Source organism: Pseudomonas silensiensis (assembly GCF_050434865.1).
Lineage (GTDB): Bacteria > Pseudomonadota > Gammaproteobacteria > Pseudomonadales > Pseudomonadaceae > Aquipseudomonas > Aquipseudomonas fluorescens_W.
In genome coordinates, this window is sequence record NZ_JBNDJH010000008.1 from 1 (window position 1) to 57,671 (window position 57,671).

The 57,671-nt window shown below is 60.3% G+C and carries 43 protein-coding genes and 1 tRNA gene (1 of these 44 running past the window's edge); 20 read left to right on the forward strand and 24 right to left on the reverse strand.

Going from position 1 to position 57,671, the window contains the following annotated elements; genetic code table 11:
- On the forward strand, nucleotides 1-765 hold a 765-nt coding region (locus QF010_RS13505), incomplete at its 5' end, for an IS110 family RNA-guided transposase (protein WP_429533283.1).
- A 447-nt stretch (nucleotides 766-1,212) separates the two neighbouring features.
- On the opposite strand, the gene QF010_RS13510 is transcribed toward QF010_RS13505, so the two are convergent.
- Nucleotides 1,213-1,689: a PA2171 family ribosome-binding persister protein gene (locus QF010_RS13510; RefSeq protein WP_046055244.1), complete on the reverse strand. Its 477-nt coding sequence runs from the start codon at nucleotides 1,687-1,689 to the stop codon at nucleotides 1,213-1,215.
- Between the two features lie 203 nt (nucleotides 1,690-1,892).
- Nucleotides 1,893-3,236: a cation:proton antiporter gene (locus QF010_RS13515; RefSeq protein ID WP_033054927.1), complete on the reverse strand. Its 1,344-nt coding sequence runs from the start codon at nucleotides 3,234-3,236 to the stop codon at nucleotides 1,893-1,895.
- 366 nt (nucleotides 3,237-3,602) lie between these two features.
- On the opposite strand from QF010_RS13515, the gene QF010_RS13520 reads away from it, so the two are divergent.
- Nucleotides 3,603-3,806: an RNA-dependent RNA polymerase family protein gene (locus QF010_RS13520; RefSeq protein ID WP_156363899.1), complete on the forward strand. Its 204-nt coding sequence runs from the start codon at nucleotides 3,603-3,605 to the stop codon at nucleotides 3,804-3,806.
- Here QF010_RS13520 and QF010_RS13525 read toward each other — a convergent pair.
- The 3 genes from QF010_RS13525 to QF010_RS13535 all read right to left on the reverse strand — a co-directional run bounded on the left by QF010_RS13525 (nucleotide 3,772) and on the right by QF010_RS13535 (nucleotide 11,586).
- Nucleotides 3,772-4,590 carry a hypothetical protein gene (locus QF010_RS13525; protein ID WP_429533284.1) on the reverse strand — a complete coding sequence of 273 codons (819 nt, stop codon included), beginning with the start codon at nucleotides 4,588-4,590 and terminating at the stop codon, nucleotides 3,772-3,774. The two genes, QF010_RS13520 and QF010_RS13525, sit on opposite strands and share 35 nt — an antisense overlap.
- Before the next feature lie 313 nt (nucleotides 4,591-4,903).
- Nucleotides 4,904-9,199, reverse strand: a complete 4,296-nt coding sequence (locus QF010_RS13530) for an RCC1 domain-containing protein (protein WP_429533285.1) — start codon at nucleotides 9,197-9,199, stop codon at nucleotides 4,904-4,906.
- A gap of 56 nt (nucleotides 9,200-9,255) precedes the next feature.
- Nucleotides 9,256-11,586: a hypothetical protein gene (locus QF010_RS13535; RefSeq protein WP_429533286.1), complete on the reverse strand. Its 2,331-nt coding sequence runs from the start codon at nucleotides 11,584-11,586 to the stop codon at nucleotides 9,256-9,258.
- Nucleotides 11,587-11,888: 302 nt separating this feature from the next.
- Between QF010_RS13535 and QF010_RS13540 the strand changes: the two genes are divergently transcribed.
- A protein-coding gene (locus tag QF010_RS13540; RefSeq protein WP_429533287.1) for an IS3 family transposase occupies nucleotides 11,889-13,258 on the forward strand; the annotation gives its coding sequence in 2 pieces (ribosomal slippage) (nucleotides 11,889-12,380 and nucleotides 12,383-13,258; 1,368 coding nt in all).
- A gap of 56 nt (nucleotides 13,259-13,314) precedes the next feature.
- Here the strand turns inward: QF010_RS13540 and QF010_RS13545 are convergent.
- Nucleotides 13,315-14,469, reverse strand: a complete 1,155-nt coding sequence (locus tag QF010_RS13545; RefSeq protein WP_429533288.1) for a MalY/PatB family protein — start codon at nucleotides 14,467-14,469, stop codon at nucleotides 13,315-13,317.
- A 234-nt stretch (nucleotides 14,470-14,703) separates the two neighbouring features.
- Here QF010_RS13545 and fdnG point away from each other — a divergent pair, with 234 nt between their 5' ends.
- From fdnG to QF010_RS13580, 7 genes are all read left to right on the forward strand, one after another.
- On the forward strand, nucleotides 14,704-17,769 hold the full coding sequence (gene fdnG / locus QF010_RS13550) for a formate dehydrogenase-N subunit alpha (protein ID WP_429509941.1): 3,066 nt from the start codon (nucleotides 14,704-14,706) through the stop codon (nucleotides 17,767-17,769).
- Nucleotides 17,770-18,705, forward strand: a complete 936-nt coding sequence (gene fdxH / locus QF010_RS13555) for a formate dehydrogenase subunit beta (protein ID WP_429509942.1) — start codon at nucleotides 17,770-17,772, stop codon at nucleotides 18,703-18,705. It abuts the gene before it with no gap.
- Complete coding sequence (locus QF010_RS13560) at nucleotides 18,702-19,355, forward strand: formate dehydrogenase subunit gamma (RefSeq protein ID WP_429533289.1); 654 nt, start codon at nucleotides 18,702-18,704, stop codon at nucleotides 19,353-19,355. The genes fdxH and QF010_RS13560 overlap by 4 nt, the downstream gene beginning before the upstream one ends.
- Before the next feature lie 4 nt (nucleotides 19,356-19,359).
- Complete coding sequence (gene fdhE / locus QF010_RS13565; RefSeq protein WP_429533290.1) at nucleotides 19,360-20,286, forward strand: formate dehydrogenase accessory protein FdhE; 927 nt, start codon at nucleotides 19,360-19,362, stop codon at nucleotides 20,284-20,286.
- A gap of 90 nt (nucleotides 20,287-20,376) precedes the next feature.
- A complete protein-coding gene (gene selA, locus QF010_RS13570; protein WP_429533291.1) occupies nucleotides 20,377-21,795 on the forward strand; it encodes an L-seryl-tRNA(Sec) selenium transferase in 1,419 nt (472 codons plus the stop codon).
- A gap of 1 nt (nucleotide 21,796) precedes the next feature.
- On the forward strand, nucleotides 21,797-23,704 hold the full coding sequence (gene selB / locus QF010_RS13575) for a selenocysteine-specific translation elongation factor (protein ID WP_429533383.1): 1,908 nt from the start codon (nucleotides 21,797-21,799) through the stop codon (nucleotides 23,702-23,704).
- 6 nt (nucleotides 23,705-23,710) lie between these two features.
- Nucleotides 23,711-23,806: transfer RNA gene (locus QF010_RS13580), tRNA-Sec, on the forward strand.
- A gap of 6 nt (nucleotides 23,807-23,812) precedes the next feature.
- On the opposite strand, the gene QF010_RS13585 is transcribed toward QF010_RS13580, so the two are convergent.
- The 5 genes from QF010_RS13585 to phbB form a co-directional block, all read right to left on the reverse strand.
- Complete coding sequence (locus QF010_RS13585) at nucleotides 23,813-25,153, reverse strand: OprD family porin (protein ID WP_429533292.1); 1,341 nt, start codon at nucleotides 25,151-25,153, stop codon at nucleotides 23,813-23,815.
- Between the two features lie 63 nt (nucleotides 25,154-25,216).
- Complete coding sequence (locus tag QF010_RS13590; protein ID WP_033054906.1) at nucleotides 25,217-25,870, reverse strand: hydrolase; 654 nt, start codon at nucleotides 25,868-25,870, stop codon at nucleotides 25,217-25,219.
- Nucleotides 25,871-26,009: 139 nt separating this feature from the next.
- A complete protein-coding gene (phaC, locus tag QF010_RS13595) occupies nucleotides 26,010-27,713 on the reverse strand; it encodes a class I poly(R)-hydroxyalkanoic acid synthase (protein WP_033054904.1) in 1,704 nt (567 codons plus the stop codon).
- 96 nt (nucleotides 27,714-27,809) lie between these two features.
- Nucleotides 27,810-28,988, reverse strand: coding sequence for an acetyl-CoA C-acetyltransferase (locus QF010_RS13600; RefSeq protein WP_033054902.1), 1,179 nt, complete (start codon nucleotides 28,986-28,988; stop codon nucleotides 27,810-27,812).
- Nucleotides 28,989-29,045: 57 nt separating this feature from the next.
- Nucleotides 29,046-29,792 (reverse strand): acetoacetyl-CoA reductase, encoded by a 747-nt coding sequence (gene phbB / locus QF010_RS13605; RefSeq protein WP_033054901.1) that lies wholly within the window; start codon nucleotides 29,790-29,792, stop codon nucleotides 29,046-29,048.
- Nucleotides 29,793-30,110: 318 nt separating this feature from the next.
- Between phbB and QF010_RS13610 the strand changes: the two genes are divergently transcribed.
- Entirely contained in the window at nucleotides 30,111-31,148 is a 1,038-nt protein-coding gene (locus QF010_RS13610; protein ID WP_429533293.1) for an AraC family transcriptional regulator, read from the forward strand.
- Between the two features lie 17 nt (nucleotides 31,149-31,165).
- On the opposite strand, the gene QF010_RS13615 is transcribed toward QF010_RS13610, so the two are convergent.
- On the reverse strand, nucleotides 31,166-33,667 hold the full coding sequence (locus tag QF010_RS13615; RefSeq protein ID WP_429533294.1) for a DUF3141 domain-containing protein: 2,502 nt from the start codon (nucleotides 33,665-33,667) through the stop codon (nucleotides 31,166-31,168).
- Nucleotides 33,668-33,922: 255 nt separating this feature from the next.
- Between QF010_RS13615 and phaP the strand changes: the two genes are divergently transcribed.
- Nucleotides 33,923-34,492 (forward strand): TIGR01841 family phasin, encoded by a 570-nt coding sequence (gene phaP, locus QF010_RS13620; RefSeq protein WP_033054894.1) that lies wholly within the window; start codon nucleotides 33,923-33,925, stop codon nucleotides 34,490-34,492.
- Nucleotides 34,493-34,585: 93 nt separating this feature from the next.
- On the opposite strand, the gene QF010_RS13625 is transcribed toward phaP, so the two are convergent.
- From QF010_RS13625 to QF010_RS13670, 10 genes are all read right to left on the reverse strand, one after another.
- Complete coding sequence (locus QF010_RS13625; RefSeq protein ID WP_429533295.1) at nucleotides 34,586-36,607, reverse strand: nitric oxide reductase activation protein NorD; 2,022 nt, start codon at nucleotides 36,605-36,607, stop codon at nucleotides 34,586-34,588.
- Nucleotides 36,608-37,423 carry a CbbQ/NirQ/NorQ/GpvN family protein gene (locus tag QF010_RS13630; protein ID WP_429533296.1) on the reverse strand — a complete coding sequence of 272 codons (816 nt, stop codon included), beginning with the start codon at nucleotides 37,421-37,423 and terminating at the stop codon, nucleotides 36,608-36,610. It lies immediately after the preceding gene.
- Nucleotides 37,423-38,793 (reverse strand): cbb3-type cytochrome c oxidase subunit I, encoded by a 1,371-nt coding sequence (locus QF010_RS13635; RefSeq protein ID WP_033055205.1) that lies wholly within the window; start codon nucleotides 38,791-38,793, stop codon nucleotides 37,423-37,425. The genes QF010_RS13630 and QF010_RS13635 overlap by 1 nt, the downstream gene beginning before the upstream one ends.
- 15 nt (nucleotides 38,794-38,808) lie before the next feature.
- The gene (locus tag QF010_RS13640; protein WP_033054891.1) at nucleotides 38,809-39,669 is read right to left on the reverse strand and encodes a c-type cytochrome; all 861 of its coding nucleotides are present in this window, start codon (nucleotides 39,667-39,669) and stop codon (nucleotides 38,809-38,811) included.
- 332 nt (nucleotides 39,670-40,001) lie between these two features.
- Complete coding sequence (phaR, locus tag QF010_RS13645) at nucleotides 40,002-40,541, reverse strand: polyhydroxyalkanoate synthesis repressor PhaR (protein WP_033054890.1); 540 nt, start codon at nucleotides 40,539-40,541, stop codon at nucleotides 40,002-40,004.
- A gap of 190 nt (nucleotides 40,542-40,731) precedes the next feature.
- A complete protein-coding gene (locus QF010_RS13650) occupies nucleotides 40,732-42,000 on the reverse strand; it encodes an OprD family porin (RefSeq protein WP_429533297.1) in 1,269 nt (422 codons plus the stop codon).
- A gap of 129 nt (nucleotides 42,001-42,129) precedes the next feature.
- Complete coding sequence (locus QF010_RS13655) at nucleotides 42,130-43,902, reverse strand: acyl-CoA dehydrogenase C-terminal domain-containing protein (protein ID WP_429533298.1); 1,773 nt, start codon at nucleotides 43,900-43,902, stop codon at nucleotides 42,130-42,132.
- Nucleotides 43,903-43,966: 64 nt separating this feature from the next.
- Nucleotides 43,967-45,637: a cation acetate symporter gene (locus QF010_RS13660; protein ID WP_429533299.1), complete on the reverse strand. Its 1,671-nt coding sequence runs from the start codon at nucleotides 45,635-45,637 to the stop codon at nucleotides 43,967-43,969.
- On the reverse strand, nucleotides 45,637-45,963 hold the full coding sequence (locus QF010_RS13665) for a DUF485 domain-containing protein (RefSeq protein WP_050482769.1): 327 nt from the start codon (nucleotides 45,961-45,963) through the stop codon (nucleotides 45,637-45,639). Before QF010_RS13665 ends, QF010_RS13660 begins: the two co-directional genes overlap by 1 nt.
- A 113-nt stretch (nucleotides 45,964-46,076) precedes the next feature.
- Complete coding sequence (locus QF010_RS13670) at nucleotides 46,077-47,699, reverse strand: acyl-CoA synthetase (RefSeq protein ID WP_429533300.1); 1,623 nt, start codon at nucleotides 47,697-47,699, stop codon at nucleotides 46,077-46,079.
- A gap of 231 nt (nucleotides 47,700-47,930) precedes the next feature.
- On the opposite strand from QF010_RS13670, the gene QF010_RS13675 reads away from it, so the two are divergent.
- From QF010_RS13675 to QF010_RS13685, 3 genes are all read left to right on the forward strand, one after another.
- Nucleotides 47,931-50,207: a PAS domain-containing sensor histidine kinase gene (locus QF010_RS13675; protein WP_429509962.1), complete on the forward strand. Its 2,277-nt coding sequence runs from the start codon at nucleotides 47,931-47,933 to the stop codon at nucleotides 50,205-50,207.
- A 4-nt stretch (nucleotides 50,208-50,211) separates the two neighbouring features.
- Nucleotides 50,212-50,847, forward strand: a complete 636-nt coding sequence (locus tag QF010_RS13680) for a response regulator transcription factor (RefSeq protein ID WP_008146422.1) — start codon at nucleotides 50,212-50,214, stop codon at nucleotides 50,845-50,847.
- A 316-nt stretch (nucleotides 50,848-51,163) separates the two neighbouring features.
- A complete protein-coding gene (locus QF010_RS13685) occupies nucleotides 51,164-52,264 on the forward strand; it encodes an AI-2E family transporter (RefSeq protein ID WP_429533301.1) in 1,101 nt (366 codons plus the stop codon).
- 70 nt (nucleotides 52,265-52,334) lie between these two features.
- Here QF010_RS13685 and QF010_RS13690 read toward each other — a convergent pair whose 3' ends face one another.
- Nucleotides 52,335-52,460, reverse strand: a complete 126-nt coding sequence (locus QF010_RS13690) for a hypothetical protein (RefSeq protein ID WP_429533302.1) — start codon at nucleotides 52,458-52,460, stop codon at nucleotides 52,335-52,337.
- A 26-nt stretch (nucleotides 52,461-52,486) separates the two neighbouring features.
- Here QF010_RS13690 and QF010_RS13695 point away from each other — a divergent pair, with 26 nt between their 5' ends.
- Complete coding sequence (locus QF010_RS13695; protein WP_429533303.1) at nucleotides 52,487-52,951, forward strand: MaoC family dehydratase; 465 nt, start codon at nucleotides 52,487-52,489, stop codon at nucleotides 52,949-52,951.
- Nucleotides 52,952-52,998: 47 nt separating this feature from the next.
- On the forward strand, nucleotides 52,999-54,183 hold the full coding sequence (locus tag QF010_RS13700) for a patatin-like phospholipase family protein (protein WP_429533384.1): 1,185 nt from the start codon (nucleotides 52,999-53,001) through the stop codon (nucleotides 54,181-54,183).
- A gap of 10 nt (nucleotides 54,184-54,193) precedes the next feature.
- Here the strand turns inward: QF010_RS13700 and QF010_RS13705 are convergent, their stop codons facing one another.
- Nucleotides 54,194-54,841, reverse strand: coding sequence for an MliC family protein (locus QF010_RS13705; protein WP_429533304.1), 648 nt, complete (start codon nucleotides 54,839-54,841; stop codon nucleotides 54,194-54,196).
- Between the two features lie 462 nt (nucleotides 54,842-55,303).
- Between QF010_RS13705 and QF010_RS13710 the strand changes: the two genes are divergently transcribed.
- The 3 genes in view from QF010_RS13710 to otnK are tightly spaced (at most 27 nt apart) and all read left to right on the forward strand, a layout consistent with a single transcriptional unit that may run on beyond the window.
- Nucleotides 55,304-55,471 (forward strand): hypothetical protein, encoded by a 168-nt coding sequence (locus QF010_RS13710; protein ID WP_429533305.1) that lies wholly within the window; start codon nucleotides 55,304-55,306, stop codon nucleotides 55,469-55,471.
- Entirely contained in the window at nucleotides 55,464-56,369 is a 906-nt protein-coding gene (gene ltnD / locus QF010_RS13715) for an L-threonate dehydrogenase (protein WP_095132767.1), read from the forward strand. Before QF010_RS13710 ends, ltnD begins: the two co-directional genes overlap by 8 nt.
- A 27-nt stretch (nucleotides 56,370-56,396) precedes the next feature.
- On the forward strand, nucleotides 56,397-57,671 hold the 5' portion of the coding sequence (gene otnK, locus QF010_RS13720; RefSeq protein WP_429533306.1) for a 3-oxo-tetronate kinase. 18 nt of this gene lie beyond the right edge of the window; the window shows 1,275 of its 1,293 coding nt (coding positions 1-1,275); its start codon is at nucleotides 56,397-56,399; its stop codon lies beyond the right edge, outside the window.

The window sequence follows — 57,671 nt, forward strand, 5'->3', positions numbered from 1 at the left end:
ATCTTGCGCGCAGGCCGCGATATCAAGATTTCGGCCGTGCCGCTCAAGAGTGCGGCGGCGCTGGCGATGCAGGCTTTGCATCGGGCTCGGCAGGGTTATGTGCGGCGACGCACGGCGGTCGGCAATCAGATGCGCGGGTTACTGCTGGAACATGGCGTGGCCCTGGCGCAGGGCGAAACAGCTGTCAGCCAGCTCGTGCCTCGGATACTGGAAGATGCCTCCCAACCGTTGCCCGATTTGCTGCGCGAACTGATCGCCGAACTGTTGGGCGAATGGAGCCAACTGGGCGAGCGCGTCAACGTGCTGACCGGTCGGCTGGAAACGGCCGCGAAGGAGGACGAGACGGCAAGGCGGCTGATGACGGTGCGCGGCGTTGGTCCGATCATCGCCACGGCGCTGTTGGCCAAGCAGACCCAGCCTGAGCGCTTTGCCAACGCCCGCTTGTTCGCCGCCTACTTCGGGTTGGTGCCCAGCCAGCACAGCACTGGCGAGAAGGTTCGACTGGGCAAGATGAGCAAACATGGCGATGCTTACTTGCGCAGTCTAACGATCCAGGGTGCCCACGCCGTCTTGAAACAGCTACGACCCGATTCACAGCAGCCGGACGACCAACGTCTCCAGCGCTGGATCTCTCGTCTGGGTCGCAAGGAAGCGGCGGTGCGATTGGCCAACCGCAACCTGCGCATCCTCTGGGTGCTACTGCAAAACGACCAGACTTATCGTCGCCAGCCGGGCGCTGCGCCGGAGGCTGCGATGAGTCACTGATCACTGAGTTCTGCCACCGGGGCGTTAAGCGCTCCAACCCATGCTAAGAACATTGACCCCAGGTCAGACCGTCGCGGATTGATGCCTGAGCTGCTACTGGCCCTCGAGGCCTTACTGTAATCGGCATACCGCGAGCTTACCCAATGTTGGCCAGAAGCCGCTCAAGACTTCCTCGAACAGGCCTCATACATAGATGCAACCGGGTAGCAGTGTTCAAAAGCAGGTTGAATGTGGGGGCGAGTCCATACATAGCAGCTGGCGAAGCCTGCGTTCGGCTGCGAAGCAGTCGTGAAATCAGACGATGCGGTGTTTCAGGAAGACCGCAAACTCAGGTTTTACGACTGCTGCGCAGCCGAACGCAGGCTTCGCCAGCTGCTACGGATCGCGTTTTGGCTTAACTGACCGGCATTAGGCATATACCGGGACTTTGCTGTCCTGCCATCTGCATCAAGCCGCCAGATTGGCCGCACTCATTTCTTTCTTGTACTGCGCTTTCAAACTTTCCATCTGCGCACCCAGCTCTTCCAGGGTGGCTTTACCCAGCAGCTTTTTGGCCTGGGGAAACATTTCCGTTTCCTCTTCTTCGATGTGGTGTTCCAGCAGTTCCTTGACCACTTTCACGCGACCGGCAAATTCCGGGGTGGACGGGTCGGTGACTTTCAGGTCTGGCAGCACCAGCGAATCAACGGTGCGATGTTCTTCCTTGGCTTCGTAATACATGACGTCCTGTTCCTTACCCCCGGCTTTCTTGTACGCCGGGTACAGGACTTCTTCCTCGAGACGGGTATGGATGGCGATCTCCATTTCCAGCTTGGCCAGCAACTCGCCGCGCTTTTTAACGCCACGCTCGGTGGATTCGCTTAATTGGGTCAGGATGCCTTTTACGCGTTCATGGTCGGCTTTCAACAAGTCTATGGCGTTCATGGTCGAGTCTCTCCAACGAGTCAGGGGGTGAGCGCGAACGGTCTCAAGGCCGAAAGTCGCTCATAGTCCTTGAGCATTTGTCGTGCCGGTTTTCCGGTGAGATACCTTTCTTATAAAACAAGGAGTTGAAGCAACTGATAGCAAACTGAAGTCATGCAGCCTGCATGAGTCCGGAAATTGACTCATGCAGTTCGCGGTAAACATCAGCTATTTTTATTCTTGTGTTGTTCATATCGAGCGAGGAGGGGTTGAGTGCTGATGCCGTGGAGCAGGATGCTCAATGCGACGACAGACAGTGTGAGGTTGATGCACAGCGTTGCCACCGACGGGTTCAGGTCGTGGTTCAACGAATAAAACAAGTAATAGAGGCTGCCGATGCCGCGTATGCCGAACCAGCCAATCAACATTCGCTGGCGCCCGTTGAGCAAACTGCCCCAAGGCATGGCGACGACACTCAGTGGTCGTATCAGGCAAAACAACACGCCAGCGATCGGCAACGCACGCCAGTCCCAATGCGCCATCAGCACCACGCCGAGCAACGTCACCAGAAAGACTTCCATGGCCCGTTCCACCAGACTACCGAAGGCGAGCATGTCGCCCATCATGATGCCCGCCGCGACCTGAGTGTCCTCAAGGCTTGCGGTATCACCATGAACCGCATGTTGCGGCTCGACGTTCTGATGACCCACAACCGGCTGAACCAGATGCTCGGCGGGAAGTTCGTCGTCGCCCATGGATTTGACTTCTTCGTGGCGCAAACCCAGGCCGGCGGCGAACACCGACAGAAAGCCGTAACCGTGAATCGACTCGGCCCCGACATACGCCAGGGCAATCAAGGCGAGGGCGAGGTAGTCATTTGGCGAGAGGGTGCTGTCGTCATTCTTGATGCGCATTAACAAGGTCAGGCGACCAATGCCGCGTCCCATCCAGTAGCCGGTGAGCAAACCGGCCGGGACAGCCCATAACAGACTGCGCAGCACCCAGTCGCTCAGCCAGCCGGGGTCGCCGTCGTGTTGCACCAGCAGCAGACCGAGGATGACAAACGGGAAGGCGATGCCGTCATTGAGCCCGGCCTCACCCGACAGCCCGAAGCGTACGCTGTCGTCATCCCGGGCGTCGTTGACCTGCACCAGGGCGGCGAGCACCGGGTCGGTGGGCGCCAGAATCGAGCCGATCAACACGGACGCGCCCCAGGACAATTCGAAGCCGTAATGCAGCAACAGACTGACACCGGCAATGGTCAACACCATGACCGGGCCGGCCAGGCCGTAGGCAATGCGCCAGTTCTTGTCCCTGAGCGGCAAGCGCAACTTCAAACCGCAGACAAACAACGAAAACAGCACCGCGACTTCCGTCAGATGCTCCATCCAGGTGGACGCATCATCGGTGTCCAGTTTCAACAGCCCGAACCCCGCGGGCCCGATGGCTACACCCAGCACCAGGCACACCGCCGACGTAGTCACCGGCATCCAGCGCAGGTACGACGACGTCAGTGCCAGCGTCAGCAGCACCGCACCCAACACCGCCACCCACAAAATGAAACTCATGCTCGGTACTCGTCGGGTGCGTGCCGCGATGTCGTGCCTTTGGTGATTGATCGACGGTCGCGGGCAGGTATTCAGGCGTCAGTACGTTGAACCATAGCAGGATCATTGAGAGCAGGAGGGTGACTAGCGCCACTCCTGAATATCGATTCGTCTGCAGAGTACTACGTCTCTATTTCGCCTCAGCGCCTGATGGCGGACTTGGCCTTGCAGGTGCACGATCAACGCCTTCTCGACTTGGCCGCCCAATGCCTCACGCGTACCGCTGAGCGCGGCGGTTTATTTTGGGACCATCCCCGGGGGATGCGTTTGGCGTGGTCACTCAGCTCTCTGTTGGGTGGCTTCTACTTGTGCTGTCTGGATGTGGCCTTGACGCGGCCAGATGTGTTCCAACTGCGTTATATGGATAACGTGCTGGTGCTGACGCCGACACACCATCAATCGGATCAGGCCGTGCGCGTGGTCAATGACCTGTTTGATGAACTCGATTTACTCAAGCATCCCGACAACACCTACATCGGGCGCATCGAACGCGGCTTTACCTTCCTGGGCCGGCGTTACCCGCCTCCCTAGACTCGCGTTCATCGAGATGAAGGTCCGCGCGTCCGACGACTGACCCGAGCCATACAACGCTTCGGCGGTAATGCTGTGAGCCGCCACCGACGGTCCCCGCCCAGGTCACGCTCAGCTTGTCCGTGGCCAGCATGCCGGTGTAGTGCGGCACGACGACGGTCAGGCGATCCTTGGCGGCGATCGGGTCCAGCTTGCCGTCAGGGGCTTCTTTCACGCGAGGAGGGCGCAGCGTCAGGCGAATGCGGTCGTAGGCGCGCCGGTTGGTGTAGTCGAAGCCGAATACCACGCCTTGCGCAGCCTGTTCGGCATCCACCCCCTGATCCCGGACGGCCGTCGGTATTTGCAGCCGCATGCCTGCAGGTGCCGGTTCGCCGGGCGCACGAAGGTGGTACAGCACCTCCAGGACTCGGGATTTTTCGGCGCCGTTCCCGCCGGGCCGGGTGACGATGTAATGGAGCGTGTTGACACCGTCCTGCAGCTGTCCGTGTGGCACGTTCAGGCGAATACGAAGATTTTCCTCGCCAGGATTGATGGTCTTGCCATGAACGGGCGTCGCTGCGTCGTTGACATACAAATCCACACGATCATCCACCGCCAGGGTCCAGGACTGAACCTCGGTCCATGGATCGATCAAGCACTCAAGCCCCGTGAGCACCCCATCGTAAAGTGATTTTGGAATACCCCCGTCCGCGGTACCGGCGGGCAGGACAGGACTGATCCAGCCTTGAATAATCACTGGATAGAGCACGAACAATTCGTTCAGCGCGGCAGACTGGATGTCCATCATTCACTCCCTGTGTGGTTAACCCTGGCCTTCGAGGGGGCAGGCTCATCACACACCAGAGGTGTGAATAGGGGCTACTGTCAGATCTGACAGTAGCGACGAACGGTTGCAGTGTCGCGCACGTCGGTCACTCGACAACCGACCTAAAGCTCACAGCCCTTGGCAACGCCTATGCAGAGATCGGAGTCATTGGGAGTATTTATTCCAATACTTGAGATGGCTTTTGTGGTGCGGGTCGGATGACAGCTGTTCACCTTTTGAAATCAGCGTTCGACGCTCCTGACGGAGCGCCGAGTCAGGTGCAACGCAAAGGTTAGCGAACCTCGGTTGGCGGGGTCTCGTTGAGCGCTGCGCAGCGACTGGCTTTCAGGGCCAGCCCCCTGGATGCCGGGCTGGCCTGGTAGGAAACCTGGCCAACCAGGCGATCCTGGACGGCGCTGCTGTCGCCTCCGTACTGAGGATAACCCCAGGTCACGACACGACCATCGGCGGTCAGGGCGGTAAAGCCATAGTCATTGCTGTAAAGCGCCCGTACATTGGTCAGTTGGCTGACGACTGCTGACGTATCGCCGCCCCCGGTGGGATCCCCCCAGGCCACCACGGTGCCGTTCTGGCGCAAGGCGGCGAACGCGGTGTATGTACCGCACACCTGAACGATATCGTCCAGCGCCGCGATCTCGGCAGGCACTATACCACCTGAGTACACGCTGCCCCAGCCGACGACAGAGCCGTTAGCCCGACGAGCGACGAATGCACCAGCGGTGGCAGTGACTTCAACGATATCGGTCAGCGCTCCGAGCCACGGGTCAAGGGTGCCCCCCACGCCCGGAGGCCCCCAGGCCACAATCTGGCCGGTCGCCCGTCTTGCGGTAAAAGCGCCATAAGTGGCGCAGCTCAGTTCAATGATGTCGGTCAGGGCGGCGATATTCGCCGGCACGGTTCCACCGTATTCTGCTTCACCCCAGGCTACGAGCCTGCCGTTGGCCCGGAGTGCCGCAAACGCGTGCTGACTGCCGAGGAGTGTCTGGATATCGGTGAGCGCGGCAATGTCGCTCGGCACGCTTCCACCCACGGCGCCCCAAGCCATCACCTGTCCGGTGGCCCGCTGCGCAACAAACGCGAACCTAGAGCCGACCAACCGAACTACGTCGGTCAGCGCTCCGACTGGAGTCGGGACCGTGCCGCCATTGTAACCCCAGGCAACCACCTGCCGCGTGTTTTTGATACCGGCAAAGGCAGAGTCGTTACCAATGACCTGAACGAAATCCTGAGGTGAGACGCCGCCCATGTTTCCACCATAAGTCGCTAAGCCCCAAACCACCACTATCCCATTGGCTCGTCGGGCGGCGTAGGCGGAACCGGTGCAGCTCACCTCGACAATGTCGTTCAGGGCGATGATGGGCGCGGGAATCGTTGCCCCATATTCCGCACGGCCCCAGCCCACGACATCCCCCCGATCCCGATGCGCCACGAACGCCGCCTCATTGCCAATGATATTCGCCGCATTCAGCGTAATCTGATCATCAGCGGTGCGCACTTGCAGCGGTAGCTGTGGCGCGGTATCGCGCCAGGTGGTGCCGGCCGTCCATTCGCTGTCTTCAGGGTATTTCCAGTGGGCCTCGAGCGGCTGACCGGTGGTGGCGTTAAACGCGCTCAACAGACGTGAAGCGCTGGACACTCTCCAATTGCTGCGGTTAGCACGCGCGCCCATGACCCTCAGAATGCCCGAACCGATCACCTTGCGAACATCGTAAACCGTGGGGTCCGAGGGCCCGTCCGTGCCCCCGGCTTTGCGCTTGACGAGGTAACTCAAGTTAATGCTCAAGCCGTCGTTGGCCTCGATCAGCGCATGCGGCACCTTGATGGAGGACAACTCCTTGCCTGCTTCCGCAGGCAGGACCCTGTGCGGGTACGTGGTGATGGTCTTGCCCTCGACGGTCACGACGACGTCGTCATCGGTTTTCAGCCGGGCTGTCGCCGGGATGATCACGGTGGCGCCGAGGGGGAACACATCGTCCGGGTTCAGTTGGTCTTGCTGTGCACCGGAGGCCTCTTTGAAGGTCGCGACCGGCAGTCTCACTGCCACGCTGACGGTGTAGGTGCGTACCGGAAAGCTCACCGCCTCTTTGTCGTCCGGACTCTTGCCCAGCGCGGCCTTGAACCTCATTGTCAGGGTTTTGCCATCGCCCAGGTCTTTCAGATAGTCGTAGGGCAATGTCACGTCGTAATAGCCCTGATTGATCCAGGCCTGATTCACGTAGCTGCCCGTCGCCTGCATCAGCCGGCGATTGTGGATAGTGCCATCGGCTTTGAAACCCTCAAGATCCAGCCACACATACTGGCCGGTCGTAATCAGTGGCCAACTGGGCGAGCGTGTTGTCGCTCCACCGGTCACGTCGCTCAGGTTCAACACCGTGCCTTCACCGTTGTTGGCGGCCTGCAGGATCAGCGGCGGTTTGAGCTCACTCACCGGCAGGGTCAAGACATTCAGCGTGAAGGTCTCCGAGGGTGGATAGGTTGTGCCGTTGCGGATCACCGTGTAGCTCACCGTCACCGGCTTGCCCAGGTTGAAGGCCACCACGCTGTTGGGGATCGGGACTTCCTTGATGCCGACGCTGCCCACCTCAACCGGGGCCGAGGTGTGCGAGCCTTCACCGGCGGTCCCCGCCCAGGTCACGCTCAGCTTGTCGGTGCCCAGCATGCCGGTGTAGTGCGGCACGACGATGGTCAGTCGGTCCTTGGCGGCGATCGGGTTGAGGCTGGTGCTGCCGGCGGCTTCTTTCACGTCCGGTGCGGGCAGGCTCAGCGCGGCCCCCACCTGCAAGGTGCGGGTGAAGGACCCCGGTTTTTTGCCGTTGGCGCGCAACACCTCGTACCGGACCTGCACGGTGTTATTGAGGTTGGCCGTGACGTATTTGAGTTCGACGTCGAACTTCACTTCCTGGCCGACGCCGGCAGCATTGATCGGTACATAGTCGCTGGTGCTGCCGGCTTCGGTCGCGCCTTGCCAGAAGAACGTCACCTTGTCGCCGTCGGCCATGCCGTCGTACGCGGCGATGCGCACCTTGGTGCCGACAGGCGGGACCAGGGCCGGGTCGAGCACATCGTCGGCAGTGGCGTAATCCACGCTGGGCTTGGGCAGCAGGGCCCCACCGCCGAGGACCGTCAGTTCCAGCGGCGGTGAGTCCAGGGTGGCCCGGGCAAAGGTCACCACTTTGTAGGAGACGTTCAGCCGTCCCCCGACCAGTGGGCTGAGTTTGTCCTTGGGCACCAGAAAGCGCACCGGCTGGTCATCGGAACCGCCGGTGATGGGTTTGTCATCGGTGTGGATCAGCGGTGAGCCGCCTTCGGTTTCGCCGGCCCAGGTGAGGTAGACCCGGTCACCGGGCTGCATCAGGTCGCCGTAGGGCGCGATGATCACGGTGGCCCCGGTGGCGGGGATCAGGGCCGGGTCCAGGGTTGGCCCGGTGATCCCTTCGATCGACGGCGGTGCCAGCTCAAAAGCCTGGCCACTGACCGTGACCCGTTTGCGCCGTGAGCGATATTTGCCACCGATCAGCGGCTGCACTTCATACAGAACCGTTGCTTCGCCGCCGCCAATCGCCCGCACGATGCTGTTGCTGATCGGCAGTTCCTTGGAAAACCCCAGGTCATCGGGGACGACGTCGTAGGTGACGACCTCCGGAATCAGGGTGCCCTCGCTGGTCTGGCCGTTCCAGGTCAGGATGATGTGGTCCTTGTCCGCCATGTTCGGGTACACGGGCAAGGCGATGCGTGCGTCTTTGCTGCCGAGCTCGGCCAGGTTCAGATCATCGTCGCCCAAGGCATCCAGCACCCGCGGGGCCGGGAACGCGCCACCGCCGGCTTCAATGTCGGTATTGGCGGCGAGGGAGAACAAGGACCAGTTGTTGACCCGGTCACGGATTTCATAACGCACGATCAGCGGACCGTCCCCCGGAGCCACGATGACGTCGGGTTCGACGCGGATGGCAATGGGCGCGTTGATGTCCACGATGGTGTGTTTGATCGGGTAGCGACTGCCGCCCCAGAACAGCGTGACGATGTCGTTGGCGGCGATGTAGGCATAACGTGCCAGCGTCACGGTGAGGCCGTTCGCCGCTTCGGTGTCGCCAATGACCGGCGGGATACCGCTGGGGGCGAAGAGGCGTTCATTGATGGTGGGGGTGGACGGGTCGGGGTCCGGGTCGCCGGGGATTGTGGTCTTGACGAGCACGTCCAGGTGAAAGGAGATCGACACGTTGCTGCCCACGAAGGTGGTCACGCGGTAGAACAGCCGGGCATCGCCTTCGACAATGTGCTGGGGGAGGACGGCGAAGGTCAGGCTGTGGGAGTCGATGTGGCCCTGGTTGACCGGGAAAAAGTCGACTGTGGCGCCGTCCCACACCAGCTCGATGCGGTCATTCAGGGCGATGCCGGGGTAGCCCACGGCGGTCACATGCACCGGCACGGTGGGGTCGTTGAGGTCCTGAAAGCGCAGGCCGCCATTGATCTGGGCGACCGGGATTTTTGGGGCGACCAGGGTGGGCGCCGGGTCGGCGCGTTGGGACAAGGTCGTGGGTTGCAGCGGGGCGTCGGATGAAGTGTTCATGTCCATGATGAAGTCCATTTGCAGGAAGTGGGGATGAGCGAAGCCTGCCCGCCGCCTTAACGGCGTGGCGGGATGGGGCAGGTCGATTCGTGTGGCAATTTCACATCGATCAGGACAAAGGCTTCACGCGATGTGGCTTTGGCGCCGCTGACTTTGGCGGTGACCCTGTATCTGACCTTGGCCGAACCTTGGGTACAGATATGCAGAATGTTGAGCGCTGGAATCGGGAAGTCGACGTACCCGCGGGTCATATCGGCGACAACCACGTCATGGGTCGGATCAAAACGTGACGCTTCGATCTCGTTTCCGGTACCGGCATAATTGTCGATGCCGATGAAGAACAGTTCGATTTTGTCCTCGACTTTCATGTTCAGGTAGTTGGTGATGCGCAGTGGAGTGCTGCCATCCTCAATCACCCCACGACCAATCGCGTTGTCTGCGTTCGCCTCGGTGAAAACGCCTGGCCCCAGGCCGCCGACGCCACCGGGCAAGTCGCCGGCCGAAAGGACACTAACGTTCTGGACCGGTGATCGACTGACGCCCTCGTGAGGCGCGGTGGCCAGTTTGCGGGTGACGGTGTAGCGGACCGGCACATCCCCCGAGCCTTCCAAGGCAATGATCGCCTGTAGAACTGGCAGCACCAGATCAGCAGCATCGGTGGATTTTACGGGATACGGTGCGAGTGACTGGGTGCCCCAGAACACTTGGACGATGTCCCCCGCGACCATATACGCGTTGCCCGTTTTGTCCCGCCACGGGATGGTCGCCGTGGCGTCCAGCTCGAAGTCTTGCGGTGTAATGACATTGGGGGTTTTGCTGGCACCGAGCACGAGGTTAGGCCGCAGGTTTTCATTCTCCGGGGTTTCAGGATCCGGGTCCGGGCCGCCCGGAATACTCAGGTCCACCACCACCGGTGTCACCGGGGAGGTCTTGGCGATAATCGTGCTGCGGCGAAATTCATACTTGACGTCAATCGGGCCCTGACCGGCCGACTCCACCAGCGCGTACAGCAGCTTGACGCCAATGATTGGATCGTTGGGCAGGTCCGCATCGATCAGCGTCACCGGCGCTGCACGTTTTGAGCCCCAGAGGACGGTGATTTCATCGCCGGCCAACGCATTGTTGAAGGTCGGAATCAGCACTTCAACCGGTATCCGGGCATCGGCGTCGGTGACCAGACCGTCGTCAAACGCCGGCACCCGGGGGGCTTTCAGCGGTCCAGGTTCCTCACCTGAACCCATCACTTGAGCCATCGCCTCTTTCGAACGTCCCACCACCTGGCCATTGCGCACCAGCTCAAAAGCCACCCGCACCTGGCTGCCGCTAATGACCCGGTCATTGGGGACTGGCATGAGGCAGGGCTTGAACTGGCCAAACCCATCCTTTTCGACGGTGCCTTGCGTCGGGACCTCGAGGTCGGGCGGGGTCGAGCGATAGATCGCCTGAACGGTGTCCCCGACCTGCCAGGTCGGTGCGCGCGGCAGAACCACCACCCACAAAGGCCCGCCCTTGAGTTTGTCGCGATCAATGAGACCGGGATCATCTTCGCTGTCATCGAGGTCTTCCCGCAGGAGCGGGGCGTCGAGCGTCGTATGTGCCAGGTCAACGTCAGCTACGATGACGTGCGATTCGCGCCGTCTATCCGTCGGATTGTTCACCTGAGAAATCACGGTGTAGCGGATCTCGAAGGCGGGGTTGTCACCGGCCTGTTCAAGCAGGTCCTGGGTCAGGAGAATCACATAGGGTCGGTTCTCTTCACCCGGTTGCAGGGTGAAGGTAAACCGCTTGCCGTTGAGCATCAGCAGGATGTTGTCGTAAGGCTGGCCGTGGGGGTAAGACACGGTCAGGGGCACGCCCTTGGCCGCTTCCTCTTTGCCGATCCGGGGCGGGTTGCCCAGTTCCGGTGGCAGGCTGAGCATCAGATAAGGATGAGCCCCGGTGCCCGGGACATCATTGCCGCCAGGGAGTTGGTGATGGTACAGCGCCCAGGACGCAATTGAGGGCCCGTCATTGCCGCTGCTGCGCTCGACCACATAGAAAAAAATGTTCACGCGCTCGACAAGCAACGACTGGAACACGTTGAAAAAGGTGGGGCTGTTTTGGTCTTCGGCGGCCACGGATTTTCGTTCGACCAGCAGCGGTTGCGGATCATCGAGGGTTTTCATGTACAGCGCGATGGCGTCATATTCCCCGCCGCTCGGGGGGTCGATCTTCACCTGGGTCGCCCCCTCCCGGCGACTGGGGTCCTGGGTGAACGTGGAATGGGCCAGTCCTCCGACCGGCACGTTTGCGGGGGGCAGAGGGTCACTGATCACCGGGTAATTGGCGCTGGTAAAGCGCAAAGGGTAGAGCACCAACACACCGGGATTAGTTTGATCAGTCGCCATCAGGTACCTCCGAGGTCATGACGCCGGGCGCGTCCGCGTCGGAACATCAAACACCGGGGGTAGAAGGCTGGCTACTGTCATATTTGACAGGTAGAGGGTGGATTCAGACGGACGGTCGACCTTAGGTCGATAGGAGGAGGGTGCTTTAAACGACAAAAATGAGCATCAAAACTGTGGGTGGGCCAGCTGTCCTGACGCATTAAAGGAAGTGATGCAGCCGCTGCCGAATGCATCGGTTTGCGTGATCGTTCCCACGCTCTGGACTGCACCCCAAAGGTTGGACACCGCCGATGGGGTGTTTTATGGGGAAATACACGGTTCAAGCAAAGCTGTTAGCCGTGCAGGATTACTGCTCCGGCAAAGCGGGTCTTAGAGATGTAGCGCATCGGCACGACGTGGATTTTTCTTCGTTGCGCCAGTGGGTCGCGGCCTATGAGGTGCATGGGGCGGCCGCTCTAGAAGTAAAGAAAGTGCAGCATTACAGCGCTGAGTTCAGGATGTTCGTCTTGAAGCGGATGCGCGAAGAGCAACTGTCCTACCGCCAAGTGGCCGCATTGTTTGATATCCGGAAATTCAATATCGTCGGCGACTGGGAGCGTCGTTATGATGAGGGTGGTGAAAATGCCTTGTCCCGGCAGCCCAAACGAACTGGATTTCCAAGAAAAATGCCGAAGCCGACCTTACCTGCCCAACCTCAGTCACCCGATGACGAGTCTCGTACTCGTGATGAGTTGATTGCTGAGCTGAATCAGCTTCGGATGGAAAATGACTATCTAAAAAAGTTGGATGCCTTGGTTCAGAAGAAACGAGCCGCGCAGCAGAAAAAGCGCAAATCGTAATCGAGCTGAGGCAGCGATACCCTCTCGACGCCTTGCTGAAAGTGGCTGGATTGGCGCGGAGTACGTTTTACTACCAACAGAAAGTGCTTCAAACGGCTGACAAGTATGCGGATCTGAAAGCCAAGATCTGCGCGACTTTCGACGAACACAAGGGACGATATGGCTATCGCCGCATCACGCTGGCAATGCGAGGCGCCGGTCACCTGATTAACCACAAAACCGTTCAGCGTCTGATGGTCGAGCTTCAGCTCAAGAGTCGTGTGCGCGTGAAAAAATACCGCGCTTACAAGGGCGAAGTAGGCCTAGCTGCCCCAAATCTGCTGAATCGCGAGTTTGAAGCTCCTCAGCCCAATCAGAAGTGGGTAACCGATGTCACGGAGTTTAAGGTCGGTGGGCAAAAGCTTTATCTGTCGCCAATCCTGGATCTGTATAACGGCGAAATCATTTCCTACGATATTGCCAGGCGACCACTGTTCAGCATGGTCGGGGCGATGCTGAATGAAGCGTTTGGGCGGCTCAAGCCGCATGAAAAGCCCATTTTGCACTCAGACCAAGGGTGGCAGTACCGGATGCCTATTTATGGCCGGCTTCTCAAAGAGCAATCGATTACACCAAGCATGTCGCGCAAGGGTAACTGCTACGACAACGCGGCGATGGAAAGCTTCTTCGGCACCCTGAAATCCGAATTTTTTTACCTGACCAAATTCAGTAATCTGGACGAACTGCACGCCGGGTTGGTGGACTACATCCACTATTACAATCACCGTCGTATCAAGTTGAAGCTAAACGGACTGAGCCCTGTTGAATACAGAACTCGGTCCGCTCAGGTATAGATCTACAATCGTCCAACTTTTCGGGGTCAGTCCACTCCGCGTGGGAACGATCATCATCAGGCTTTGCGATTGAGCAAACTACGCTCCATCCGCGCAATGCCTTCTTCCAGCAATGCCCGTGGGCAGCCGAAGTTCAGGCGCACGAACTGTTTGCTGTTATCGCCGAAATCCAGACCAGGGCTCAGCCCGACCTTGGCGTGCTCAAGGAAGAACTGCTGAGGGTTATCCAGTCCCAGTGCCGAGCAATCGAGCCACGCCAGATACGTGCCTTGCGGGATATTCATGGTCACACCCGGCAGCCGGGTGTTGACCGCTTCCACCAGATAATCCCGATTGCTTTGCAGATACGTCTTCAACCCGGCCAGCCAAGGGCCGCCTTCGCTGTAGGCGACGCGTGTCGCTTCCATGCCCAACGGGTTTACGCTGTCGACCATGCCGCAGCGGGCGTGGTTGACCTTTGCACGCAACGCCGAGTCCTGAATGATCATGAATGACGTCTTCAGCCCGGCGATGTTGTAGGCCTTGCTCGCCGACATCAGCGTGATGGTGCGTTTGGCGATTTCCGGGCTCAGGGAAGCCGTCGGAATGTGCACGCGGCCGTCGAAACACAGCTCAGCGTGGATCTCGTCAGAGATGATCCAGGCATCGTGCTCCAGACAGATGTCGGCAACTGCTTGCAGTTCTTCTCGCGGGAAGACTTTGCCCACCGGGTTGTGCGGGTTGCTCAGCAGCAGCGCACCGCCACCGGTCAGCGCCCGATTCAAGGCATCGAGTGGCGTGGCGTACGTGCCGTCCGCCAACGCGTCGAATTCGAGTTCAACCTTGTTCAAACCCCAGTGCCCCGGCGCATGTCGCAGCGGCGGGTAGTTCGGGACCTGAACCACAACGTTCTGCTGCGGCTGGACCAGCGCATTCAGCGCCATGTTGAAACCCGACTCCACGCCGGGCAGGAAAATAAGTTCCTCAGGCAATACGCGCCAGGCGTACTTGTTCCAGAGGTCGGCGACGATGGCATTGCGCAAGTCATCCTGGGCCACGCTGTAGCCGAGCATCGGGTGTTCCAGACGTTTTTGCAGGGCCTGGATGATCACCGGCGGTGCGGAGAAGTCCATGTCGGCCACCCACATCGGCAACACGTCGGCCGGGTAACGGCTCCATTTGGTACTGCCGGTGTTGTGGCGGTCGAACACCTGATCAAAATCGAAAGTCATGCTCAGTCTCATAAAGGGCAGGGTAAATCCGACGCTCATGATAAACGCCAAGCCCCTGTGGGAGCGAGTTTGTGTGTGATGGCTGAAGCTCCGGTATTGCCCGATGGTCGGTTTTCACACGGTCAGTTCTAACATTGTCTACAGTTTCAAATGTCGGCAGCCAGACTGCCACAACTGTGTTTGTCCAGAAAAACCCGGCAAAAGTACCGGGTCTCCACCTGACAGGAGTGCACGATGGACCTCAACCGTCGTCAGTTCTTCAAGGTCGCTGGTATCGGCCTTGCGGGCTCGAGCCTCGGCGCGCTGGGCATGGCCCCCGCGACTGCCTTCGCCGAGCAGGTGCGCCACTTCAAGCTTGCCCACACCCATGAAACCCGCAACACCTGCCCGTACTGCTCGGTCGGCTGCGGTGTGATCATGTACAGCCAGGGCGATGCCGCCAAGAACGTCGCGCAAAACATCATCCACATCGAAGGCGATTCCGATCACCCGGTCAATCGCGGCACCCTGTGCCCCAAAGGCGCCGGTCTGCTGGACTTCATTCACAGCCCCGGTCGCCTGCAATACCCACAGGTGCGCAAACCCGGCACTACCGAGTGGACGCGCATCTCCTGGGATGAAGCGCTGGATCGCGTCGCCGACCTGATGAAGGCCGACCGCGACGCCAACTTCATCGAGAAGAATGCCCAGGGCCAAACGGTGAACCGCTGGCTGACCACCGGTTTCCTCGCGGCCTCGGCGGCGTCCAATGAAGCGGGTTACATCACCCACAAAGTCATTCGCAGTCTCGGCATGCTGGGGTTCGATAACCAGGCGCGTGTCTGACACGGCCCGACGGTGGCAAGTCTTGCCCCGACGTATGGCCGTGGTGCCATGACCAATACCTGGACCGATATCGGTAACGCGAATCTGATCCTGGTGATGGGCGGCAACGCAGCAGAAGCGCACCCGTGTGGCTTCAAATGGGTGACCGAAGCCAAGGCGCACAACAAGGCACGCTTGATCGTGGTCGATCCGCGTTTTACCCGGACCGCCTCGGTGGCCGACTATTACGCTCCGATTCGCACCGGCACCGACATCGCCTTCATGGGCGGGCTGATCAATTACCTGCTGACCGAAGACAAGATCCAGCACGAGTACGTGCGCAACTACACCGACGTGTCGTTCATCGTCAAAGCCGGGTTCGGCTTCGAGGATGGGATCTTCAGCGGTTACGACGTCGCCAAACGCGCCTACACCGACAGGTCCGGCTGGGGTTATGAAGTCGGCGAGGACGGCTTCGTCAAGGTCGACCCGACCCTGCAGGACCCGCACTGCGTCTATCAATTGATGAAGCAGCATTACAGCCGCTACAACATCGAACTGGCGAGCCAGATTTGTGGCATGCCAGTGGATGCCATGCAGAAGATCTGGGAAGAAATCGCCACCTGCTCGCAACCGGGCAAGACCATGACGATTCTCTACGCGCTGGGCTGGACGCAGCACTCGATCGGTTCGCAGATCATCCGCAGCGCGGCCATGGTGCAATTGCTGCTGGGCAACGTCGGCATGCCGGGCGGGGGCGTCAATGCCTTGCGCGGGCACTCCAACATCCAGGGGCTGACTGACCTCGGTTTGCTGTCCAATTCGCTGCCGGGCTACCTGACTTTGCCGCAGGATGCGGAGCAGGATTACAACGCCTACATCGTCAAACGCACGCAAAAACCGTTGCGTCCGGGGCAGCTGTCCTATTGGCAAAACTACGGCAAGTTCCACGTCAGCCTCATGAAAGCCTGGTACGGCGCGAATGCCACGCTCGAAAACCGCTGGGCTTATGACTATCTGCCGAAACTGGACATCCCGAACTACGACATCCTCAAAGTGTTCGACCTGATGGGCCAGGGCAAGGTCAACGGCTATATGTGCCAGGGCTTCAACCCCATCGCCGCGTTGCCTGACAAAAACCGGGTGATGGCGGCGCTGGCCAAGCTGAAATGGCTGGTGGTGATGGACCCACTGGCCACCGAGACCTCGGAGTTCTGGCGCAATGTCGGGCCGTATAACGACGTCGAAACTGCCGGCATCCAGACCGAAGTGATTCGCCTGCCCACCACTTGTTTCGCCGAAGAGGACGGTTCGCTGGTCAACAGCAGCCGCTGGCTGCAATGGCACTGGAAAGGGGCCGACGGCCCTGGCGAAGCGCGCACCGATGTGCGGATCATGAGCGAGCTGTTTATCCGTCTGCGCCAGCGTTACCAGGCCAACGGTGGCGCTTATGCCGAGCCGATCCTCAAACTGTCCTGGCCGTACAAAATCGCCGACGAACCTTCGCCGGAAGAACTGGCCAAGGAAATCAACGGCTATGCCACCACGGACTTCACCGACGCTACCGGCGCGGCGATCAAGGGCAACGCGCAACTGGCCGGTTTCGGCCAGCTCAAGGACGACGGCAGCACGGCTTCCGGTTGCTGGATTTTCTGTGGCAGCTGGACTGAAGCGGGCAACCAGATGGCCCGGCGCGACAACAGCGATCCGTACGGCATGAAGCAACATCAGGGCTGGGCCTGGGCCTGGCCGGCGAACCGGCGGATTCTCTACAACCGCGCTTCGTGCGACCCGCAAGGCAAGCCGTGGGACGAGAAAAAACGCCTGGTGTGGTGGAACGGCAAGGTCTGGAGCGGCACCGATGTGCCGGACTTCAAGGCCGACTCGCCACCGGAAGCCGGGATGAATCCGTTCATCATGAACCCTGAGGGCGTGGCGCGGTTCTTTGCCGTCGACAAGATGAACGAAGGGCCTTTCCCTGAGCACTACGAGCCGTTCGAAACGCCGATCGGCATCAACCCGTTGCACCCGCAAAACAAGAAAGCCACCAGCAACCCGGCGGCGCGGATCTTCGATTCGGTGTGGGATTCCTTAGGCGTGGCCAAGGACTACCCCTATGCGGCGACCAGTTACCGGCTGACCGAGCATTTCCACTTCTGGAGCAAGCATTGCAAGCTCAACGCGATTGCCCAACCCGAGCAGTTTGTCGAGATCGGTGAAGTGCTGGCCAAGGAGAAAGGCATCGTGGCCGGCGACCGAGTCCGTGTCAGTTCCAAGCGCGGGCATATAGAAGCGGTGGCGGTGGTGACCAAGCGGATTCGTCCGCTGCAGGTCAATAATCAGGTGGTGCACCAGATCGGCATCCCGCTGCACTGGGGTTTTACCGGCCTCACGCGTCACGGTTACCTGACCAACACCCTGGTGCCGTTCCTCGGCGATGGCAACACTCAGACCCCGGAATCCAAGTCATTCCTGGTCAACGTGGAGAAAGTCTAAATGGCCAGCCAAGACATCATCGCCCGTTCGGCCACCACGACCGTCCCATCCTCGGTACGCAATCAGGAGGAAGTGGCCAAGCTGATCGACACCACCAAGTGCATCGGCTGCAAGGCTTGTCAGGTCGCCTGCTCGGAATGGAACGAGCTGCGCGACGATGTCGGCCACAACCTCGGCACTTACGACAACCCTCAAGACCTGAGCGCAGAAACCTGGACCTTGATGCGCTTCACCGAGCACGAAACCGACGCCGGCAATCTGGAATGGCTGATTCGCAAGGACGGCTGCATGCACTGCGCCGAGCCGGGGTGCCTGGCGGCGTGCCCGAGCCCGGGGGCGATCATCAAGCACGCCAATGGCATCGTCGATTTCGACCAGGACCATTGCATCGGTTGCGGATATTGCATCACCGGATGCCCGTTCAATATCCCGCGAATCTCGCAAAAGGATCACAAGGCCTACAAATGCACGTTGTGCTCGGACCGGGTGGCGGTGGGGCTGGAGCCGGCTTGCGTCAAAACCTGCCCGACGGGCGCCATTGTGTTCGGCACCAAGGACGACATGAAAGAGCACGCGGCCGAAAGGATCGTCGACCTCAAGAGCCGTGGCTTCGAACACGCGGGGCTGTACGACCCGAGTGGCGTCGGCGGTACTCACGTGATGTATGTGCTGCACCATGCCGATGAGCCCCGGTTGTATGCCGGCCTGCCGGATCAACCGACCATCAGTCCGCTGGTGGACCTGTGGAAAGGCGTGAGCAAACCCTTGGGGTTGCTGGCCATGGGCTTGGCGGTGCTGGCCGGGTTCTTCCACTACGTGCGCATCGGGCCGCAACTGGTCGAGGAGGACGAACACCCGAGCATCCCCGATCCCGCCGTGCATGAAATCGATCCATCGGTGCACACCTATGATCCGAAGGGGGAGGACAGGCCATGAACGACAAACCGATCCTTCGCTACACCTCGAACCAGCGCACCAATCACTGGCTGGTGGCGATTCTGTTTCTGATGGCGGCACTGTCGGGGCTGGCGTTGTTTCATCCGGCGCTGTTCTGGCTCAGCAACCTGTTCGGCGGCGGCCCGTGGACGCGCATCCTGCATCCGTTCATGGGCGTGGTGATGTTCGTGCTGTTCCTGGGGCTGGTGATCCGTTTCTGGCGCGCGAATTACTTTATTGCCAATGATCGGTTGTGGCTGAGGCGAGTCGGACGGGTGATCAAGAATGAGGAGGAGGGCGTGCCGCCCATCGGCAAGTACAACCCTGGGCAGAAGCTGCTGTTCTGGACCTTGCTGATTTGCATGCTGGTGCTGCTGTTCAGCGGGCTGGTGATCTGGCGTGCGTATTTCAGCGAGTACTTTGGCATCACCAGCATTCGTTGGGCCATGCTGCTGCATGCGTTGGCGGGTTTCATCCTGGTGCTGAGCATCATTGTTCACATCTACGCCGGCATCTGGATCAAGGGGTCGGTCAGCGCCATGGTGCATGGCCGAGTCAGCCGCGCCTGGGCGAAAAAACACCATGAACTGTGGTACCGCGAAGTGACCCGCGACGAGCACCCCGACCGGCCGATCAGCAAAAAAGGATAACCCCGTGGCGACGATTCTTGAGCCTGGCGAGATCGAAGCGGCGGCGAGTTCACCGCCGTTTCTGCACCTGCCACCGAACAACCTGTTCACCTTGCGCGCCTTGCGCCTGGAGCGTCTGGTCGACGGCCATCCACTGGCCGATTACCTGCGGCTGGTGACCGGGCTGTGCCATGTGCAGCAGGGTTTGATGGACGATCCGCCCGTCACCGCCATGCCCGATGCCGAACGCCTGCGCGTGTGCCAGCAACACGGCTTGCCGCCGTTCGCCGCGGACAGTCTGGTGCGCGAGGACCATTGGCTGCCGTACCTCGAAACGCTGTTGCAGCGTTACCAGCCACCGCCGCAACCTGCCGTGGAAAAAGCCGTGGCGACCTTGCGCAGCACCAACGTCGGACAACGTAAGGTCTGGGCGATTGCGCTGGTCAGCGGCCAGTTCACCTTGCTGCCCGCCGCCGTGGTGCCGTTTCTCGGCGCGGCGTTGCAGGTGGCCTGGAGTCATTGGTTGCTGAGTACGCCGGACCTTGCGCTAAAACCCGGCGACAGTCTCAGCCAATGCCCGGCCTGCGGTTCACCGGCCATGGTCGGTGTGATTCGCCATCGCGGCAAGTACAACGGCTTGCGGTATCTGGTGTGCTCGCTGTGTGCCTGCGAATGGCATGTGGTGCGGGTCAAATGCGTGTATTGCGAACAAAGCAAAGGCCTTGAATACGTCAGCCTCGATGACGACCGCTACGCCGCCAATCAGGCTCCGTTGCGCGCGGAGGTCTGTCCCGGCTGCCGCAGCTACCTGAAACTGCTTTACCTGGAAAACGACGCCGAGGCCGAAGCGCTCTCGACGGACCTGACCAGCCTGCTGCTGGACATGCGCCTGGAGCAGGAAGGCTACCTGCGTCCGGCGCCTAATCTGTTGCTGGCACCGGGAGGTGGCTGAGCTACCCCTTTGAGCTTTCCCTCTAAGCTATCCCTCCGAGCTCAGCAGCTACACTCAGGCGCTACGGTCATTCGTAATCAGGAGCGCCTGATGTCCTCCAGACCCGCCAGCCAGGTTCTCCGGCTGCCTTCCATCGACAGTCTGTTGCGCCATCCCGCTTGCCAACCGCTGGCCGAGCGTTATGGGCGTGACGCGTTGCTGGTGAATTTGCGGCAATTGCTCGATGACTTGCGTGAACCGGTGCTTTCAGGGCAACTCGACGCCATTGAAATCGCGCCTGAAGTGTTGGCGGGCAGGGCGGGCGAACGCTTGGCCACTCAGCATCGCAGCAACGTGCGCCGGGTGTTCAACCTCACCGGCACGGTGCTGCACACCAATCTGGGGCGAGCATTGTTGCCGGAGGAAGCCATCGACGCCGTGCAACTCGCGGCACGCTACCCGCTCAATCTGGAATTCGATCTGCACAGCGGCAAGCGCGGCGACCGTGATGACCTGATCGAAGGCCTGATCCGCGAGCTGACCGGCGCCGAGGCGGTGACGGTGGTCAACAACAACGCCGCTGCGGTGTTGCTGACACTTAACAGTCTGGGCGCGCGTAAGGAAGGCATCATTTCCCGGGGCGAACTGATCGAAATCGGTGGCGCCTTCCGCATTCCCGACATCATGGCCAGGGCCGGGGTCAGGCTTCACGAAGTCGGCACCACCAATCGCACCCATGCCCGGGATTACGAGGCGGCCATCGGCCCCCGTAGCGGTTTGGTGATGCGCGTCCATACGAGCAACTACAACATCGAAGGCTTCACCGCCCGGGTGCCGACTGACGAGTTGGCGCATCTCGCGCATAAACACGGCTTGCCGTTACTTGAAGACCTCGGCAGCGGCAGCCTGCTGGACCTGACGCGCTGGGGCTTGCCCGCCGAGCCGACGGTGCGCCAGGCGCTGATCGATGGTGCGGACATCGTCACCTTCAGTGGCGACAAGTTACTGGGTGGGCCACAGGCCGGGTTGATCGTCGGTCGCAAAGACCTGATCGCGAAGATCAAGAAGAATCCACTCAAGCGCGCCTTACGGGTCGACAAACTGACCCTGGCCGCCCTCGAAGCGGTGTTGGGCCTGTACCGCGATCCAGATCGACTGGCCGAACGGCTGCCGAGTTTGCGCCTGCTGACCCGGCCCCAGGCGGATATCCTGGCCCAGGCTGAGCGCCTGCAACCCTCGCTGGCCAACATCCTGGGCGACGGCTGGAGCGTCAGCGCGGTAGCTGCGCTGAGCATGATCGGCAGCGGTAGCCAACCGGTGGCGCGATTGCCGAGTGCGGCTTTATGCCTGCGACCTCTCGCGTCCAAACGTCTTCGCGGACGACAGTTGCACGGGCTGGAAGCAGCCCTGCGTGCGTTGCCGATTCCGGTGCTCGGGCGCATTGATGACGATGCGTTGTGGCTGGACCTGCGGCAACTGGACGATGAGCCGGCGTGGCTGGCGCAACTCGTTCAATTACAGGAGACATAGGGTGATCGTCGGCACCGCCGGGCACATCGACCACGGCAAGACTGCCTTGCTCCAGGCCCTGACCGGCCAGGCCGGTGACCGTCGCCGGGAAGAACGTGAACGCGGCATGACCATCGACCTCGGCTACCTCTACGCGGCGCTGGAACCGCAAGCGGCCCTGACCGGTTTTATCGATGTGCCCGGTCATGAGCGCTTCACCCACAACATGCTGGCGGGGGCTCAGGGCATTGATCTGGTGTTGCTGGTGGTCGCGGCCGACGATGGCGTCATGCCGCAGACCCGCGAACACCTGGCCATCGTTGAACTGCTGGGCATCCCTCGGACGCTGGTGGCGATCAGCAAATGCGACCGGGTCGAACCGTCCAGAGTGCACGTCGTCCGCGAGCAGATCCAGACATTGCTGGCGCCGGGACCTTATGCCAACGCGCCGCTGATTGCGCTGTCGAGTGTGACCGGGGAGGGCATCGAAAGCCTGCGGCAAGCCTTGCTCGAGGCGCAGCGTGAAGTCGTTCAACGCAGCACCATCGGCGGTTTTCGCCTGGCGATTGATCGCGCCTTCAATGTGGCCGGCGTCGGTATCGTGGTGACCGGCACTGCGTTGTCTGGCGTGGTGGCGGTGGGCGATACGCTGATGCTCGGCCCCCAGGGCAAACCCGTTCGCGTGCGCGGCCTGCATGCACAGAATCGGGCTGCTGAAGTCGCAATGGCCGGACAGCGAGTGGCGTTGAACCTGAGTGCCGAACGCTTGGCCCTGGAACAGATTCATCGTGGTCACTGGTTGCTGGCCGAGTGGCTGTACGCGCCGACCCAGCGAGTGGATGTCGACCTGCAATTGTTAGCCAGTGAACCCAAGGCCCTCGAGCACTTTCAACCCGTACACGTTCACGTCGGGACTCAGGACGTGACCGGGCGGGTGGCGTTGCTGGAAGGCGCCCGCCTGGCGCCGGGTGAACGGATGTTCGCGCAACTGCTGCTGAATACGCCGGTGCAGGCCGTGAAGGGCGATCCGTTGATCCTGCGTGACCAGAGCGCCCAACGCACCCTCGGCGGCGCGCGGGTGCTCGACCCGTTTGCACCGACCCGACAACGCCGAAGCCCCGAGCGGCTGGCGCAGCTACACGCCCTCGCCACACGCAAAGAGTTGGAAGACAGCCTGCCGGCGTTATTGGCCAACAGCGACACCGGGCTCGATCCGCAGCGTCTGGAGCGCCAGTTCAATCGCCCCCGTAATACGTGGGTTTTGCCCGATGACGTGCGCCTGATCGACACTCGCCAAGGTCCGTTGCTGTTCAGTGCGGCCCGCTGGGAAGCGCTCAAAGCGCCGTTACTGGAACACCTCGCACGCTTTCATCAACTGGAACCGGATCAAATGGGCCCGGACCGGGACCGGCTGCGGCGGTTCACCGGCACAGCGCTGGACCGTCCGACGTTCATCAGCCTGCTCGACGAATTACTCGCCAGCGGGGCCATTGTCGCCAGCGGGCCATGGCTGCATTTGCCCGATCATCAGGTGCGCTTGAGCGAAGACGAGGAAGCCCTGTGGCAACACTTGCAACCGTTGTTCGAACAGGCTGGTTTTGATCCGCCGTGGGTGCGCGACCTTGACCATGACGAGGCGGCCGTGCGCTTGCTGCTGTGCAAAATGGCGAGGTTGGGAAGGGCGCATCAAGTCGTCCGTGACCTGTTCTACACCGACACGATGATCCGCCGATTGGCGGCTATGCTTGTGCAACTGGCCGCGCAAAACCCGGTGATTCAGGTCACGGCGTTTCGTGATGCCGTGGGCCTGGGGCGCAAGCGCAGCATCCAGATTCTCGAATACTTCGACCGGATCGGCCTGACGCGACGGTTTGGCGACAAGCGCCATATCCGCCTCGACAATGCCTTGGCCCAACGCACCGAGCACTGACTTCAAGGAAGGCAATCGCGCCCGGTGGCGCGGCCGGGCTTCAAACCCGGTTGGGGACGGCATCCGTTCCCGGGCAGGTTCGACTCCGGCTGCCTTCCGCCATTTTTATCATAGGTGCCCGAAGGTCAGCGGGTACTGGATAACGACGTAGATCCTGTCGATATCATCGCCGGCCTGTGCGCTATTGGCCCGGTGCGACACATGGGACAGTTGCAGGGACAAGCCCTTGGCCAATCCGGATTGCACGATGTAGCGCAGGTCTATGTCTCGCTCCCAATGCCGCCCGCCGTCCCCTTGTTGAGGTACGTACTCACCGAGCGTTTCGTCGAACGGGTTGTAGGCTCCTCCCTTGGGCGCATGGGTGCCGTCGATCTGGTTTCCTTTCACGTAACGGGTCATGAAGTTGAGCCCGGGAATCCCGTAGGGGCCCAGGTCGAGGTCGTAGCGTGCTTGCCAGGAACGTTCATGGGCGCCGTTGAAGTCGGCGTACTTGATCGAGTTGGCGAGGTAGATGGAGTCGCCTCCGACGAAATCGAAGGGCGTGTCGCCATTGATTTTCTGATAAGCCAGCGTCAACGCGTGGGCATCGTGAGTGTATTTTCCCGACAGGCTGAACGCCGTGTTGTCGATCGCGCCGGCCACCGCCTGGCCGGTGTCCTGCGTGTGATAGACATTGGCGTCGAGGAACATTCCGGATTGTTTCAGGTGCAGGTTGCCGTAGTACTGATGCCAGGTGTCAGTCAGCTCGGAAGCGTAGAGCGCTCCTCCGACGGGACTCTGGGTGAACAGGTCAGCGCCGAGAAACGAGATGCCTCCCGCCTCGGTGTTGGCGCCGTAGCCGTAAAAGTCGTCCTTGCTTGAAGAACTGTCCTGGTTCTTGAACGCCGTAAAGTGACCGGCCACCAGATTCATACCGTCGATTTCACGGCTGTTGAACAGAAAGCCCGTGGCGTACTCCGGTTGCAGGCGTTTGTCTGCGGTGTCGAACACCGGGGTTTCCACCATCATTTCACCGAAGGCCACTGTGGTTCGGGAGGCCCTGATTTTCAACGCCGCGCCGCCGCTGGAGTAATTGTCTTCACTGCGGCCATCAGCATCGACTGGAAGCAGTCCTGTCCCGGAATGGCCCTTGCCGCCATCGAGCTTCAGCCCCAGAAACCCATGGGCATCCAGGCCAAATCCAAATGTGCCGGGTGTGAATCCGGATTCAAAAGCACCGATAAAACCTTGAGCCCATTCCTGTTTGTAGTTTTTGCCCGCAGGCGAGGGTGACCGATAGTCACTGTTGAGGTAGAAATTTCGACTGAGCACCGACAACGATGCACCGTCCAGAAAGCCTTGGGAGTTTTGCGTCGATTCGTCAGCCAGAGCGACCCCGGCCGAGTCCGCGAACAGCACCGACACCCAGAACGGCAGTGCGAATTTCAGGTCTTGCGAGGAAAGCTTCATGGATCATTCATCACGAGGACAGCGACTCCAGAATATCCGGAGTCGCTTGTTTTTAGACGGCGCTTAGTGGCCTTCCGAGGCACCGAACATGGTCTTGGCATAGATCAGACCCAGACCGTAGGCACCACCATTGGCAATCGAGGTTTTCACGGTTTCCTCGTAAGTCTCGCTGCGAGCCCAGTCCCGCTGCAGTTCAAGCAGGTATTGCAACGAGGTCATAGGGCGAGCACCGAGCTGGATCATGCGTTGCATGGCCATTTCATGGGCTTCGGTGGTGACGTCGCCGCAGGCATCGGCAATCACGTAGACCTCAAAACCCTGGTCGATCGCCGACAGCGCCGGGCCAACAATGCACACGGAAGTCCAAAGACCGGCCAGGACAATTTTCTGTTTGCCGGCAGCGTTGACCTCGACAGCTATGCGCTCGTCTTCCCAGGTGTTCATGCTGGTACGGTCAATGACGTTGTGTTCCGGGAACACTGATTTTATTTCGTCGAAGATCGGGCCGGAAAAGCTCTTCTCTGCAACGGTGGTCAGGATGGTCGAGACCTTGAAGCCGCGCGCTGCCTTGGCCACGAGTGCGGCGTTGTTGCGCAGGGTGACAGCGTCGATCGACTTGGTCGCAAAGGACATTTGCGACTGGTGATCGATCATGATCAGGGTGTGGTCGGTCGGGGTCAGCAGGGTTTTGCCAGGAACAGCTTTTGCGATGGCCATGACGATGTCCTTACGGTGTGAGTGAGGAGGACATGATTGCCGGGATTGCCGCGAGGATATTGAGCGTATGTGCTGTTTTTACGAGGATGAGTGAAGAGGGAGTCCCCGCGCCATAGTGGTTATCGCGCGGGGTTGTCGATCATTGCATCACATAACGCCCAGGTGCCGACTCGATCGCCGGGTATTGGGCGTTACCGGTGTGCAGCACCGAGGGCTGGCGTTCGCCGGACTGTTCAGCCAGCCAGACGAACCAGTCATTCCACCAGCTACCGGAATGTTGCTGGGCGTTCTTGAACCAGGTTTCCGGGTTTTTGGTGACCCGGTTGTTGGTCCAGTAGTGGCGTTTTTCCTTGGCCGGCGGGTTGATCACCCCGGCGATATGCCCTGATGCACCCAGCACAAAACGCTTGGTCCCGGAGAGCAACTCGGTGCTGGCGTAAGCGCTTCTCCACGGCACGATGTGATCGTCATGGGTGGCGAGGATGTACGCCGGAGCATCGATGGCGCGCAGGTCCAGCTTGACCCCGCAGCAGTCCAGCTCACCGGATTTCAGGTCGTTCTGCAGGTAGGTGTGGCGCAGATACCAGCAGTACATCGGGCCCGGGAGGTTGGTGCTGTCGTTGTTCCAGTACAGCAGGTCGAGGGGGATCGGTTTCTGGCCCTTGAGGTATTTGTCGACGTTGTAGTTCCACCACAAGTCGTTGGGGCGCAGCAGCGAGAAGGTGTTGCCCATGTCCTCGCCCTTGAACAGGCCGATGGGGCCATCCAGGCCGCCGATGGTGCGCTCGCGGTAGGCCACCAATTGTTCGTCGACGAAGATGTCGATGGGGCCGGTATCGAGGTAGTCGAGGAAGGTGGTCAACAGGCTCACGCTGCCAATCTCGCGGTCGCCGCGCGCCGCCAGGACGGCCAGCGCCGAACTCAACAAGGTGCCGCCGATGCAGAAACCAACGCAATTGGGCCGTTGATCGCCGCTGATTTCACGGGTGATTTGCAGGCCTTTGATGATGCCGGTTTCGATCAGGTCATCCCAGGTGGTGCCAGCGTGTTCCTGGTCGAAGTTGCGCCACGACATCAGAAACACCGGGTGCCCTTGTTTCAACAGATGGGCAACCATCGAGTTGTCCGGGCGCAAGTCGAGAATGTAGTACTTGTTGATTGACGGCGGCACGACAAACACCGGGCGCCGGTACTGGGTTTCGCTTTGCGGGTAATACTGGATGAGCTGGAAGAGTTCGTTCTCGAACACCACTTCGCCGGGGGTGTTGGCGAGGTCAACGCCGACTTTGAAGGCGCCGGCGTCGCACTGGCGCATCTTGCCTTCTTGCAGGTCGCTGGCCAGGTGCAACAGGCCGGTGAGGAGGCTGCTGCCCTGGGTATCGACGACCCGTTGCAGCGCATCGGGGTTACTGGCCAGAAAGTTGCTCGGCGCCCCGGCGGCGATGGCTTGTTCCACCAGATAGAGCAGGCGCTGGCGCGGCTTTTTGTCCGGAATCGCTAACTTGTCCAGCAGCTTCAGCAGAAACCCTGCGTTGAGCAGGTAAAACGCTGCGAGCGAGCCGAACAGTGGCTGGCTCCAGTTGCCGCTGGCAAAACGTCGATCGTCGAAGCTGAATGGCTGACCGGTCAGCAGTTGCTGACCCAGTTCGCCCCATTGCTGCTGGTAATCCGATTGAAGGCTGTCCAGGGTGCCGCGCGGCAGGTCAAACCACTCGTTGTATTCCTGGCCGGTAAACCACGGATTGCTACTGACCCAGAGACGTAATTGTTGCACTGCAAAGGAGGCAATGAACGGAACCTGGCCTGACCAGAAGGTGTTGAAGGTATGCGCGTTATTGTCCATGGAACTCCTTGCCCACTGACGTAAACCGGGCAGAAAAAAACCGCGGCGCCGGACTTCGGCGCCGCGTCAGCAACTTAAGCAAACACTCCTGTGTTTCTAGCGCTCGATGACCAGGCTGACGCCCTGGCCGCCACCGATGCACAACGTAGCCAAACCCTTTTTGCCGTCGCGACGAATCAACTCGTGCAACAGCGACACCAGAATCCGCGCGCCCGATGCGCCGATCGGATGACCGAGGGCAATCGCGCCGCCATTGACGTTGACTTTGCTGGTGTCCCAACCCAGTTCCTTGCCAACTGCCAGTGATTGCGCGGCGAACGCTTCATTGGCTTCGATCAGGTCCAGGTCGTCCAGGCTCCAGCCAGCTTTGGTCAATGCCAAGCGGGTGGCCGGCACCGGTCCGATGCCCATGATCGCTGGGTCCACGCCGGAGCTGGCGTATGCCTTGATGCGTGCCAGAACCGGCAACCCGAGGGACAGGGCCTTGGCGGCGCTGGCCAGCAACAGCACGGCGGCACCGTCGTTGAGGGTCGACGAGTTACCGGCGGTGACGCTGCCGTTTTTCTGGAATGCGGGTTTGAGGTTGCCCAATGCCTGCAGTGTGCTGTCTGGACGCGGTTGTTCATCCGTGTCGAAGACCAGCGGCTCACCTTTGCGCTGAGGGATCAGGATCGGGGTGATTTCACGCTTGAAGTAACCCGCTTCGATGGCGGCAGAGGCCTTCTGTTGTGAGGCTGCGGCGAAAGCGTCCTGGTCTTCGCGACTCAGTTCGTACTTACTCGCCAGGTTCTCGGCGGTGATGCCCATGTGGTAGTCGTTGAAGGCGTCCCACAAACCATCCTGAATCACGCTGTCTTGCAGTTGCGCATGACCCAGGCGCAAACCGGTGCGGGCCTTGGGCAACACATACGGTGCCAGGCTCATGTTTTCCTGACCGCCGGCAATGATCAGTTCGGCGTCGCCGCAACGGATGGCCTGGACCGCCAGCTGGACAGCCTTGAGGCCCGAGCCGCAGACCTTGTTCAGGGTCAGTGCAGGGGTGGTATGGGGCAGGCCGGCCTTGATAGCCGTCTGGCGTGCCGGGTTTTGCCCCGAGCCTGCGGTGAGCACCTGGCCGAGGATCACTTCATCGATCTGCGAGCCGTCCAGACCGGTCTCTTCCAGCAAACGGCGAATGACCGCCGCGCCGAGCTCGGTGGCTGGAATCGCGGACAAGGCACCTTGAAAACTGCCAATGGCGGTACGAGTAGCGGCAACGATTACGACTTCGTTCATGCGTGACCTCATTAAGATGTTGTCGAGCGAAAGCAGGGCATCCATGCCCTGACAGGTCTACTGCATGTTCATGCCGCCGTTGACCGAGAAGTCGGCCCCGGTGCTATAGGCCGATTCATCGGAAGCCAGCCAGGCCACGATGGAAGCGATTTCTTCAGGTTGACCGAGACGCCCGACCGGTGTGGCCGCGATCATGGTGTCGAGAATGTCCGGGCGGATGGCCGCGGTCATGCTGGTCTGGATGTAACCTGGGGAGACGGTGTTGACGGTCACGCCCTTGCCGGACACTTCCCGGGCCAGGGCCATGGTGAAACCGTGGATGCCGGCCTTGGCCGCGCTGTAGTTGGTCTGGCCGAACTGGCCGCGCTGACCGTTGATCGAGGAGATGTTGATGACCCGTCCCCAACCCTTGGCCAGCATCCCTTCAATCACCTGTTTGGTGGTGTTGAACAGGCCGCTCAGGTTGGTGCCGATGACCGCGTTCCAGTCTTCGGGCGTCAATTTGCGAAAGGACGCATCACGTGTGATGCCGGCATTGTTGACCAAGACATCGATCGGGCCGTACTGCTCACGAGCCATCTCGAACGCTTTGCGCGTTGATTCCCAATCGGTGATGTCGCCATAGATGCATTCGAATTGATAACCCGCCTCCAGTTGGCTCGCCATCCATTCTTTCTTGCGGGCGGAATCTGAGCTGCAGCCCACGATGACCTTGAATCCTTCCTTGTACAGGCGTTGGCTTATCGCAGTGCCAATCCCACCCATACCACCCGTGACCAACGCAATACGACCAAGCGACTTCATATGCTCTCTTCCTTTTTGTATTTTGCGCTGCAAGATGGGGATTGTTCGGCATTGACGGGGCGTGCGGAAGTGTTGAGAGGTGACGGTCTGGTGTCCATCGGTGCCATGCACGAAATGAAACAGAACTATTGGACACTGCTGTCGTCGCCTCGAAGCGTGTGTATAGGATGACGACTGACCTGAAATAGTGGCTAAAAGTGAGGAGTACCTATACTGGGATCAATATTGGCAACTGAACCACCCGTTAGTCTTTGATTCATCGCAGATCAGTTATGGCTCCGGACAGGATGTTCGGTTCCACAGGTCATTGAGGACGCCATGTATAGAATGAGTTCAGGCTATGCCAGCGTGCTGGTAAATACGCTCTTGGCTCAAGGACTGGATGTTGCCAGTCTGTGTCAGGAGGCTGAACTAGACATGAAGCTTGCGGACAAACCAGGAGCGTTTTGCGAGCGAAAGGCAATCTATCGACTTTGGGATCTGGCCGCTCAGGCCTCGGGTGATCCAGACATAGGCTTGAAGGCCTATGGAAGTTTCAACCCCGGCAGCTTTCAGATCGTCGGCTACACCATGATGTCCAGCCTGAATCTGAAAAAAGCCCTTGAACGACTGGTCCGTTTCAGTCCGTTGATCGGAACCGGATTCAGCCTTTTCTTTACATCGGAACAGCAGAACTACCGACTTTCCGGCCTTGATCATCAACAAAAAGGCTCGGTCAAACCTCGCCAATACACCGATGCAGCGCTGGCTTCATTGCTGGGTTTCTGCCGTACGCTGGCGGGCGGCAACGCACCGCAACCCTTGAGCGTGGGGTTCACCTATCCCGAACCTGACGACACCTCCGAGCATCGTCGGCTGTTTGGCTGCGACCTGCATTTCGACGCGCCTTACGACAGCATTTTGTTTGACGGTCAGGAACTGATGCGTCCGTTGAACATGGCCAATGAAGCGTTGGCGGTGCTGCATGACAGTTTTGCCGAGGCTCAACTGGACCTGCTGTTTGGTTTTTGCATCGTCGGCAGGATTCGCGCGCTGATTACTGAGCGTTTGAGTCAGGATCATGGACAGTGCGACATGGAGTCGATCGCGGCGGCATTGAACATCAGCAAGCGGACGTTGCAGCGCGCGCTGGAAAAAGAAGGGACGCAATTCAAGGATGTGCAGAACGCGGTGCGCCGGCAATTGGCCGATTTCTACCTGCGCCATTCTCACTTCAACATGAAGCATGTCGCGTATCTCCTTGGTTTTCATGACCACAGCAGTTTCAACAAAGCCTGTAGCCGCTGGTTTGGCATGACACCCGGTCAGTATCGGGCCGATGAATCGTTTGAAATCGAGGAAGCCGCGCCGGTCTGACGCGGTCCTCGTCAGTGTTATTTCACCGGAGGTTTTTTTACGCCATTCTTGCCCTTGGCAGGTTTGCGCACTGGACTCGCAACCTTGGCGACGGGGTCAGGGGTTACTGCGGTTTTTTCCTGCTTGATTGGCTCAGGGATGGCCACCGGGGTTTCCTGCTTGATTGGCTCGGGGATGACCACTGGGGCTTCATGCTTGGCCGGCTCTGGAGCTACCACCGGGACTTTCTCTTCGATGGCATCGGCTGCACCGGGTGGTTGGGTCAGGCTGAAACCTGGCAGCGGCACGTCAAGCAGTGTGTGCAGCTCACGCCAGAAGAGGTTGTCTGCGCCGCTGGTCAGCAGTTCCGGCAGCAAATTGGCGACGGCCGCGAGCACTTGCTGGCGTTCTTCGACCTCAACCAGCATCAAGGGCAGGCTGTGCAGGCTTTCTTGCGGATGGGTAGCGACCAGCAGTTTTTGCAGGCGCAGGGTTTCACGCAAATCAAGCGGCTCGGCACTGTAGTCCTGAAGCAACACTTGCAGCTGCTGGATCAATTTTTCGACACTTTGCTTGCCCGGCTCGTCGCTGTCGCGGCCCAGCAGGAACAGGATCCGTATCAAGGCTTCCATCAGGCCGCCAAGGGGCAGGGCATCCTGCAAGCGCTCAATCAAAACCTTGTCGTGCTGCTTGGCATGTTCCTGAAGATTTCGCCCGGACGCATTGCCGGTGAGGCTGTTGAGCACGCCATACACGCCGTAGAAACACATTTCCTGAGCGGCATCGCGCAGATCCCGATAGCCGTTCAAGGCGTCCTGCACCTGGTTGGAAAACAGTTCCTGCCAGACCAGCAACGGGTTGGTCTGGCTGGCGGGGTGACGATCTTTGCTTACCTGGGCGGCACTGCCTGCCAGCCACCACAGCGCCGGGTTCAAACTGCTCCAGGCCACTTGCTGCTGATGGAAAGGGTGCGCCCGGCGCAGCATTTCGGCGCTCGGTTCGTTGATCAGCTGGCGCAACCACGGGCGTATGAATTCGTCGTACACACTGTTGTTGATAGCGGACGCGCGCTGGACCAGCGCAAATTCGCGATCGTCATCACGGGGCGGCTGCACCTGGCCATGGATGTCGGCGATACGCCGGCGTTCGAATCGCACGGCATACGGCGTCGCCGAATTCTCCGGCAGGTCTTCGATCAGCATTTCATACAGCCCGGCTGACAGCGCATTGATCGCATCGACTGCACCGAGCAACTCACGGTGCTCGCGCCGCGCCACTTCACCGGACACGAAGATGCCCAGGTGGCCGATGCTCGCGTGTCGCAGGTACACGATGGTGCGTCCGGCATTTTGCAACGCGAGATCGCTGGGATAAACGTCGGAGATCCAGTCCAGTGCCTGTTGCGGCGGGGTGATGTTGTCGCCATATGAGCAGAACACCACCACCGGTACTTCGATCAGCTTGAGGTCAAGCCCGCTGCTCTTGCGCCCCAGGCCGCCGGACAGCTGATTACCGATGAACAAGTCGTCGACAATCATCTCGATCTCTTCGCCATTGAGCAGGGTCGGGCTGCCCCACCAGCGTTCGAAATCCAGAAAGCGTGCGGCCTCGCTGTCGACTTCGCTGAACAGGTGGTAGTACTTGCCCCAATAGGTGTTGGCCGGGTCCAGGTTTTCGAAATTGCTGACCAGCCAGGTGCCGTCGAAACGGTCATTGCCGAGGTCGCTTCCCAAGCGTGCCATCCAGCCACCGCCCAGCAGACCGCCGGTGTAGCGCATTGGATTGCGGCCATTGACGCCGGCCCAGTACGACAACGGCGCACCGTTGACGATGATCAGCCCCGGCAACTCCGGCCGGGTGGCCGCGAGGCCCATTAACGCCCAGCCCGCCTGGCAGTTACCGATCAGCACGGGTTTGGTGCTGTCCGGATGCCGGGCGCTGACGACTTCGATGAACCGCGCCTGGGCTTCTGTGATATCGGCAAGGGTTTGCCCTGGGCGGGGCGAGTGACTGAAGGAGATGAAGTAGGTGGGGTGGCCGGCTCTCAAGCTCTCGCCGATGACCGAATCCTGTTTGAAACCGCCGATGCCCGAACCGTGGCCGCCGCGGGGGTCGATGATGATCACCGGCTGTTTTTTGCTGTCGATCTGTTGTCCGGGACCGCCGAGGATTTGCAACAGCGAGTAATTGACCGGGCGGGGCAGGTCTTCACCGGCGACCAGCGTTTCATGATTGAACTTGAGCAGCAGCGGATACCCGGCGCGTTCATGGGCCAGGGTGTTGTCGCCGCGCTGACGCAAGGTGTCCCAGAACAACACGCTGCGTTGGCCGAGGTCCGTGAAGTATTCCTGCCAGTCGGCAGGCGTCGGCTGTCGGAGTTGCCCAAGGCTTAAAGGCGCGAAGGTTTTTGCCTGGCGCTTCTGCACGGCGTCGAGGACATTTTGGGTATTGAGGCGCTGCAGATGATTCAGGTGTTCGAACAAGCCGGCGGGTGCGCAGAGCTCTTCATCTTGCAGCGCAATATTTAATTCCTGACCCATCGTAATCTCCTGACGCTGTACATGGGAACCGGCCCATCTGAACCCTTTAGTTAAAGAGGTCTAGCCCGGCCGTTCGATGAGCAGGAGTTTACAGCGAATAAGGAGGGCTTTAGCAAAGGTTATTTTGCACCGCACAAAAATAGACGTTGCCAAATAGTTTTGTGCACTGCAATATCAAGGCTAACGCGATGACTGGCCGGATCGCTATCGCGTCCTCAGGTCCATCAGGGCCTTCTAGTACCAGGAGATTCAAGCATGTCTTTTTTCAATTCGGAAAAACTGCAAACCGCTCAGAAAGCCAACCTCGATCTTTTGCAGCAAATCAGCGGCAAAGTCTTCGCCAGCGTTGAACAGCTCAGCCAGTTGCAGTTCAAGGCACTGCGCGACTCCACCGAAGAGCACTTCGAAGGCGTTCGCAAGCTGCTGGCCGTCCGTGATCCACAAGGTTTCGCCGAGCTGCAAGCTTCTTTCACTCAGCCAAGTGCACAGACCGAACGTCTGGCCGAGTTCAATCGTCAGGTTCAAGCGCTGATCGTCGGTACTCAGTCGGACATCGCCAAACTGACCTCGAGTCAGGTCGAAGCGGGCACCCAACAGGTGCAAGAGTTCGTTGAAACCATCAGCAAGAATGCACCGGCCGGCTCCGAGCCTGTTGTGGCAGCATTCAAGTCGAGCCTGGCAAATGCCGGCACTGTGTTCGAAAGCGCACAGAAAGCCGTAAAACAGGCTGCCGATGTAGCTCAGAGCAGTTTCGACGCAGCGACTGCCGCGGCCACCAAAGCTGCTCCAGAAGCAAGCGCCAAGGCTACTAGCGGTAACAAGTAAGTCGCATTAGATCAGCGGCACCAAATGGCGATGGGTTGATCCCCCATCGCCATTTTTTTGTGCCGCGGAAAACCTTGGCGGGGCGGCTCTGGCTCACACCGATACCAGTCGTCTGATCCAGTCCAGCAGGACGCTGGGCAACAGTTCTGGTCTGTGCAGCAAGGCGTATTGCCGCGCTCCGAATACCGCGGGCAGGTAATTCGCCGCCTGGCGGTCGATGGTCAAACAGAAGGGATAGATGCCTTGGAGCTTGGCTTCGGTCACGGCTTGGCGCATGTCTTCCACACCATAGCGGCCTTCGTACTGGTCAACATCGTTCGGCTTGCCGTCGGAGAGCAGTAACAAGAGACGGTGCGTGGCGGCTTCGCGCATCAGCAATGTGCTGGCGTGGCGCAGGGCGGCGCCGGCCCGGGTATAGCGTTCCGGTTCGAGGGCGGCAATGCGCCGACCGACTTCATCGCTGTAGCGCTCATCGAATGCTTTCAGGTTGCGGATCGTGACCCGCTGCGGCCCTTCGCCGGAAAATGCCAGCACGCTATAAGGCTCGCCCAGGCTTTCCAGCGCCAGACAGACCAGCAGCAACGCCTCGCGCTCGACATCAATGACCCGGCGATGGCAGGACAGCCAGCTGTCAGTGGAGCCGCTGACGTCGATCAGCAACATGATCGCCATGTCGCGCCGGCCACGGCGCTGGGTCTGATACAGCGCCTGCGGCATGCTCAGGCCGGCGCGGGCCTCGGCGCAACCGTCGATATACGCCTCCAGATCGATATCGTCGCCCTCCCATTGTTTGCGCAGCCTGACGCGTTGGGCCCGCAGACTGTCGAATTGCCGGCGGATGGCATCGAGCACCGGACGGTGCGTGTCGAGGGTTCGCTCGACCCACTGCTGCGGGCCTTCCAGGGCAGGACACAGTTGCAGGGTCGCACCCGGATCACGGTAAGCCTGGCGGCGGTAATCCCACTCGGGGTAGCTGATTGCGTTGTTGGCGAGGTCCTGTGCACCGTGCTGAGCGCGGGTCTGGGGCGGGTCGTCGGACAGCAGCACTTCTTTCGGGCGACCGGCGGTGATCACCAGTCGGGCTTCGTTGAGTTCGGCCAATGCCTCGGCGAAATCAGCCGCCGGAGTATCGGTATCCCGGTCGGCAGGGCGCTGCATCCCCATGGGGTCTTCGGCCTTTTCCAGCGGTTCGGCGGGCTGCACCATCCACAGGCCTTGCTCCTGATCATCGTCCTCATCGGCACAGGCTTCGCGCACAGTGGGCTGACGTGCGAGGCGGGCGCTGCGTGGCAGGGTATCGGCGGTGTCGATTTCGCCGGGCAAGGGCTGCACCTTCACAGCCACCGCCGGCTCGCGCAGGTCGCCGGTCCAGCCATCGAGCAGCAACAGATGAGCGCCCGGCTTGTGCGGTTCATCGATGGACAGGAAACGTTGCGCAAGGGTTTCTGACTGCTGTACCGAGTCGGCTGTTTTGGCGGGTATCTCCAGCCCTTCCAGAGGGGTGCCGCATTCGCTGCGCAGCAGTAAACGAAGAAAATTTTCCAGGGGGTGTCGCGAGTTTGGAAAGGCGTGAAGCGGCGGGCGATTCGCCAGGGCATGTTCGCGCAAGCCATGGATCGATGGCGCCAACCCCGGCAAAAGTCGCACCAAATCCGTGTCGGCGGCCCAGGCTTCCAGGAGCATATAGACGCTGCGCTGCATCGGGTTGTCGAGGGCTGACAGGGCGCTGGCACTGCCTCGTCGGGCACGCATCGCCTGTTGCAAGGCCAGGGTTTTATAGCGTTGCAGCGAGAGCGGACCCTCGTGGCTGCCCAAGTCCTCCGGCAGCCATATCGTCACGCCATCGGTCGCCGGGACGGCGTTTTGCCGACACGGCTTTTCATGACGCAGCAACAGCTTTTTCAGGAACGTGGGGGGCGAGGGTGGTTGCGCGACACGCAGCGGATAGTGGGTGTTGAACACTGCCTTGATCAGTAAATCGAGGTGTTGTGCGACATCCCCGAGGGTGATGATTTTTGCGGTGTCCGAAGGTGCCCGGTGACGACGCCACAGCGCCTGCGCATACACCGTAGCGTGGCGAGCGACGTCAGTGATGAGGTCCTCGGCTTCAGCCATCTAGATAAACGTCAGGTCGACGAGGTCGCGCATGGCCGCGACCAGCACCGCGTCATCGGACAGCGGCGAGATCAACGCGACCCGGCACGCGATGGGCGCAGCAATGCCGCGGGAAATCAGCCGTGCCGTGGCAATCAGTAGACGGGTGCTGGGGACTTCCGCCAGGCCTCGGTCTTGCAAGGCGCGTAGCCGTTGGGCGAGGGTGACCAGGGCGTGGGCGGTGGCGTAGTCGGTTCCGCCCTCATGAATGACGATGGCAATTTCGCGCTCGGCCGGCGGGAAGTCAAAATCCAGCGCCACGAAGCGCTGGCGGGTACTCGGCTTCAAATCCTTGAGTATTCGTTGGTAGCCGGGGTTGTAGGACACCACCAACTGAAAGTGTGGCGAGGCTTCGAGGATCTCGCCGATTTTGTCCAGTGGCAGAATCCGTCGGTGGTCGGTCAGCGGGTGCAGGACGACAATCGTGTCTTGCCGCGCTTCGACCACTTCGTCCAGGTAACAGATAGCGCCTTCGCGCACGGCTCGGGTCAGCGGGCCTTCGGTCCAATGGGTGCCCTGGTGCCCGATCAGGAAACGCCCGACCAGGTCACTGGCACTCAGATCGTCATGGCAGGAAATAGTGATCAGCGGGCGTTTGAGACGCCACGCCATGTGTTCGACAAAACGGGTTTTGCCACAACCGGTGGGGCCTTTGAGCATGACGGCCAGTTGCTGCGCATGGCATTGCTCGAAAATCGCCACCTCGTCGCCGCTGGGCTGGTAATAGGGTTCAGCTTGCAGCGCTGTGGGTTCGGCATGCATCAGCGAACGTTCCATCACCGCGCCGCGCCCGAGGCTTGAGGTGTGGCCAGGACCGGATCGGCTTCATCGACATTGAAGTCCGGCGCATGGCGGAAAAATTCGAAGATGAACAGTCCGGCACCCAGGCTGAACATCGACGCCGTCGCCACCAGCATCAGGAAATGCACCTGAATTTTCAGCTGAACGTCCAGGTAACCCAGGCCGAGAATGCGTTCCAGGTACACCTGACCAATGCCCGCGGTGGCAAATGACAGGGTCATGCCGAACATTCCGCCCAACTGCAGCCAGAATGCCCAGTAACCGATACTGCTTTCCTCCACCGGACGACGGGTCATGCCGGGCAACGCATAGGTGATCATCGCCAGGACAATCATGGCGTAGGCGCCATAGAAGGCCGCATGACCATGCATGGCGGTAATCAGGGTGCCGTGGGTCCACTTGTTGACGTCGGGGAAGGTGTGAGCCAACCCCAGCAGACCGGCGCCGAACATGGTGAACACCGCGCTGCCCAAGGTCCAGTGCAAGGCCAGTTTGTTGGGGTGAGAGAGGCCGGAGCGGCGCATCGCGTTGTAGGCATAGATCGCCATGCCGATCAGCGCCATCGGCTCAAGTGCACTGAAAAAACCGCCCAGTGGCAGCCAGTAATGAGGAACGCCGATCCAGTAATAATGGTGTGCGGTGCCCAGAATGCCGGCAATGAACACCAGGCCGACGATGACGTACAGCCACTTCTCCATCACCTCGCGGTCAGCGCCGGACAGCCGGATCAGCAGATAGGCAAGGAAGCCACCCTGAATCATCTCCCAAACACCTTCGACCCACAGGTGGATCGTCCACCAGCGGTAATAGATCGACACCACGTAGTTTTCATAATGCAGCAGCGCCGGCAGAAAGAGCACGGCGGCGCTGGCCAGGCCCAGCAGCAGGACGCCTTCGGTGGCGGTGAAACGCCCGGCCTTCTTGATCGTCATGCCGATGTTGTAGAGGAACATCAGCATGCAAATCACGATCACGATCTTGTGGGGCAGCGGCTGTTCGAGCAGCTTGTTCCCGGTGCCATAGCCGAACAGATAGCCAAGAACGGCGGTGACCCCCATGGCCGTCCACAAACCGAGCTGGATGTAGGCCAGTTTGGTGCTGTGCAACTCGCCACGGGATTCGTCCGGCACCATCCAGTAAGTCGCGCCCATGAACCCGGTGAGCACCCAGACAATCAACAGGTTGGTGTGAATGGACTTGGTGACATCGAATGGCAATAGGTTCAGCAGCGGATCCGGCCCGAGGTATTTGGCCGCCGAGAGCAGGCCGAAGACCAGTTGCAGGCCGAACAGCACCATGGCAACGGCAAAATACCAGTAGGCGACGGATTGAGATCTGTAGCGCATGGTCATCCCCTGCGGTTACTGGAACGACGCCAGATAGGCGACCAGTTGATCGATCTGTTCGGGCGTTAGCGATTTGGCGAAGGTGTCCGGCATGAAGGACATACCGTTGGCGGAAAACATGTCGCCCGGATGCAGGTAAACACTCGGCGTGACGATGGATTCGCGGATGAAACTTTCGGCGTCCTTGGCCTTGCCTTTGTAGTCAGGCGAGGCGATGACCTGTTTGGCCCGACTGGCCAACCCGGCCAGTGATGGCCCGGCGAGGTTGACGCCCGGCGCAATCGAGTGGCAAGCGCTGCACACCGGGCTGGCGGTTGTTCGAAACAGCGCCTCGCCCAGGGCGATCGGGTCTTCCTTGCCGGACACCGGGCGGGCGGCGGGGGGCGGTTGGTCGCCGCCGGCGGCATTCTGCTGTGCCACGGTGAGGTCCATGCCGGGAATCGACGCACCGGTCACCAGAATCGGGCGCGGAGGCCAGCCTTGATTGTCGACCTTGCTCACCCAGTCGAGGAAAGTGATCAAATCGGCGATTTCCTCATCGCCGAGTTTCAGGTTCGGCATCAGACGCCGATGGCGTTTCTCGTCATAGAACTTTGAGGGATCTTTGAGGAACGCAGTGAGATACGGGGTGCCGCGCTGCTGGGTGATTTTCGTCAGGTCCGGGGCGTAATAAGCCCCCTCGCCGAACAGGGTGTGGCAATTGATGCAATTGTATTGATGCCAGACATCCTTGCCGCGAGTCACCTGCGGCGTGATCTGTTGGGCATTGGTCAAAGTGGGAAACTGCCGATGACTATCAACGGTCATGCCCAGAAACACCACAGTGGCGATCGCCGTCGATATCAGCGCGAACGAGCGTGTCTGGCGTTTGTTCATTGCGAACTCCCTATACGCCGATACCGGTCCAATAGGTGATGCCGATCACTCCGGCGTAGACGACCGCGCTGGCCATCAGCACGAGCACTGCATAGCTGACGAGCTTCAAGACTGTTTGCACGACTGCCTCCCAATCTGAAAGTGCAGGTGGAAAGAGCGTTAGCCCGTTGCATTGACGATTGCTTGAGGTCTGCATTCGAACAGCTGCGAACAGGCGCTAAAGATTGACGACTTCACCAGGCCTTGCGTTTAAGTGCCGTGGTTCAGTGGGGGAGGCAGGATGACTGTGAGCCTAGTAGACGACGCGCGACTGTCAATGATTCGGGTGGACTTCATTCACCGTCTTTTTTCTTTCCGCCATCAGCGTCTGGCTTGCCGCCGAACATGCCAAACAGGTTCTGGGTGTTCAGATACAGCGCCTTCGACTGGTCGACATATTGGCGCATCAGGTCCTGCATCACCGGCGCCTGCTGGTGCATGAAGGTGCTCCAGGCTTCGGACGACTGCGCGCCAGTCTGGGACTGGACGTCGATCACGGTCTGAATGCTCTTGTCCAGGTAACTGCCGAGTACGCCCTGATAAGGGCCGTAGAACTGGATAATTCCCATCAGCATTTCGGTGGTGAAGATCGGCTCACCGCCGCTTTCGGCTTCCAGAATCACTTGCAGCAGGATGCTGCGCGTCAGGTCCTCACCGCTCTTGGCATCGACCACCTGAAACGCCACTTTATCGACGACCAACTGACGTATGTCCGCCAGCGTCAGGTGACTGCTGGTGTGGGTGTCGTAGAGTCGGCGATTGGGGTACTTTTTGATCAGACGGGGCGAATCTGGCATGCGGGGCGTCTCGTGGCGAGCCTGGTTTGCAGGCATCTTAACCTACAATCATCATTGGTGTTCTTCAGGCCGCCATCGCGGGCAAGCCCGCTCCCACAGTGATCTCTATTGTTCACAAATACTGCATTCACAGCAGAACCCTGTGGGAGCGGGCTTGCCCGCGATGGAGTCATAAAAAAGGGGAGCGCGCTGTTAGCGTGCCCCCCCTCGGAGAAACTGAATTGGCTTACCAGATCGGCAGGGTGTAGCTGAGGATCAGGCGGTTTTCATCCAGATCGCTGCCGAAGTGGGTCGAGCGCACCGTCGCGTTGCGCCACTTCACCCCGACATTTTTCAGCGGCCCGCTCTGCACCACATAACCGATGTCGGTATCGCGTTCCCATTCCTTGCCTTCCGGGCGGTTGCCGCCCAGATCGATATTGTCGCCGGTGAGGTAACGGGTCATGAAGGTCAGCCCCGGTACGCCGATGGCCGCAAAGTTGTAGTCGTAGCGCGCTTGCCAGGACTTTTCGTCCTTGCTGGCGAAGTCGCCGATCTGCACGAAGTTCACCAGGAACGCATCGGTACCGTTGACGTAGGCGTAGCCGGTGTCGCCGCTCATGCCTTGATAACCCAGACCGAACGCATGCCCGCCGAGGTTGTAGGTGAACATCGCGCCAATCGCATTGTTATCGACATTGCTGCCGCCATCGTCCGTGGAGCGGGCGAAGCGCAGATCCGTCTTGAATGACTGGCCCGTCGTCACCGGCAACACGTAGGTCAGGTTGACCAGATGCTGGCTGTAGAAGTTGTCGAGATGGCCGTAGCTGTAGCCGGTGGCGAGGTTGCTGGTCCATTTGTAGTTCAGGCTGGCGAAATCGAAGCTGTCGCTGTCGACATGACGGGTGGTGATGCCCTTGGCGCCGGTGCGGGTGATGCCCATGTCCTCGTAGTCCGAGGAGTCGCGCTGGTTGACCTGCGTCAGCCGCCCGGCATCCACGGTCAGGCCTTCCAGTTCCAGCGAGGTCAGCTGACCGCCCTTGAAGGTTTGTGGCAGCAACCGTGAATCGTTGGCCAGAATCGTCGGCAGTTTCGGCAACAGCGTGCCGAGTTTCAGCGTGCTTTTGGAGGCGCGCACTTTGGCGGTCAGGCCCAGTTCGCCATACTCGTCCTGCGCCCCTTTGCTCGTGTCGCGATGGCGTTTGAGCAGGCCGGAACCTGCGCGATCCGGGCTGGAATCGAGCTTGACGCCGACCAGGCCGATGGCATCGAAACCGACACCGATCAAACCGTCGGTGAAGCCCGATTCGTAGCGCAGCAGGAAACCCTGGGCCCATTCCTCTTGTTTGGATTGGGCGGCGTTGTCCTGGCGATAGTCACGGTTGAAATAGAAGTTACGCAGCTCAAGGCTGGCCTTGCTGTCTTTGACAAAGTCAGCAGCGGCGGGGGCCGAGAGGCTGATGACGCCGCCGGCCAGCAACAGTCGGGTAGCGAGGGTGCGGGTGTTGCGGTCCATGGTGAAGCCCCTTTGTTTTTATTATGGAAAGACAGGTCCCGCGGCCCTCGCCAGGTGGGCGAGGGCTTATCAATAAAAAAACGCGAACGCCGAAAGGACAGGAGCGTGGCGCCGCGTGCGGTTCAATCGTTAGAACTGTTCGGCGCTCAGGCCAAACAACGAGGCACTGCCCGCGCGGATGGATTGCTCCAGGCTCAAAGTGCGCGGCAGCAAGCGGCGGATATAGAAGTCGGCAGTGGCGATTTTTGCGCCATAAAACCCTTCGTCTTCGTGCAGTTTTTGCTTGGCCACCTGTGCCATGCGCGCCCAAAGCCAGGCGTAAGCGACGTAACCGAACAGGTGCAAATACTCCACCGACGCGGCGCCGACTTCGTTGCGATTGGTCGCGGCCTGATCCTGTAGCCAGTCGCTCAGGTCTTCCAGACGCTGCACGGCATCGAACAGTTGGGCGGAGTAGGGCGCGTCAGGCTGATGGGCGAAATGACGGATCTCAGCGGTGAACTGGCGCAGCGCGAAGCCCTTGTCGGCGAGCACTTTGCGTCCGAGCAGGTCCAGGGCCTGAATGCCGTTGGTGCCTTCGTAGATCTGCGCGATGCGTACGTCACGGACCAATTGTTCCTGGCCCCATTCACGGATGTAGCCATGGCCGCCGAACACTTGCTGGCCGTTGATGCAGCTTTCGAGGCCGGTGTCGGTAAAAAATGCCTTGGCGACTGGAGTGAGCAGCGCGACCAGGGTTTGGGCGTTCTCCCGTTCCTCGGCGTCATCGGAAAACTTCGCCAGATCGAGTTGCTGCCCGACGTAGCTGGCGAACGCGCGGCCGCCCTCGGTCATGGCTTTCATGCTCAGCAGCATGCGGCGCACATCAGGGTGGACGATTATCGGATCGGCCATTTTGTCCGGGGCAATAGCACCGGTCGGCGCGCGGCTTTGCACACGTTCACGGGCGTAAGCCACGGCGCTCTGATAGGACGCCTCGGCGCAGCCAATGCCCTGAATACCGATGGACAGGCGTTCGTAGTTCATCATGGTGAACATCGCCGCCAGGCCTTTGTTGGCTTCGCCGACCAGCCAACCGCTGGCGCCGTCGAAGTTCATCACGCAGGTGGCCGAGGCCTTGATGCCCATCTTGTGTTCGATCGAACCGCAACTCACCGCGTTGGCATCGCCGAGGGAGCCGTCGGCATTGACCAGCACTTTGGGCACGACAAACAGCGAGATGCCTTTCGGTCCCGCCGGCGCGTCCGGCAGTTTCGCCAGGACCAGATGGACAATGTTTTCGGTCAGGTCCTGATCGCCACCGGTGATGAAGATCTTGCTGCCGGTGATGCTGAAGCTGCCATCGGCCTGAGGTTCGGCGCGGGTGCGGATAATCCCCAGATCGGTGCCGGCATGGGCTTCGGTCAAGCACATGGAACCGGCCCAGCGGCCTTCGTACATCGGCGGCAGGTAGAGGTTTTTCAGGGTGTCGCTGGCGTGGGCATCCAGTGCCAGGCAGGCACCGGAACTCAACGCCGAATACAGGGCGAAGCTGGAGTTGGCGCCGTAGAGCATTTCTTCGAACTGCACGGCGAGCATCTTCGGCATGCCCATGCCGCCGAAATCGGCGTTACCGGAAAGACCCACCCAGCCGCCTTCGATGTAGGTGGCATAAGCCTGTTTGAAACCGATTGGCGTGCTGACCTGGCCATCGACCCACTGGGCGCCTTCCTCGTCGCCACTGCGATTCAATGGCGCAATCAGGTGCGAGGTGACTTTGGCCGCCTCCTCAAGAATGGCGTCGGCGGTGGCGGCGTCGACACTGTCGGCCAGGGCGGGCAGACGTGCCCACAGGGCCGGGGCATCGAACACTTCATGCAAGACAAAGCGCATGTCGCGCAGCGGGGCGTTGAATTCGGGCATAACGTGAACCTCAAAAGGTTGTGCGATGGGCACGGCGCCGCTTGAGCAGGCCGTGCCCTTTCTATCAATGGCTGGAAGCGCTGGCGGCACCGAGGCCGGTCTGGGCGCGAACGAACTGGTCGGCGTAAGCGTCACGCTCCTTGTCGGCCCGCACGCTGCGGTCGAGTTTCGACACCACGACGATCACGAAGAACGCCAGCGGCATGGAGAACAGCGCCGGGTGGTCGTACGGGAAGATCGCGTGAGCATGGCCGAGCACGGTGACCCAGACGGCTGGCGACAGGATCACCAGCACCAGTGCGCAGATCAGGCCGGCGAAACCGCCGATGATCGCGCCTTTGGTGGTCAAGCCTTTCCAGTACATGGCCATGATCAGCACCGGGAAGTTGGTCGAGGCGGCGATGCCGAAGGTCAGGCCCACCAGGAACGCGACGTTCATCTTCTCGAACAGAATGCCCAGCAGAATCGCGATGATGCCCAGGCCGACAGTGGCCATGCGGGTCACGCGCATTTCCTGTTTCTGGCTGGCTTTGCCTTTCTTGAACACCGTGGCGTACAGATCGTGGGATATCGCCGAGGCACCGGCCAGGGCCAGCCCGGAGACCACCGCCAGAATGGTGGCGAAGGCCACGGCCGAGAGGAAACCGAAGAACAGGTTGCCACCGACCGCTTTGGCCAGGTGCATGGCGACCATGTTGCCGCCGCCAATCAAGGCGCCGCCGACTTCACCATTGACGTAGTACTGCGGGTCGGTGCCGATGATCACCATCGCGGCAAAGCCCAGGGTGCAAACCACCAGGAAGAAGAAGCCGATAAAACCGGTGGCGTAGAGCACCGACTTACGCGCTTCCTTGGCGTTAGGCACGGTGAAGAAGCGCATCAGAATGTGCGGCAGACCGGCAATCCCGAACACCAGGCCCAGCGACATCGAAGCGGTGTTGATCGGGTCGGCGAGCATCGAGCCAGGGCCCATGATGTTCCAGCCACTGGCATGAGCTTCGACGGCTTTGGTGGCCAGGGTTTCGTAGCTGAAACCGAACTGCGACATGGCCATGAACGCCAGGGTCGTGCCGCCGGCAAGCAGCAACACAGCCTTGATGATCTGTACCCAGGTGGTGGCGATCATGCCGCCGAAGATCACGTAAACCAGCATCAGCGCGCCGACGATCACCACGGCGACCGGGTAGTCGAGACCGAACAGCAACTTGATCAACTGACCGGCACCGACCATCTGTACGATCAGGTAGCAGCACACCACCGTCAACGAACCAAACGCGGCGAAGATCCGCACTTTGTTCTGGTCCAGTCGATAGGACACGATGTCGGCAAAGGTGTAGCGCCCCAGGTTGCGCAGACGCTCGGCCATCAGGAAGGTGATGATCGGCCAACCGACGAAGAAGCCGATGGTATAGATGAAGCCGTCGTAGCCCTTGGCAAACACCAGGCTGGACAGCCCCAGCAACGTGGCAGCGGACATGTAGTCGCCGGCAATCGCCAGACCGTTCTGAAACCCGGTAATGCCACCGCCTGCGGTGTAGAAGTCCGACGTGGATTTGGTTTGCCGCGCGGCCCACCAGGTGATGGCCAGCGTGCCCAGCACGAAGACGAAGAACATGCCGATCGCATGCAGGTTGAGCGGTTGTTTTTCCACCGCACCCAGCGCGGGGGCAGCCAGCACGACGGAGGCCGGCAATAGCCCGGCAGCGGCGAGGAGAAGTTTACGCAGAAGAGTCATTACTTGCTCTCCTCGAGAATGGCGGCGCCCAGTGCATCAAAACGCGTGTTGGCGCGGTAGACGTACCAACCGGTCAGCAGCCAGGAAAAAATGATGATCGCCGCGCCAACCGGCATGCCCAGGGTCAACATCCGATGCTCGGCGAGCGGCGCATGCAGCCACTGCGGGGCAAACGCCACCACCAACATGAACGCGTAGTAAGTGCCCAGCACCGCAGCACTCAGCGACCAGGCCAGGCGCGAACGGCTGCTCACCAATTGAAGGAATTTCGGGTTGGACCGAATGCGCTCACAGCGTTGGGTATCGGTTGAATGGATGTCGATCATGGGTGGCTCCACATTTGTTGTTATAGGCGTTTGAACGGGGCCGAATTCGGCGTGCACGAGCCCGAAGCGGCAGGTAAAACACCTGCCGCCGGGAGGTACAACGTTGGTTCGGGTTAGAGCGCTTTAGCCCTGTCGCGCAGGACGTACTTCTGGATCTTGCCGGTGGACGTTTTCGGCAACAGGGTGAAGATCACCGTGCGCGGCACTTTGAAGCCGGCCAGATGCTCGCGGCAGAAACTGATGATGTCTGCCTCGCGAACGTCCTGGTGATCAGCCTTCAAGGTGATAAAGGCGCAGGGCGTTTCGCCCCACTTCTCATCAGGGCGGGCGACGACGGCCGCTTCCATGACGGCTGGATGGCGATAGAGCACGCCTTCCAGTTCGATGGTGGAAATGTTCTCGCCGCCGGAAATGATGATGTCCTTGAGTCGGTCCTTGATCTCGACGTAACCGTTCGGATGACACACCGCCAGGTCGCCGGTGTGGAACCAGCCGCCTTCGAACGCTTCGGCCGTGGCGGTCGAGTTCTTCAGGTAGCCCTTCATCACGGTGTTGCCGCGCATGAAGATCTCACCGATGGTCTGACCGTCTCGCGGGGTCGGTTCCAGTGTCTTCGAGTCGCCAACCATCACGCCTTCGAGCGTCGGGTAGCGCACGCCCTGACGGGATTTGATTTGTGCCCGTTCGTCGAGTGGCAACTCATCCCATTCGGCATGCCAGGCGCAGAGCGTCACCGGACCATAGGTTTCGGTCAGGCCATACACGTGGGTGACCTTGATGCCCATTTCTTCCACGGCACCGATCACTTTGGCCGGTGGCGCGGCACCGGCGACCATGGCGTTGACCGGGTGATCGATCGCCGCTTTCGCCGACGCCGGCATGTTGACCAAGGCATTGAGCACAATTGGCGCAGCGCACAGATGGGTGACCTGGTGCTCGCGGATCAGCGTGAGGATTTTCTGCGGATCGACACGGCGCAGGAACACATGCACACCGGCCATGGCGGTGATGATCCACGGGTAGCACCAACCGTTGCAATGGAACATCGGCAGGGTCCAGAGGTACACCGGATGGTTGCCCATGGCCCAGGTCATCTGGTTGCCCAACGAGTTCAGGTAAGCACCGCGATGGTGGTAAACCACGCCTTTCGGGTTGCCGGTGGTGCCGGAGGTGTAATTCAGCGAGATGGCATCCCATTCGTTCGCCGGCCACTGCCAGGCGAAGGCCGGGTCGCCTTCGGCCAACAGCGCTTCATAGTCCAGATCGCTGACCGCCTGGCCTTCGCCGTATTCCGGGTCATTAACGTCGATGACCAGCGGCGGGTGATCCAGCATGCCAATGGCAGCGTGAATCACATCATGGAACTCGCGGTCGGTAATCAGCACCTTGGCTTCGCCATGTTGCAGCATGAAGGCGATGGCTTCGGCATCCAGACGCACGTTGAGTGGGTTGAGCACCGCACCAATCATCGGCACGCCGAAATGCACTTCAAGCATCTCGGGAATGTTCGGCAGCATCACGGCCACCGTGTCGTTCTTGCCGATGCCGCGACCAGCCAGCGCCGAAGCCAGGCGGCGGCAGCGGGTGTAGGTCTGCGCCCAGGTACGGCGAATGGAACCATGGATGACGGCGGGGTAGTCCGGATAAACGCTGGCGGTGCGCTCGATGAAGCTGAGCGGAGACAAGGCAATATGGTTGACAGCCGCAGGGCTTAGCCCTTGTTCATAGATCGACATGTACGGGTACTCGGTGGCTGATTGTTAGCTCTATAGGTGACCCTTGCAGCGTCGCCGCTGAGGGCACCTTTTATGTCCGGCTTGCTTTATATAACATTCAGCTACTGATATGGAAGTACAACCTACGTCATATAGGATATGTACTATATTTGATTCTTCCAGGTCTAAATCAATACAGTCACACCGCCAAGGCCGGTATATCCTTGGCCTCCTCAACGAAGCGGACCCGTGATGACCCTGACTCCCGTTCGATTGCACAGCTGGTTGCGCCTGCAGCGCGAGGGCGTGTCTCTGGCCGCCCGGGCCGATGCGTTGTGCCGTGCGCTGCAGGAATGTCCCGAGGTACGCCGGGCGGTTTATTTGAGTTGGCAAGCCAATGCGCGGATATACAGCCACGAGGGTGCCGCCCAGCATTTTCCACCGGGCTTGGGCGATCCGTCGCTGGCCAGCGATCAGTTGCTGTTTGATCGGCTGGGCGAGGCGGGGCGCCTGGATCTGGCGCAAGTTCGGCAACTCGATTGCTGGTTGTCCGGGCGACTGCGTCGGGCCGCCATCAGCCATGGCCAGGTGTTTGATCTGGCCTTGCAACCGGCGCAGCCGGGGTTGTTACTGGTGGAAGTGTGCGAGGGCGTGAGTCTTGATTGGCTGGGTTGGGTGCAGGACTTGCTGACGACCTTGCTGAGCAGCGTCAACGGCATGCTGCGCGGCTCGCCGCTGTTAGGGCACGATCCACAACCGAGTCTATTGCTCGATGCGCAGGGCCGGCCGCTGGAGTTCAACGCGGCGCTGCTGGCGTTGCTCGCCGAAAAACCGCTGACTGATGTGCTGGGTTTTCTGCCGGTCAATCACCGGGTGCTGGTCCGTGCCTGCCTCGACCAGCAACGCGCCATCGACGGGGTCGAAGCCCAATTCGAAGCGCAGATCCTGATCTGGACGTTTATCCCCGATCCCCAGGACAACCGCGTGCTCGCCCGATGCCGCGATGCCACGGCACAAGTGCTGGCCGAGCGTGAAGCCGCCACGGCGCGCCGGTTGTACCGGCTGATCATCGAGAACACCACCGACCTGATTTCCCGACACACCCCGGACGGGCGCTTTCTGGATGCCTCGCCCGCGTCCTGGACGTTGCTCGGCTATTGGCCGGAAGAGTTGCGCGGGCAAATGGCCCAGGGTTTGTTCCATGGTCAGGACCTGGCCAGCCTGGTGCAGCGCGCGCGAGATGCCCTGGAGCAGGACGGTTATCACACGATGACCTATCGCATTCGCCATCGAGACGGGCATTACCTGTGGTTCGAAACCGCGAGCCGGGCGATTCGTGAAACCTACACCGGGACAGTGGTTGAAGTGGTCAGCGTGTCCCGGGACATCACCGCCCGGGTGCAAGCCGAAGAGAACAAGCGGCGCCTGGCGGAAGTCGTTGAAGCCAACACCGATCCGGTGCTGTTCATCGACCCCGAGGGGCAAGTTACTTACCTCAATCCGGCGGCGCGGCGCATCCTCGGGATCGACGAACAACAACCGATGCCAGCCCTGGCACAATTGTTCGCCAGCGCCGACCTGACACGTCTGCAGCGTGATGGCTGGAGCAGCGCCGAACGCGACGGTGTCTGGAGCACCGATGCGCGATTGCAGCCACCGGGTGGCGGCACTTCAGTGCCGGTATCGCTGGTGTTGCTGGCGCACCGTTCGGCCGGCGGCGAGCGCTACTACTCGTTGGTGGCGCGGGACATGACCGAGCGTGAACTGCGTGAGGTGCAACAGCGACGCCATCAGGACGAACTGGCCCACACCGCACGGTTGGTCACCCTGGGTGAATTGGCCTCGGGCATCGCTCACGAAATCAACCAGCCGTTGGCGGCGGTGGTCAATTACGCCAATGCCAGCCAGCGCTATTTACAGACGCTGGATTCAAATCCCCAGGCCGCCGCCCGAGTGGCGCAAGGGCTGGAACGCATTACCCATCACGCCACGCATGCCTCGGAAGTGATCAGGCGTTTGCGCGCGTTTCTGCGCAAGGGACAACGCCGGATGCAGGCCCTTAACTTCACTGACGTCGCCCGCGAGGCCGTGCGTTTGTGTGCCTGGGAAGCGAGCAATTGCCAAGTGACAATCGAGGATCGCCTGCCGGATAATCTGCCGCCGATTTATGCCGACCGGGTGCTGCTGGAGCAGGTGCTGCTCAATCTGTTGCGCAATGCCATCGATGCCAACCGCGAACAACATCCGGGGCAGCCTTCGCTGATCGTGATGGCTGCGGGGCAGGGCGGTGGTGCAACCGTGGAAATCAGTGTGCAAGACCAGGGGCCAGGCGTCAGCGAGCCCGAACTGGAGCAGATATTTACCCCGTTCTATACCAGCAAGGCCGATGGCCTGGGGCTTGGCTTGTCCATGAGCCGCAGCATCATCGAAGGTTTCGGTGGCGAATTACAGGCTCGACGCCAACCGGTCGGGCTGCTGATGTGCTGCCGTTTGCCGCTGGCCGGTCCAACAAAACAACAACAGGAATAACGTAATGGCAGGTGTGACGGAGCACGTGGTGTATGTGGTCGACGACGATCAAGGCATGCTCGACTCAACGGTCTGGTTATTGGAATCGGTAGGGCTCAAGGCCTTGCCGTTCACCAGTGGCGTGGAGTTTCTCAATGCTTGTGATGCCACGCTCGATGCCTGCGTGCTGCTCGATGTTCGCATGCCCGGCATGGGCGGTTTGAACGTGCAGGAAGAAATGCGCGCACGTGAGCTGAACCTGCCGATCATTTTCGTCAGCGGGCATGCGGATGTGCCGATCGTGGTTCGCGCCTTCAAGGCAGGCGCCCATGACTTCATCGAGAAGCCCTATAACGAGCAATTGCTGCTGGACAGCGTGCAACAGGCACTCAGTAACTGCGCGGCAAACCGCTCAGGCAATCAGGGACACGAAGCCTTGCAGGCACGCTTGCTGACACTGACCCCACGGGAGCGCGATGTCTTGCTGCCGCTGGTCCAGGGTTACACCACCCGTGAGATCGCTGAGCAACTGGGCGTGAGCGCAAAAACCGTCGACCTGTATCGCTCGCGGGTGATGAAACGCATGCAGGCCAATACCTTGCCGGACCTGGTGGGCATGGCCATCGCCGCTGAATTGGTTGATCCGCTGAAGCTGCGGTGATTTGCGCAAGGGTAACGCCCCTCACCCTAACCCTCTCCCCAGGGGGCGAGGGGACTGACCGAGTTGTTCTTAGAGTTACATCGACCTGAAAGCCCGAGGTGAACTCAGGATTGAAGAACAACACAGATCGGCTCCCTTTCCCCCTCTCCCCTTTGGGGAGAGGGCTGGGGTGAGGGGTGGATCCTGAGCCAGACACAACATCCAGAATCACCCAATCAACGCTTCGCTTTCACCCCATCCACTCACTTTTCCAACTGAACGTCTATGCTGGGCTAACTGATCTCATCCCTCTGCAGCGATCTGCAAGGAGGCAGCAATGGTGCCCACATCCAGCTCCGAAAAGGCGTTCACACGCAGTCTGCTCGATGTTTTGATCCGAGCCGGGTTGATTACCGTGCTGGTGCTGTTCTGCTTTGAAATCTTCAGCCCGTTCCGCGACCTCATGCTGTGGTCGGTGATCCTGGCGATCACCCTTTATCCATTGCAAGAGCGGCTCAAGGGACCGCTGGGTCTGAAAGACGGCCATATTGCGACGCTGATTGTGCTGATCGCGATCATTGTGCTCATGGTGCCGATCTATCTGCTGGTCACCTCGATTGCCGATTCGGTCTCGCATGCCATGACCACCGTCAAGGACGGCAACTTCCATATTCCGCCACCCGCCGATTCAGTCGCTGACTGGCCGTTAGTGGGCAAGCGTCTCTCTGCCATATGGCTGCAGGCCTCAACCGACCTTCCCGATCTGACAGCGAAGTACCTGCCGCAGATAAAACATTTCAGCGTGAGTTTCCTCGGCAAACTGGCCGGCATCGGCATGGGGTTCCTCACCTTTATCTTTGCATTGATCATCGCCGGCATCTTCATGGCCTATGGCGAGAGCGGCAGGCGCAGTGCGGTGCAGATCGCTTCACGCATCAGCGATCCGGGCAAGGGGCCGAAAATCGCCGCACTGTGTACCGCAACGATCCGTGCGGTCGCGCTGGGGGTGGTCGGCATCGCGTTCATCCAGATGCTGCTGGTGGGCATCGGATTCGTACTCAAGGGTGTCCCCGGTGCCGGTCTGCTTGCCTTGGCGGTGCTGCTGCTCGGCATCATGCAATTGCCCGCGACGCTGATTACGGTGCCCGTGATTGCCTATGTGTTCGCCACCGAGGGGGCCAGCACGGCGACCATCGTCTTCGCCATCTATGTGTTTGTTGCCGGCCTGGTGGATAACGTACTCAAGCCCTTGCTGCTGGGGCGCGGTGTCGATGTGCCGATGCCGGTGGTGCTGATCGGAGCCTTGGGCGGCATGGTCACCAGCGGTATCCTCGGGCTGTTCATCGGCCCGGTGGTGCTTGCGGTCGGCTATCAGTTGTTCTGGCAATGGGTGGAGGATCCGTCGCCGAACAGACCGGACGTCCCGCCGACGTTATGACAGCCCGGGCTTGCGCTAGCATTTAAGGTGTTCAGGCCATTCGCCCTGACGAGCAGGACAGTGCACCCCGTCAGATGACCGTTTGGACTTCGCCACTTAATGCGCGGTGCAGGACTTCTACTTCGGCGAGGACTTCCGGCTTCGTCGACTCGACTACAACGTGGACGTGAGTGGTGGCTATCGACCTCAGCGACATCAGCTACGCCTAGAGAGGGTTGAATCATGACCATCCATTCCTGGGAAAAACTCTACCTCGATGACTTGAGCCTGGGTCAGCAGTTCGAAAGCGACAGCCTGCGTGTCCATCGAGCGTCGATGCTGGCCTTCGCTCAGGAATTCGACCCGCAACCGTTTCACCTCGATCCTGAAGCCGCCGAGCTGAGCCTGTTCCGTGGTCTGGCAGCCAGTGGCTGGAACACCGCAGCCCTGACCATGAAGCTGCTGGTGGACAGCGTGCCATTGGCAGACGGGATCATCGGCCTGAGCATCGAGTTGAGCTGGCCGACACCGACCTACCCGGATGACCTGCTACGTCTGCAATGCACCGTGCAGGCCATCGAACCGTCCAGCTCCAAACCCGATCGGGGCGTGGTGACCCTGTTCATGGAAACACTCAATCAAAACGACAAGGTCGTGCAGCGAGCCACCGGCAAACTGCTGGTCTTCAGAAGACCGGCGCCTGATTGAGAAAGCAGGCGTGTTCTTTGTCAATTACAGGGGCCGGAGGAGGCGTTTTGAAAACATTCCTGCTCAGGCCTAGCGCCTCAACGCTGAACATGTTGCGTCAAGCGTGCCTGCAACGCCGAGATGCGGTGCCGCCAACGTTAACCGAAAAAGCGCTCATCCCTGGCATTCCAAATGCTCGCTACTGGCTGGACCACGATCTGACGCCGTTCATTCGAGATGTGAGTCTGGCCAACCTTCGAGAAGCCGAGGCGCTCGCCAACGCCGGGCTGCCCAATGACACCCTGCCGCTGGCGAGCATGTTGGCCGTTTCGGGGGGCGGCGATGCAGGCACCTTCGCGGGGGGCATCATTGCGGGATGGACCCTGCATGGGTCTCGACCGGTGTTCAAAGTTGTCACCGGCATTAGTGCTGGTGCCCTGGTCGCCCCGTTCGCCTACCTGGGGCCCCAGTACGATGGGGTCATTCTGGGTATCTGCAACGCAGTCGGTCCAAAAGACATTTTCCATGCGCGCAATGTGCTGACCCGTCTTGCCAGTGACGGTATCGCGCACAGCAAGCCACTGTCGCGGCTGATTGCACAGCACATCACTGCCGAGGTTCTTGCGGCGATCGCGTCGGAATACGCCAAAGGACGACTGCTGATGATCGGCACCACCGACCTTGATTCCGGACGCCCGGTCACCTGGAACATGGGCGCTATTGCCTCCAGCCAGGCACCGGGCGCGCTCGACCTGTTTCGCAACATCATGATCGCGTCGATGAGTATTCCCGGCGCCGTCTCACCCGTCATGATCGATGTGGAGGTTGACGGCCAACAGTTTCAGGAAATGCACGTGGACGGAGGCGTCCTGACTCAGGTGTTCCTTTACCCACCCGGCACCGTGATGGCGCTGAACCGCGTGACCGGCTCGCGTTTGCGTGATGAACGGCATTTCTATGTCATTCGCAACGGCAAACTGGAGCTGCAGTGGTCCGGAACCAAGCGCCGCACCTTGAGTATCGGCGGTCGCGCCATCAGCGCATTGATCCAGACTCAGGGGATCAGCGATCTGGATCGCATTTACCGAATTGCACAGCAGGATGGCGCGGACTTCAATCTGGCGTACATCGGCTCCGATTTTGATACTTCTCGCGCTTATAAATTTGATGGCGAGTACATGAAGCGCTTATTCGATTACGCCTTTCAACTCAGTGCGAAGGGGTATCCGTGGCATAAATCACCGAATACGTGAGAGAGGGCAATCAGCTGACCGGCTCGGCCGTACAACTCATCGCCCCAGTGCCTGGCTTCTGGAAAATCACCCCGTTGCCGTCTTGCCAGAAGCGGTAGCTCCCCAGGGAATCCTTGCCCGTGTATTGGGTGCCCGAATCACTCGGCACCTGGTTCAGGGTGATGGAGGTGTTCGCCCATTTCAGGTACACGACACCCGGCTGCGTGTTGAAGAAGGTGGCGGCTATCAGTGCGTTAAACCCTGCGCAACGAAAAGCCAGGGGGCCTTCGGTGAGCCTGTCTGGATCCTTGGTTCTCACAATGGCCGAGCCTTGGCGCAGCTGGTGCGCGCGCTCGGCATAGCTTCGGATCGTGCACGCCTTGGGGTCAGACGTGGACGCACACTGATTACGGGAGTCGATCCAGAACTGCTGGTCGATCAAGACTTTGTCTGGCCGCGGTACTGAACGTTCATCCGTGAGCGCCAGGCGATAAAGGCGCGTCAGTTCAATATCCATCTGTGCCAGTTGCCGATCGCGACAGATCAGCTTTTCGACGGATGCCCTTGCCGTGGCGCAGTCGAAGCTGGTCTTGAACGACGCAGCATTTGCGCAGGTGCTCGTCGCCGCGCAAACGCTGGCAGCGAGCAGACAGGTGAAAAGGGCCGTGACCGTTTTCATGTTGGCTTCACCCAGATCATGACGTGATCCCCGGATTGCCATGGAACCTATCGGTCTATTGAACATTTATTCGTTCGCATTGGGTGTATCGCAGTGTAAGTCAGTGCTCAAAACTTGCCACACCGCCGGGCGCAGAAACGCATGTCTTGTAGCAGCCTGCGTCCGGCTCTGTAGCAGCTGTCGAGCTTGCGAGGCTGCGTCCGGCTGCGCAGCAGTCGTGAAATCAGTGCTCTCGGTGAATCAGGTAGACCGCGCTCGTCGGATTTACGACTGCTGCGCAGCCGGACGCAGCCTCGCAAGCTCGACAGCTGCTACATCGCACGTATGGGTTTACCGAGGATCCGCAGGGCATGTTAAAAAATGTTAGATTGAAAAAATACTTCACATAATCTGATCATTGGTAGATGATCTTCACCAGCCGGTATGACAACCTGATAACACGACAAAAACAGGATTGCCTTGATGTTCGATGAGATCGCGACTCATGTGCTGAATGACAGCGCCCCTCAGCGGGTTTATCCGCTCGGCGCTGATCCTGTCTACCTCAGCCCTCTCTACAACGCGGCCAATGTCTGCGCCTTGCAGGTGCGCAAGCAGTCGCTGCTTTCCTCTGGAGTACCCCATGAATAACAAGAATGTCGGTGTTGTCGGTCTGGGCGCGATGGGCCTGGGCATTGCCCGCTCGTTGTTGCGCAGCGGTTTCAATGTGCATGCCTGTGATGTGCGGGCGGCAGTGACTGAACAGTTTGCCGGGGAGGGCGGCGTGGCGTGCTCGTCGCCGTCGCACATGGCCGCTGAGTGCGACGTGATAGTGACCGTCGTGGTCAACGCCGAGCAGACCGAAACCGTACTGTTTGGTGAGGGGGGTGCCGTGGCGGCACTGCGTCCGGGCAGCCTGGTGATCGGCTGCGCCACCGTCGCCCCGACGTACGCGGTGGATCTGGGCCAGCGCCTGGCCGCGCTGGGTCTGCTGTATCTGGACGCACCGATTTCCGGTGGCGCCGCCAAGGCGGCCGCTGGCGAGATGACCATGATGACCTCGGGGCCGGCCGACGCCTATACCAAGGCAGAGTCGATCCTGGCGGGCATGGCTGGCAAGGTGTATCGCCTGGGTGACGTTCATGGCCTGGGTTCGAAGGTCAAAATCATCAACCAACTGCTCGCCGGGGTGCACATCGCCGCTTCTGCCGAAGCCATGGCGCTGGGCCTGCGTGAAGGGGTCGATGCCGATGCACTCTATGAGGTGATCACCCATAGCGCCGGTAATTCCTGGATGTTCGAAAACCGCGTGCCGCACATTCTCAAGGCTGACTACACGCCGTTGTCCGCGGTGGATATTTTCGTCAAGGACCTGGGACTGGTACTGGATACCGCCCGGGCCAGCAAATTCCCGCTGCCGCTGTCGGCCACCGCGCACCAGATGTTCATGCAGGCATCCAGTGCCGGCTTTGGCCGTGAGGACGACTCGGCGGTGATCAAGATTTTCCCGGGCATCGAATTGCCGACTGCCAAGCCCCAGTCCGTTTGAAGCCCGAGCCCGTTTGAGGAACACCCCATGACTACCTCCACCGCACGCCCGCTGCTGGGCTGCATCGCCGACGATTTCACCGGTGCCACGGACCTGGCCAACATGCTGGTGCGCGGCGGAATGCGTACCGTGCAAAGCATCGGTATCCCGAGCGCAGACGTTGCCGCCGGGCTTGATGCCGATGCGATCGTCATCGCCCTGAAGTCCCGCACTGTTCCTGTCGCCGACGCGGTCGAACAATCCCTCACCGCACTGGCCTGGCTGCGCGAACAAGGCTGCGAGCAGATCTTCTTCAAATACTGCTCAACGTTTGACTCCACCGCGGCCGGCAATATCGGCCAGGTCAGCGAAGCACTGCTGGCCGCACTGGGTAGCGACTTCACCCTGGCTTGTCCGGCGTTTCCGGAAAATGGCCGCACAATCTTTCGCGGCCACTTGTTTGTGCAGGATCAACTGCTCAGCGAGTCGGGCATGCAGCATCACCCGCTGACGCCGATGACCGATGCCAACCTGGTTCGGGTCCTGCAATCGCAGACCGGCCTGAATGTCGGCCTGTTGCGCTACGACACCATTGCCCGCGGCGTTGAGCAGGTGCGTGCACGAATCGCCGAGCTGAGGGCGCAAGGTGTCGGCATGGCCATCGCGGATGCTCTGTCGGACAGCGATCTGTACACACTTGGCACCGCCTGTGCCGATCTGCCGTTGTTGACGGGTGGTTCGGGGCTGGCCCTGGGCCTGCCGGAAAATTTCCGTCGCGCCGGCAAGCTGCGCGACCTCGATGCCTCGAAGCTCCCGGCGGTGGTCGGTGGGGAAGTGGTGTTGGCCGGCAGTGCTTCGATCGCGACCAATGGACAAGTGGCGGCCTGGCTCGAAGCCGGGCGGCCTGCCTTGCGGATCGATCCGCTGGCCTTGGCGGCGGGGGAACCGGTGGTGGCGCAAGCCTTGGCCTTCGCCCGTGATAACGAGCAAACCGTATTGATCTACGCCACCAGCTCACCGGACGAGGTCAAGTCGGTGCAGCAGCAACTGGGTGTCGAGCAGGCTGGAAGCCTGGTGGAAAACGCCTTTGGCGAAATTGCCCAAGGTCTGCGCCAGAGCGGCGTGCGCCGCTTCGTGATTGCCGGCGGTGAAACCTCGGGCGCTGTGGTTCAGGCGTTGGGCGTACAGCTGCTGCAGATTGGCGCGCAGATCGATCCGGGTGTGCCGGCGACCGTCAGCAGTACTGACGAACCTTTGGCGCTGGCACTCAAATCGGGCAACTTCGGTGGCCGCGACTTCTTCAGCAAAGCCTTGAACCAACTC

Bases quoted from the DNA above. Each gene is read 5' to 3' on its own strand.
- QF010_RS13510 (WP_046055244.1), bottom strand. From the start codon at position 1,689: ATGAACGCCATAGACTTGTTGAAAGCCGACCATGAACGCGTAAAAGGC.
- QF010_RS13515 (WP_033054927.1), bottom strand. From the start codon at position 3,236: ATGAGTTTCATTTTGTGGGTGGCGGTGTTGGGTGCGGTGCTGCTGACG.
- QF010_RS13525 (WP_429533284.1), bottom strand. From the start codon at position 4,590: ATGGACATCCAGTCTGCCGCGCTGAACGAATTGTTCGTGCTCTATCCA.
- QF010_RS13530 (WP_429533285.1), bottom strand. From the start codon at position 9,199: ATGAACACTTCATCCGACGCCCCGCTGCAACCCACGACCTTGTCCCAA.
- QF010_RS13535 (WP_429533286.1), bottom strand. From the start codon at position 11,586: ATGGCGACTGATCAAACTAATCCCGGTGTGTTGGTGCTCTACCCTTTG.
- QF010_RS13545 (WP_429533288.1), bottom strand. From the start codon at position 14,469: ATGACTTTCGATTTTGATCAGGTGTTCGACCGCCACAACACCGGCAGT.
- fdxH (WP_429509942.1), top strand. From the start codon at position 17,770: ATGGCCAGCCAAGACATCATCGCCCGTTCGGCCACCACGACCGTCCCA.
- QF010_RS13560 (WP_429533289.1), top strand. From the start codon at position 18,702: ATGAACGACAAACCGATCCTTCGCTACACCTCGAACCAGCGCACCAAT.
- selA (WP_429533291.1), top strand. From the start codon at position 20,377: ATGTCCTCCAGACCCGCCAGCCAGGTTCTCCGGCTGCCTTCCATCGAC.
- QF010_RS13585 (WP_429533292.1), bottom strand. From the start codon at position 25,153: ATGAAGCTTTCCTCGCAAGACCTGAAATTCGCACTGCCGTTCTGGGTG.
- QF010_RS13590 (WP_033054906.1), bottom strand. From the start codon at position 25,870: ATGGCCATCGCAAAAGCTGTTCCTGGCAAAACCCTGCTGACCCCGACC.
- phaC (WP_033054904.1), bottom strand. From the start codon at position 27,713: ATGGACAATAACGCGCATACCTTCAACACCTTCTGGTCAGGCCAGGTT.
- QF010_RS13600 (WP_033054902.1), bottom strand. From the start codon at position 28,988: ATGAACGAAGTCGTAATCGTTGCCGCTACTCGTACCGCCATTGGCAGT.
- phbB (WP_033054901.1), bottom strand. From the start codon at position 29,792: ATGAAGTCGCTTGGTCGTATTGCGTTGGTCACGGGTGGTATGGGTGGG.
- QF010_RS13610 (WP_429533293.1), top strand. From the start codon at position 30,111: ATGTATAGAATGAGTTCAGGCTATGCCAGCGTGCTGGTAAATACGCTC.
- QF010_RS13615 (WP_429533294.1), bottom strand. From the start codon at position 33,667: ATGGGTCAGGAATTAAATATTGCGCTGCAAGATGAAGAGCTCTGCGCA.
- phaP (WP_033054894.1), top strand. From the start codon at position 33,923: ATGTCTTTTTTCAATTCGGAAAAACTGCAAACCGCTCAGAAAGCCAAC.
- QF010_RS13625 (WP_429533295.1), bottom strand. From the start codon at position 36,607: ATGGCTGAAGCCGAGGACCTCATCACTGACGTCGCTCGCCACGCTACG.
- QF010_RS13630 (WP_429533296.1), bottom strand. From the start codon at position 37,423: ATGGAACGTTCGCTGATGCATGCCGAACCCACAGCGCTGCAAGCTGAA.
- QF010_RS13635 (WP_033055205.1), bottom strand. From the start codon at position 38,793: ATGCGCTACAGATCTCAATCCGTCGCCTACTGGTATTTTGCCGTTGCC.
- QF010_RS13640 (WP_033054891.1), bottom strand. From the start codon at position 39,669: ATGAACAAACGCCAGACACGCTCGTTCGCGCTGATATCGACGGCGATC.
- phaR (WP_033054890.1), bottom strand. From the start codon at position 40,541: ATGCCTGCAAACCAGGCTCGCCACGAGACGCCCCGCATGCCAGATTCG.
- QF010_RS13650 (WP_429533297.1), bottom strand. From the start codon at position 42,000: ATGGACCGCAACACCCGCACCCTCGCTACCCGACTGTTGCTGGCCGGC.
- QF010_RS13655 (WP_429533298.1), bottom strand. From the start codon at position 43,902: ATGCCCGAATTCAACGCCCCGCTGCGCGACATGCGCTTTGTCTTGCAT.
- QF010_RS13660 (WP_429533299.1), bottom strand. From the start codon at position 45,637: ATGACTCTTCTGCGTAAACTTCTCCTCGCCGCTGCCGGGCTATTGCCG.
- QF010_RS13665 (WP_050482769.1), bottom strand. From the start codon at position 45,963: ATGATCGACATCCATTCAACCGATACCCAACGCTGTGAGCGCATTCGG.
- QF010_RS13670 (WP_429533300.1), bottom strand. From the start codon at position 47,699: ATGTCGATCTATGAACAAGGGCTAAGCCCTGCGGCTGTCAACCATATT.
- QF010_RS13675 (WP_429509962.1), top strand. From the start codon at position 47,931: ATGACCCTGACTCCCGTTCGATTGCACAGCTGGTTGCGCCTGCAGCGC.
- QF010_RS13680 (WP_008146422.1), top strand. From the start codon at position 50,212: ATGGCAGGTGTGACGGAGCACGTGGTGTATGTGGTCGACGACGATCAA.
- QF010_RS13685 (WP_429533301.1), top strand. From the start codon at position 51,164: ATGGTGCCCACATCCAGCTCCGAAAAGGCGTTCACACGCAGTCTGCTC.
- QF010_RS13690 (WP_429533302.1), bottom strand. From the start codon at position 52,460: ATGTCGCTGAGGTCGATAGCCACCACTCACGTCCACGTTGTAGTCGAG.
- QF010_RS13695 (WP_429533303.1), top strand. From the start codon at position 52,487: ATGACCATCCATTCCTGGGAAAAACTCTACCTCGATGACTTGAGCCTG.
- QF010_RS13705 (WP_429533304.1), bottom strand. From the start codon at position 54,841: ATGAAAACGGTCACGGCCCTTTTCACCTGTCTGCTCGCTGCCAGCGTT.
- QF010_RS13710 (WP_429533305.1), top strand. From the start codon at position 55,304: ATGTTCGATGAGATCGCGACTCATGTGCTGAATGACAGCGCCCCTCAG.
- ltnD (WP_095132767.1), top strand. From the start codon at position 55,464: ATGAATAACAAGAATGTCGGTGTTGTCGGTCTGGGCGCGATGGGCCTG.